Source organism: Roseateles rivi (assembly GCF_043555845.1).
Lineage (GTDB): Bacteria > Pseudomonadota > Gammaproteobacteria > Burkholderiales > Burkholderiaceae_C > Roseateles > Roseateles rivi.
The window spans coordinates 397,341-450,928 of record NZ_JBIGHZ010000005.1 but is presented as its reverse complement, the minus strand read 5'-3'; the positions used below and the strand labels follow the sequence as shown (position 1 = coordinate 450,928).

55 protein-coding genes and 1 tRNA gene (2 of these 56 cut by a window edge) are annotated in these 53,588 nt (G+C 62.5%); 34 read left to right on the top strand and 22 right to left on the bottom strand.

The window, feature by feature from the left end:
* The 6 genes from adk to ACG0Z6_RS14675 all read right to left on the bottom strand — a co-directional run.
* Positions 1-136, bottom strand: partial view of an adenylate kinase gene (gene adk / locus ACG0Z6_RS14700; RefSeq protein WP_394462692.1) — the 5' end (the start) only. It extends 518 nt beyond the left edge of the window; only the first 136 of its 654 coding nucleotides appear in the window; the start codon lies at positions 134-136; its stop codon lies off the left edge, out of view.
* Between the two features lie 156 nt (positions 137-292).
* Positions 293-1,051, bottom strand: a complete 759-nt coding sequence (gene kdsB / locus ACG0Z6_RS14695) for a 3-deoxy-manno-octulosonate cytidylyltransferase (RefSeq protein WP_394462690.1) — start codon at positions 1,049-1,051, stop codon at positions 293-295.
* Complete coding sequence (locus tag ACG0Z6_RS14690; RefSeq protein ID WP_394462688.1) at positions 1,048-1,266, bottom strand: Trm112 family protein; 219 nt, start codon at positions 1,264-1,266, stop codon at positions 1,048-1,050. The genes kdsB and ACG0Z6_RS14690 overlap by 4 nt, the downstream gene beginning before the upstream one ends.
* Entirely contained in the window at positions 1,247-2,302 is a 1,056-nt protein-coding gene (gene lpxK, locus ACG0Z6_RS14685; protein ID WP_394462686.1) for a tetraacyldisaccharide 4'-kinase, read from the bottom strand. Before lpxK ends, ACG0Z6_RS14690 begins: the two co-directional genes overlap by 20 nt.
* Positions 2,299-2,715: an ExbD/TolR family protein gene (locus ACG0Z6_RS14680; RefSeq protein WP_394462684.1), complete on the bottom strand. Its 417-nt coding sequence runs from the start codon at positions 2,713-2,715 to the stop codon at positions 2,299-2,301. The genes lpxK and ACG0Z6_RS14680 overlap by 4 nt, the downstream gene beginning before the upstream one ends.
* Positions 2,712-3,338 carry a MotA/TolQ/ExbB proton channel family protein gene (locus tag ACG0Z6_RS14675; RefSeq protein WP_394462682.1) on the bottom strand — a complete coding sequence of 209 codons (627 nt, stop codon included), beginning with the start codon at positions 3,336-3,338 and terminating at the stop codon, positions 2,712-2,714. Before ACG0Z6_RS14675 ends, ACG0Z6_RS14680 begins: the two co-directional genes overlap by 4 nt.
* 319 nt (positions 3,339-3,657) lie before the next feature.
* Between ACG0Z6_RS14675 and xseA the strand changes: the two genes are divergently transcribed.
* Both xseA and ACG0Z6_RS14665 read left to right on the top strand, forming a co-directional pair.
* Complete coding sequence (gene xseA / locus ACG0Z6_RS14670; protein ID WP_394462681.1) at positions 3,658-4,980, top strand: exodeoxyribonuclease VII large subunit; 1,323 nt, start codon at positions 3,658-3,660, stop codon at positions 4,978-4,980.
* 98 nt (positions 4,981-5,078) lie between these two features.
* Positions 5,079-5,660, top strand: coding sequence for a superoxide dismutase (locus ACG0Z6_RS14665; RefSeq protein WP_394462680.1), 582 nt, complete (start codon positions 5,079-5,081; stop codon positions 5,658-5,660).
* Between the two features lie 58 nt (positions 5,661-5,718).
* Here the strand turns inward: ACG0Z6_RS14665 and ACG0Z6_RS14660 are convergent, their stop codons facing one another.
* Entirely contained in the window at positions 5,719-6,168 is a 450-nt protein-coding gene (locus ACG0Z6_RS14660) for a DUF192 domain-containing protein (RefSeq protein ID WP_394462678.1), read from the bottom strand.
* A 34-nt stretch (positions 6,169-6,202) separates the two neighbouring features.
* Here ACG0Z6_RS14660 and ACG0Z6_RS14655 point away from each other — a divergent pair, with 34 nt between their 5' ends.
* From ACG0Z6_RS14655 to ACG0Z6_RS14615, 9 genes are all read left to right on the top strand, one after another.
* Entirely contained in the window at positions 6,203-8,533 is a 2,331-nt protein-coding gene (locus ACG0Z6_RS14655; RefSeq protein WP_394462676.1) for a heavy metal translocating P-type ATPase, read from the top strand.
* Positions 8,524-8,727 (top strand): cbb3-type cytochrome oxidase assembly protein CcoS, encoded by a 204-nt coding sequence (ccoS, locus tag ACG0Z6_RS14650; RefSeq protein ID WP_394462673.1) that lies wholly within the window; start codon positions 8,524-8,526, stop codon positions 8,725-8,727. Before ACG0Z6_RS14655 ends, ccoS begins: the two co-directional genes overlap by 10 nt.
* A gap of 16 nt (positions 8,728-8,743) precedes the next feature.
* Positions 8,744-10,210 carry a cytochrome-c oxidase, cbb3-type subunit I gene (ccoN, locus tag ACG0Z6_RS14645; protein ID WP_394462671.1) on the top strand — a complete coding sequence of 489 codons (1,467 nt, stop codon included), beginning with the start codon at positions 8,744-8,746 and terminating at the stop codon, positions 10,208-10,210.
* A 16-nt stretch (positions 10,211-10,226) separates the two neighbouring features.
* On the top strand, positions 10,227-10,850 hold the full coding sequence (gene ccoO / locus ACG0Z6_RS14640; RefSeq protein WP_394462669.1) for a cytochrome-c oxidase, cbb3-type subunit II: 624 nt from the start codon (positions 10,227-10,229) through the stop codon (positions 10,848-10,850).
* A gap of 19 nt (positions 10,851-10,869) precedes the next feature.
* Positions 10,870-11,040, top strand: a complete 171-nt coding sequence (locus ACG0Z6_RS14635) for a cbb3-type cytochrome oxidase subunit 3 (RefSeq protein WP_394462667.1) — start codon at positions 10,870-10,872, stop codon at positions 11,038-11,040.
* The gene (gene ccoP / locus ACG0Z6_RS14630; protein ID WP_394462664.1) at positions 11,033-11,929 is read left to right on the top strand and encodes a cytochrome-c oxidase, cbb3-type subunit III; all 897 of its coding nucleotides are present in this window, start codon (positions 11,033-11,035) and stop codon (positions 11,927-11,929) included. The genes ACG0Z6_RS14635 and ccoP overlap by 8 nt, the downstream gene beginning before the upstream one ends.
* Before the next feature lie 88 nt (positions 11,930-12,017).
* Positions 12,018-13,439, top strand: a complete 1,422-nt coding sequence (gene ccoG / locus ACG0Z6_RS14625; RefSeq protein WP_394462880.1) for a cytochrome c oxidase accessory protein CcoG — start codon at positions 12,018-12,020, stop codon at positions 13,437-13,439.
* A 24-nt stretch (positions 13,440-13,463) separates the two neighbouring features.
* Positions 13,464-13,709 carry a hypothetical protein gene (locus tag ACG0Z6_RS14620; protein WP_394462662.1) on the top strand — a complete coding sequence of 82 codons (246 nt, stop codon included), beginning with the start codon at positions 13,464-13,466 and terminating at the stop codon, positions 13,707-13,709.
* Between the two features lie 71 nt (positions 13,710-13,780).
* Entirely contained in the window at positions 13,781-14,089 is a 309-nt protein-coding gene (locus ACG0Z6_RS14615; protein WP_394462660.1) for a hypothetical protein, read from the top strand.
* A gap of 54 nt (positions 14,090-14,143) precedes the next feature.
* On the opposite strand, the gene fnr is transcribed toward ACG0Z6_RS14615, so the two are convergent.
* The gene (fnr, locus tag ACG0Z6_RS14610) at positions 14,144-14,881 is read right to left on the bottom strand and encodes a fumarate/nitrate reduction transcriptional regulator Fnr (protein WP_394462658.1); all 738 of its coding nucleotides are present in this window, start codon (positions 14,879-14,881) and stop codon (positions 14,144-14,146) included.
* 190 nt (positions 14,882-15,071) lie between these two features.
* Here fnr and hemN point away from each other — a divergent pair, with 190 nt between their 5' ends.
* The 3 genes from hemN to icd all read left to right on the top strand — a co-directional run bounded on the left by hemN (position 15,072) and on the right by icd (position 18,592).
* A complete protein-coding gene (hemN, locus tag ACG0Z6_RS14605) occupies positions 15,072-16,454 on the top strand; it encodes an oxygen-independent coproporphyrinogen III oxidase (protein ID WP_394462878.1) in 1,383 nt (460 codons plus the stop codon).
* 29 nt (positions 16,455-16,483) lie between these two features.
* Positions 16,484-17,209, top strand: a complete 726-nt coding sequence (locus ACG0Z6_RS14600; protein WP_394462656.1) for a sulfite exporter TauE/SafE family protein — start codon at positions 16,484-16,486, stop codon at positions 17,207-17,209.
* Between the two features lie 129 nt (positions 17,210-17,338).
* Positions 17,339-18,592, top strand: coding sequence for an NADP-dependent isocitrate dehydrogenase (gene icd, locus ACG0Z6_RS14595; RefSeq protein ID WP_394462654.1), 1,254 nt, complete (start codon positions 17,339-17,341; stop codon positions 18,590-18,592).
* Positions 18,593-18,804: 212 nt separating this feature from the next.
* Here icd and ACG0Z6_RS14590 read toward each other — a convergent pair whose 3' ends face one another.
* Positions 18,805-19,035 carry a cold shock domain-containing protein gene (locus tag ACG0Z6_RS14590; protein WP_394462652.1) on the bottom strand — a complete coding sequence of 77 codons (231 nt, stop codon included), beginning with the start codon at positions 19,033-19,035 and terminating at the stop codon, positions 18,805-18,807.
* 187 nt (positions 19,036-19,222) lie between these two features.
* Here ACG0Z6_RS14590 and clpS point away from each other — a divergent pair, with 187 nt between their 5' ends.
* From clpS to ACG0Z6_RS14570, 4 genes are read left to right on the top strand one after another with little or no spacing between them, the layout of a single operon-like run.
* On the top strand, positions 19,223-19,576 hold the full coding sequence (gene clpS, locus ACG0Z6_RS14585; protein ID WP_394462650.1) for an ATP-dependent Clp protease adapter ClpS: 354 nt from the start codon (positions 19,223-19,225) through the stop codon (positions 19,574-19,576).
* Entirely contained in the window at positions 19,573-21,888 is a 2,316-nt protein-coding gene (gene clpA / locus ACG0Z6_RS14580) for an ATP-dependent Clp protease ATP-binding subunit ClpA (protein ID WP_394462648.1), read from the top strand. Before clpS ends, clpA begins: the two co-directional genes overlap by 4 nt.
* A 7-nt stretch (positions 21,889-21,895) precedes the next feature.
* Positions 21,896-22,459, top strand: coding sequence for a transcription elongation factor GreB (gene greB, locus ACG0Z6_RS14575; RefSeq protein ID WP_394462646.1), 564 nt, complete (start codon positions 21,896-21,898; stop codon positions 22,457-22,459).
* A 55-nt stretch (positions 22,460-22,514) separates the two neighbouring features.
* Positions 22,515-23,003, top strand: coding sequence for a copper chaperone PCu(A)C (locus ACG0Z6_RS14570; RefSeq protein WP_394462644.1), 489 nt, complete (start codon positions 22,515-22,517; stop codon positions 23,001-23,003).
* A gap of 48 nt (positions 23,004-23,051) precedes the next feature.
* Here the strand turns inward: ACG0Z6_RS14570 and ACG0Z6_RS14565 are convergent, their stop codons facing one another.
* The 4 genes from ACG0Z6_RS14565 to ACG0Z6_RS14550 form a co-directional block, all read right to left on the bottom strand.
* On the bottom strand, positions 23,052-24,494 hold the full coding sequence (locus ACG0Z6_RS14565; protein WP_394462642.1) for a serine/threonine protein kinase: 1,443 nt from the start codon (positions 24,492-24,494) through the stop codon (positions 23,052-23,054).
* Between the two features lie 48 nt (positions 24,495-24,542).
* Positions 24,543-25,304 carry a metallophosphoesterase family protein gene (locus tag ACG0Z6_RS14560; RefSeq protein WP_394462640.1) on the bottom strand — a complete coding sequence of 254 codons (762 nt, stop codon included), beginning with the start codon at positions 25,302-25,304 and terminating at the stop codon, positions 24,543-24,545.
* A gap of 102 nt (positions 25,305-25,406) precedes the next feature.
* Complete coding sequence (gene argF, locus ACG0Z6_RS14555; protein ID WP_394462638.1) at positions 25,407-26,369, bottom strand: ornithine carbamoyltransferase; 963 nt, start codon at positions 26,367-26,369, stop codon at positions 25,407-25,409.
* The gene (locus tag ACG0Z6_RS14550; protein ID WP_394462636.1) at positions 26,366-27,592 is read right to left on the bottom strand and encodes an aspartate aminotransferase family protein; all 1,227 of its coding nucleotides are present in this window, start codon (positions 27,590-27,592) and stop codon (positions 26,366-26,368) included. Before ACG0Z6_RS14550 ends, argF begins: the two co-directional genes overlap by 4 nt.
* Before the next feature lie 269 nt (positions 27,593-27,861).
* On the opposite strand from ACG0Z6_RS14550, the gene ACG0Z6_RS14545 reads away from it, so the two are divergent.
* The gene (locus tag ACG0Z6_RS14545) at positions 27,862-28,197 is read left to right on the top strand and encodes a DUF3579 domain-containing protein (RefSeq protein ID WP_394462634.1); all 336 of its coding nucleotides are present in this window, start codon (positions 27,862-27,864) and stop codon (positions 28,195-28,197) included.
* A 101-nt stretch (positions 28,198-28,298) separates the two neighbouring features.
* On the opposite strand, the gene rpsT is transcribed toward ACG0Z6_RS14545, so the two are convergent.
* The gene (rpsT, locus tag ACG0Z6_RS14540; protein ID WP_394462632.1) at positions 28,299-28,595 is read right to left on the bottom strand and encodes a 30S ribosomal protein S20; all 297 of its coding nucleotides are present in this window, start codon (positions 28,593-28,595) and stop codon (positions 28,299-28,301) included.
* A gap of 240 nt (positions 28,596-28,835) precedes the next feature.
* Here rpsT and murJ point away from each other — a divergent pair, with 240 nt between their 5' ends.
* From murJ to ACG0Z6_RS14500, 8 genes are all read left to right on the top strand, one after another.
* Positions 28,836-30,392 carry a murein biosynthesis integral membrane protein MurJ gene (murJ, locus tag ACG0Z6_RS14535; protein WP_394462630.1) on the top strand — a complete coding sequence of 519 codons (1,557 nt, stop codon included), beginning with the start codon at positions 28,836-28,838 and terminating at the stop codon, positions 30,390-30,392.
* A gap of 37 nt (positions 30,393-30,429) precedes the next feature.
* The gene (locus ACG0Z6_RS14530; protein WP_394462628.1) at positions 30,430-31,278 is read left to right on the top strand and encodes a SirB1 family protein; all 849 of its coding nucleotides are present in this window, start codon (positions 30,430-30,432) and stop codon (positions 31,276-31,278) included.
* A 125-nt stretch (positions 31,279-31,403) separates the two neighbouring features.
* The gene (gene hda, locus ACG0Z6_RS14525) at positions 31,404-32,078 is read left to right on the top strand and encodes a DnaA regulatory inactivator Hda (protein WP_394462626.1); all 675 of its coding nucleotides are present in this window, start codon (positions 31,404-31,406) and stop codon (positions 32,076-32,078) included.
* 39 nt (positions 32,079-32,117) lie between these two features.
* Positions 32,118-32,786: a histidinol-phosphatase gene (locus ACG0Z6_RS14520; RefSeq protein ID WP_394462624.1), complete on the top strand. Its 669-nt coding sequence runs from the start codon at positions 32,118-32,120 to the stop codon at positions 32,784-32,786.
* A complete protein-coding gene (gene pcnB, locus ACG0Z6_RS14515) occupies positions 32,783-34,375 on the top strand; it encodes a polynucleotide adenylyltransferase PcnB (protein WP_394462622.1) in 1,593 nt (530 codons plus the stop codon). The genes ACG0Z6_RS14520 and pcnB overlap by 4 nt, the downstream gene beginning before the upstream one ends.
* Positions 34,372-34,953, top strand: coding sequence for a 2-amino-4-hydroxy-6-hydroxymethyldihydropteridine diphosphokinase (folK, locus tag ACG0Z6_RS14510; protein WP_394462620.1), 582 nt, complete (start codon positions 34,372-34,374; stop codon positions 34,951-34,953). The genes pcnB and folK overlap by 4 nt, the downstream gene beginning before the upstream one ends.
* Before the next feature lie 180 nt (positions 34,954-35,133).
* Positions 35,134-35,781, top strand: coding sequence for a DUF47 domain-containing protein (locus ACG0Z6_RS14505; RefSeq protein ID WP_394462618.1), 648 nt, complete (start codon positions 35,134-35,136; stop codon positions 35,779-35,781).
* A gap of 26 nt (positions 35,782-35,807) precedes the next feature.
* Positions 35,808-36,818: an inorganic phosphate transporter gene (locus ACG0Z6_RS14500; RefSeq protein ID WP_394462616.1), complete on the top strand. Its 1,011-nt coding sequence runs from the start codon at positions 35,808-35,810 to the stop codon at positions 36,816-36,818.
* 62 nt (positions 36,819-36,880) lie between these two features.
* Here ACG0Z6_RS14500 and ACG0Z6_RS14495 read toward each other — a convergent pair whose 3' ends face one another.
* A complete protein-coding gene (locus ACG0Z6_RS14495) occupies positions 36,881-37,003 on the bottom strand; it encodes a hypothetical protein (RefSeq protein ID WP_394462614.1) in 123 nt (40 codons plus the stop codon).
* 252 nt (positions 37,004-37,255) lie between these two features.
* Between ACG0Z6_RS14495 and ACG0Z6_RS14490 the strand changes: the two genes are divergently transcribed.
* From ACG0Z6_RS14490 to ACG0Z6_RS14475, 4 genes are read left to right on the top strand one after another with little or no spacing between them, the layout of a single operon-like run.
* Positions 37,256-38,689 (top strand): ATP-binding protein, encoded by a 1,434-nt coding sequence (locus tag ACG0Z6_RS14490; protein WP_394462612.1) that lies wholly within the window; start codon positions 37,256-37,258, stop codon positions 38,687-38,689.
* Positions 38,690-38,702: 13 nt separating this feature from the next.
* A complete protein-coding gene (locus tag ACG0Z6_RS14485; RefSeq protein WP_394462610.1) occupies positions 38,703-41,423 on the top strand; it encodes a Z1 domain-containing protein in 2,721 nt (906 codons plus the stop codon).
* Positions 41,416-42,372: a PD-(D/E)XK motif protein gene (locus ACG0Z6_RS14480; RefSeq protein WP_394462608.1), complete on the top strand. Its 957-nt coding sequence runs from the start codon at positions 41,416-41,418 to the stop codon at positions 42,370-42,372. Before ACG0Z6_RS14485 ends, ACG0Z6_RS14480 begins: the two co-directional genes overlap by 8 nt.
* Entirely contained in the window at positions 42,369-44,429 is a 2,061-nt protein-coding gene (locus tag ACG0Z6_RS14475; protein ID WP_394462606.1) for an AIPR family protein, read from the top strand. The genes ACG0Z6_RS14480 and ACG0Z6_RS14475 overlap by 4 nt, the downstream gene beginning before the upstream one ends.
* A gap of 7 nt (positions 44,430-44,436) precedes the next feature.
* On the opposite strand, the gene ACG0Z6_RS14470 is transcribed toward ACG0Z6_RS14475, so the two are convergent.
* The 3 genes from ACG0Z6_RS14470 to ACG0Z6_RS14460 all read right to left on the bottom strand — a co-directional run bounded on the left by ACG0Z6_RS14470 (position 44,437) and on the right by ACG0Z6_RS14460 (position 47,410).
* Complete coding sequence (locus ACG0Z6_RS14470; RefSeq protein ID WP_394462604.1) at positions 44,437-46,053, bottom strand: DNA cytosine methyltransferase; 1,617 nt, start codon at positions 46,051-46,053, stop codon at positions 44,437-44,439.
* A 323-nt stretch (positions 46,054-46,376) separates the two neighbouring features.
* Positions 46,377-46,466, bottom strand: a tRNA-Ser gene (locus tag ACG0Z6_RS14465).
* A 110-nt stretch (positions 46,467-46,576) separates the two neighbouring features.
* Positions 46,577-47,410, bottom strand: a complete 834-nt coding sequence (locus tag ACG0Z6_RS14460; protein WP_394462602.1) for a symmetrical bis(5'-nucleosyl)-tetraphosphatase — start codon at positions 47,408-47,410, stop codon at positions 46,577-46,579.
* 137 nt (positions 47,411-47,547) lie between these two features.
* Between ACG0Z6_RS14460 and ACG0Z6_RS14455 the strand changes: the two genes are divergently transcribed.
* The 3 genes from ACG0Z6_RS14455 to ACG0Z6_RS14445 all read left to right on the top strand — a co-directional run bounded on the left by ACG0Z6_RS14455 (position 47,548) and on the right by ACG0Z6_RS14445 (position 50,922).
* The gene (locus ACG0Z6_RS14455) at positions 47,548-48,852 is read left to right on the top strand and encodes a hemolysin family protein (RefSeq protein WP_394462600.1); all 1,305 of its coding nucleotides are present in this window, start codon (positions 47,548-47,550) and stop codon (positions 48,850-48,852) included.
* Entirely contained in the window at positions 48,849-49,586 is a 738-nt protein-coding gene (locus ACG0Z6_RS14450) for a SapC family protein (protein WP_394462598.1), read from the top strand. Before ACG0Z6_RS14455 ends, ACG0Z6_RS14450 begins: the two co-directional genes overlap by 4 nt.
* 124 nt (positions 49,587-49,710) lie before the next feature.
* Complete coding sequence (locus ACG0Z6_RS14445) at positions 49,711-50,922, top strand: lyase family protein (protein ID WP_394462596.1); 1,212 nt, start codon at positions 49,711-49,713, stop codon at positions 50,920-50,922.
* A gap of 98 nt (positions 50,923-51,020) precedes the next feature.
* Here the strand turns inward: ACG0Z6_RS14445 and ACG0Z6_RS14440 are convergent, their stop codons facing one another.
* The 4 genes from ACG0Z6_RS14440 to ACG0Z6_RS14425 form a co-directional block, all read right to left on the bottom strand.
* Positions 51,021-52,130: an NAD(P)/FAD-dependent oxidoreductase gene (locus ACG0Z6_RS14440; RefSeq protein ID WP_394462594.1), complete on the bottom strand. Its 1,110-nt coding sequence runs from the start codon at positions 52,128-52,130 to the stop codon at positions 51,021-51,023.
* Between the two features lie 68 nt (positions 52,131-52,198).
* Positions 52,199-52,522 (bottom strand): ferredoxin FdxA, encoded by a 324-nt coding sequence (gene fdxA / locus ACG0Z6_RS14435; RefSeq protein WP_394462592.1) that lies wholly within the window; start codon positions 52,520-52,522, stop codon positions 52,199-52,201.
* Between the two features lie 109 nt (positions 52,523-52,631).
* Positions 52,632-53,390: a uroporphyrinogen-III C-methyltransferase gene (gene cobA, locus ACG0Z6_RS14430; RefSeq protein WP_394462590.1), complete on the bottom strand. Its 759-nt coding sequence runs from the start codon at positions 53,388-53,390 to the stop codon at positions 52,632-52,634.
* A 28-nt stretch (positions 53,391-53,418) separates the two neighbouring features.
* Positions 53,419-53,588: the final stretch of a sulfate adenylyltransferase subunit 1 gene (locus tag ACG0Z6_RS14425; RefSeq protein ID WP_394462588.1), read on the bottom strand. The gene runs 1,123 nt beyond the window's last position; only the last 170 of its 1,293 coding nucleotides appear in the window; the start codon falls outside the window, past its right edge — the gene reads right to left on this strand; the stop codon is at positions 53,419-53,421.

Here is a 53,588-nt window from a genome sequence, read left to right as displayed (position 1 = left end):
CCAACTCGGTGCCGGCCTTGACCGCTGCACGCAGCATGTCGCCAGTGGAGATCTGCGGTATGCCAAATTTCTGGCAAATGAAGGCAGCTTGGGTGCCTTTGCCGGCGCCGGGTGCGCCAAGAAGAATCAGTCGCATGGGTCTCCTCGATATCAAAAGAGGGGTAGCAAGCGGGTGCCCATACCCCTAGACACTTGAGTCGAGGATAGCATGGGCAAGCCTTCGCCGAACTGACGCAGCTCGGCCTCAGGACTCGGTTGTAACCCGCACGCAGAGCCTTTGGGGCGCCGCTTTTTAGTGGGTTTGGCGGACCAGTTCGCGCACGCGCTCCAGGTCTTGTTCAGTGTCTACGCCAGGGCCAGGGCGCATGGGGCTGACGTGTACCGCGATGCGCTCTCCATGCCACAGCACGCGCAACTGCTCGAGCGCCTCGATTTGCTCCAGCGGGCTGACGCTCAGGGTGGGGAAGCGGCGCAGGAAGGCGGCGCGGTAGCCGTACAGCCCCACATGGCGCAGCACGTGATGGGGGAAGGGCTGTGGCGTTGCGCTCGGAGCGTCGCGCCACCAGGGGATGGGTGCGCGCGAGAAGTAGAGGGCGCGCCCCTGGGCGTCGCAAACCACCTTCACTACATTGGGGTTGGCGAACTCGGCCGCGTCATCAATGGCGTGCGCCACGGTGCTCATGCAGCAGTCGCGGCGCTGCTCCAGCAGCTGGGCGCAGGCGCGGATCATGTCGGGTTCGATCAGGGGTTCGTCGCCCTGCACGTTCAGCACCAGAGCGTCGTCGGCCAATCCCAGTGTGGTGCAGGCCTCGGCGAGGCGGTCGCTGCCGCTGGGGTGGTCGGCGCGCGTCATGATGGCGTCGATGCCATGCTGCTGGCAGCGCTCCAGCACTTCGACGGAATCAGTCGCCACGACCACACGTTCTGCGCCTGAGAGACGGGCGCGCTGCGCGACGCGCACCACCATGGGCACGCCGCAGATGTCGGCCAGCGGTTTGTTGGGCAGGCGGCTGGAACCCAGCCGCGCCGGAATCAATACCGTGAAGCTCATGCCTGCGCGCCAGTGTTGGCAGGTGCGTTGTCGGTGGCGGTCACGGCGTCGAGGCTGCGTGCTTCGTTGGCCAACATCACCGGAATGCCTTCGCGCACGGGGTAGGCCAAGCGATCTGCTTTGCAGACCAGCTCGCGCATGCCGTTTTCACGCAGGTCTTCCAGCGGGCCCTTGCACAGCGGGCACACGAGGATTTCAATCAGTCTTGGGTCCATGGGGCAGCAGCGGTTGCAGGCGGGCTTGCAAAGCCGCAAAGAATTCTGGGTCGGGACGGAAGTCTAGCCTGAGCACCCAGATCGGCGGGTCAAGATGAGCCAAATGGCGCAACTTGGCGGCATCTTTTTCGGTCACCACGGTTTCGGTGTCCAGATTCCAGGGCAAGGGATCAAGAGAGGCGTGGTCGGGAAGCGGCAATGCCTCAAAGCTAAGCCCTTGCTCGCGCAGTAAGTCAAAAAAGCGCTGTGGGTTGGCAATGCCTGCGGCAGCCAGCAGTGTGCGGCCTTGCAACTTGCTCAGCGGTGTGCCCTGAGCAAGCGGCTGTTCGCTCCATTGCCGCAGGGTCAACAGGCCGCCGGGCGCGCGGTGTGCAAGGTGGCCCGGCAAGGCGGTGCTGGGGACTTTGGCGTTGTAGAGCACGAGCCGCGCTGCCCCATGCCCGGGCCATGCCGCCACGTCCCCGGGCTGTCGCAGTGGCCCAGCGGGCAGCATGCGACCGTTGCCCACGCCACGCTCGTCAAACACCAGCACGCTCAAAGCCCTGGGCAAGCGCCAGTGTTGCAGCCCGTCGTCAGAGAGCAGCAGTTGTATGCCTGGGTGCGCTTGGAGCAGGGCGCGAGCAGCCGCTACACGGTCAGCGCCCACGGCCACCGGAACGCGGCTGCGCAGAGCGATGAGCAGCGGTTCGTCGCCGACATCGGTGCCGCTGTCGTGGGGTTGAACCAGGCGGACCTCGTGGCTTTGGCGACCATAGCCGCGTGACACCACGCCGCAGCTCACGCCCTGAGCGCTGAGGTGCTGCAGCAGTGCCAGCATGGTGGGTGTTTTGCCCGCACCGCCCACCACCCAGTTGCCCACCACCAGCACGGGAACTGGCAGCACTTCTACCTTCGCCAAGCCACAGCGGTAGGCCAGCGCGCGCACCGCGAACATGGCGTGGTGAAGTGCGCCAAGTGGCCGCAGCAGCTGGGCCAGCCAGTCGTTGGACTGCCAGCTGCGCTCTATCCTGCGGGCCAGCTGGTCTGACAGGCTCATGGGCTGCTCTTTTGCGCGGCGAAAACCAGTTTGCTCAGCCCGACACGGCGTGCGGCGTCCATGACATTGATCACCGACTGGTGCGAGGCCGAGGCGTCCGCCGAGATCACCACCATGGGGTTTTGGCGCTGCAGCGCGGCGTTGCTCATGGCCGCTGCAATGAGCTCCACCGAGCGGCCGTCCACCGGCTTGCCATCGAGCACATAGCGGCCGTCTGCGGCCACCACCACAACGATTTCAGCCGGACGGTCTTTCACGGCCTCGGCCGTGGCGGTGGGCAGGGCGATGTCCAGCTCCGTGAAGCGCGAGTAGGTGGTGGACATCATGAGAAAAATCAGCACCACCAGCAGCACATCGATGAAGGGGATCAGATTGATCTCCGGCTCGTCGCCGGTGCGGCGGCGGAACTTCATCGCACGGTCCCACCACGATGGGTGAGCATGCTCAAGAGGCGGTCGCTGGCGCGCTCCATGTCGAGGACATAGGCGTCGACGCGGCCGCGGAAGTAGCGATAGAACATCAGCGCCGGGATGGCCACGATCAGGCCAAAGGCCGTGTTGTAGAGCGCGATGGAGATGCCGTGGGCCAGCTGCGCGGGGTTGTTCCCGCCGGGGCTTTGCGAGCCGAAGATCTCGATCATGCCCACCACGGTGCCCAACAGGCCCAGCAGCGGTGCGGCCGCGGCAATGGTGCCCAGGGTGTTGAGGTAGCGCTCCATGAGGTGAATGGCGTGCCGTCCGGCGAGTTCAAAACTCTGGCGCAGTCGCTCTTCGCTGGCGCGTGGCTCCTGCAGTGCCGTACGCAGCCCGCTGGCCAGAACGTCGCCCAGCAGCGAGTTTTCGGCCAGCTTGTTGAGCACATCGGGCGGTGGCAGGTGGGGCTGACTGATGGAGAGGACTTCATCGATGAGTCGCGGCGGGGCCACTCGGTGCTGACGAAGATTGAGCAGCCGCTCGATGATCAGGGCCAATGCGACGACGGAGCAGGCCAGGAGGGGCCAAATCGGCCAGCCGGCAGCTTGTATGATCGAAAACAAGGTCTGTATCCCCCAGTGTGGTTGTGTGCCGTGCTTGCCAATTTCGGCCTGCGCGGTCGGTGAGGCAAGGCATGGCTGCGAGAGCAAGCTCGGCGCAGATTATGCGACTGGACACCCGGCCTGGCGTCAAGCTCTGGCGGCGTGTTGTTGCCGAAGTGTTTGCGGTGTCCACCGCGGCTGTGGATAACTTTGTGTGTTGCCTTGGGGTGAAAGCTCAGAGGGCGCATCGATACGGGGCACGCCTTGTGGTGCCTCAAAATAGGGCAGTGAAATCCTTGATGAACCCTTGTGCTGGCGAACCCTTGCCTGGAGTGTGCGCATGAATGAGCTGGGGCGCATGGACGCGGCCCGCATGGTTTGGGGTGTGGGGGCCTTGCTGCTGGCAGTGTCTGACAGCCTGGCTCAGCGCTTTGCCAGTGTGGCGGTGGAGGGCGAGATCTCAGGCTTTGTGCGCGCCTCCAGCGGGCACTGCTACTTCACGCTGAAGGACGGCGCGGGCAGCGGCGCGGCGCTGCGCTGCGCCATGTTCAGGCGCGCTGCGGGCTTGCTGGACTTCTCGCCGCAAGACGGTCAAAAAGTGCAGCTGCGCGGACGCCTGGCGGTGTACGAAGCGCGCGGCGAGTTGCAGCTGGTGGTGGAGAGCATGTCCCGCGCTGGCGTGGGTGCGCTCTACGAGCAGTTTCTGCGCTTGCGTGCCAAGTTGGAGGCCGAAGGGCTGTTTGACGCTGAGCGCAAGAGAGCGCTGCCAGGATTTGTGCGGCGTGTAGCCATCATCACTTCCCCTGTAGGTGCGGCGCTGCAGGATGTGCTGACGGCACTGGCGCGCCGAGCGCCCCATGTGCAGGCCTTGGTCTACCCCAGCCTGGTGCAGGGCGAGCAGGCGCCAGCGGCCCTGGTGCGCGCTTTGGCCCAAGTCAATCAAGAGCAAGGCACGCGCCGGGCTGACCTCATCCTGCTGGTGCGCGGTGGTGGTTCGCTGGAGGACTTGTGGGCCTTCAACGATGAGCGCGTGGTGCGTGCCGTGGCGCAGTCTGGCTTGCCCGTGGTGTGTGGGGTGGGGCATGAGACGGACATCAGCCTTTGCGATCTGGCGGCCGATCTGCGTGCGCCCACGCCCACGGCGGCGGCTGAGCTGGCAGCCTTGCCCACGCAGGAGTGGCTGGAACACCTGCAGTCGCTGCAGCAGCGCCTGCGCCGCAGCGTGCTGGCGCATTTGGATCGGCGCGCCCAGCGGCTGGACCGTGTGAGCCTGCGCCTGGCGCGCCCGGGCGCTATGGTGTCGCGCCAGCACCAGCGTTTGAACAATCTGGCAAACGCGTTGGCACAGCAGCTCAAACGCCAGCTTGCCCAGCGCCAGCAGCGGCTTGAGCGGCTGGTGCTGCGTCGACAGCATGCGCAAGTGATGTTGATGCAGCGCCTGCAGCAGCGCTTGCATGCACAGCAGCAACGCCTGTCGGCACTGGACCCTCAGCGCGTGCTGTCACGCGGCTATGTCTGGCTGGATGACGGTGCTGGACAGCCCATAGGCTCGGTGACGCAGCTGCAGCCCGAGCAGCAGGCGTTTGCAGTGTTGGTCGATGGTCGCGCGCAGCTGCGTGTCGAGGGCGTGCAGCCGAATCTGGCGCTGCCCGCCAAGGAGTGAGCCTAAGCCCCCGGCAGCCCAGGGGTTACGGCCAACGCTGCCTACAATCAGCCGGTTTGTCTTCTTTTCCCGATCCCATCTAAAAGACAGGAGTCACCATGGAACACACACTGCCACCTCTGCCCTATGCCAAGGACGCGCTGGCCCCTCACTACAGCGCGGAGACGCTGGAGTTCCACCACGGCAAGCACCACAACGCCTATGTGGTGAACTTGAACAACCTGCAAAAGGGCACCGAATTCGAAACCATGGCCTTGGAGGACATCGTCCGCAAGTCCAGCGGTGGCATCTACAACAACGCCGCCCAGATTTGGAACCACACCTTCTTCTGGAACTGCATGAAGCCCAATGGCGGCGGCGCTCCCAAGGGTGCATTGGCTGACGCCATCAACGCCAAGTGGGGCAGCTTTGACGCCTTCAAGGAAGCTTTCACCAAGAGTGCCGTGGGCAACTTTGGTTCGGGCTGGACGTGGCTGGTGAAAAAGGCCGACGGCAGCGTGGACATCGTCAACACCGGCGCCGCAGGCACGCCGCTGACCACCGCTGACAAGGCGCTGCTGACCGTGGACGTGTGGGAACACGCCTACTACATTGACTACCGCAATGCCCGCCCCAAGTTCGTGGAAACCTTCCTGAGCAACTTGGTGAATTGGGAATTTGCTGAGGCCAACTTCGCCTGAGCTTGAAAGCTTGCGCGTGCGGTTGGCACTTGGCGTGCCGCCGCCCGCGCCCAGGCCCTCAGTGGGGCCAGAAGGGGCCACTCAGTTTGTGCCCCGCCTTGATGCCGCGCTTGCTGAACCAGCCCGTGTTCATCTCCAGCACATAGCGCGCCGGCCCAGTTGAGCAGTGGCTTTGATCGCTGCGCGGCTTCATCTCCGCGATGTTGATCACACGGCCTTGCTCGTCCAAAAACGCTGCAGACAGCGGGATGAGCGTGTTGCGCATCCAGAAGCACTGCACAGCGCTTTCTTCGAACACGAAAATCATGCCCGCATTGGGCGCCAGCTCGGTGCGGTGCATCAGGCCAATGGCGCGCTGCTGCGGCGTGCGTGCCACTTCAGCTTGAATCATGTGCATGCCCGCAGACATGGCGACGCTGGGCAGATGTTGGGCTTGGTCTTGAGCCTGACTCAGAGGAGCCAGTGCTGCCAGTAGACCAATAGCCAAGAGCTTCTTGATGTATGTCATGTGCTTGAGCGGGTGATTTTGGGATTATCACGGCATGTCTGCTGTCCTGCCGCCCCCTGCTTGCGCGCTTGCCTCGGTAGACGCCGATGATCAGGCTTTGTCCGGCTTTACACAGTGGCAGATTGACGATCAGGGGCGTCGGCTCGCGCGTTCACAATTTCGCCTCAGCGGTCTGCATTGCGCTGCCTGCGCGGGCTTGATCGAACAGGCCTTGCACGGCCAGCCCGGCGTGGTGCAAGCCCAAGTCAACGGCGCCAGCGAGCGGCTCAGCCTGCTGTGGGACCCGGCGCAGGTGAATTTGGCGCAGCTCCAGGCCGCAGTCGCTGCTGCGGGCTATGACGCTGCACCCGACCTGAGTGCACCAGCGCGGGCACAGCGAAAACGCGCTCACAGGCAGGCCATGTGGCAGCTGTTTGTGGCTGGCTTCTTGATGATGCAAGTCATGATGCTGGCGTGGCCCAGCTATGTGGCGGCACCGGGAGAGCTGCTGCAAGACCAGCGCCAGTTGCTCAACTGGGGGCAATGGGTCTTGACCCTGCCGGCCATGCTCTTGGCTGCCGGGCCGTTTTTCAAGGCGGCATGGAAGCAACTTTTGGCGCGCCGCCCGGCCATGGATGTGCCCATCACCTTGGGGCTGCTGGTGGCCTTCATCGCCAGCACTGGGGCGACGCTGGACCCTAGCGGGCCTTTCGGGCACGAAGTGTTTTACGACTCCATCACCATGTTCCTGAGCTTTTTGCTCGGGGCGCGGTATTTGGAGTTGCGTGCGCGTCAGCGCGCGGCCCTGGCGCTGGAGCAGGGGGCAGAGCAACTGCCGGACCAGGTCCAGCGTCTGAGCAGCGCTGATGCCGACGCCACGGCGCAGTGGGTGGCTCCACATCAATTGCGCAAAGGTGATTGGGTGCGGGTGCCAGCCGGGCAGGCCTTCCCGGCCGATGCACGCGTGGTGCGCGGTAGCAGTGCTGCCGACGAAGCCTTGCTCAGCGGTGAGGCCAGGCCCCAGCCCAAGGCGGAGGGCGACATGGTCTTGGCTGGAAGCGTCAACCTGCATTCGCCCTTGCTGGTGGAGGTGCAAAAAATTGGCGAAGGCACGCGCCAAGCGGGTATTCAGCGCCTGATGCGCGAGGCGCTCACGAGCCGCCCGCAAACATCGCGCCTGGCTGATCGCATGGCCACGCCGTTCACCTGGGCGGTGCTGCTCATGGCTGGGTTGGCTGCATTGGCCTGGCAGTTCATCGATCCAACACGCTCGGTGGCCGTGGCCGTCGCGGTGCTCATCGTCACCTGCCCGTGCGCCCTGAGTTTGGCCGCACCCTCGGCATGGTTGGCCAGCGCAGGGGCGCTGGCGCGCCGTGGCGTGCAGCTGAGTCGGCTTGATGCGCTTGAAACCATGGCGCAAATCGACGCCGTGGTGGTGGATAAAACCGGCACATTGACTGACGAGCGCATGCGCGCCCAGTGCTGCTGGCAGCACCCGCAGTCGGACGACAAAGCACTGGCCCTGGCCCTGGCTCTGGATTTGGCGCAGCAATCCAGCCACCCGCGGGCGCAAAGCCTGGCGCAGTTGGAGCGCCCAGCCTCTTTGCTGGCCGAGCCCGTCCAGTCCTGGGTCAAGGTTCAAGAGCTGCCGGGCAAAGGGCTGCTGGGCGAGGATGCTCAGGGTCAGGCGTGGCGTCTGGGGGCGCCGGGTTGGGCGGGCGACGCTGCACACCTGCCGCAAGAGGCGCAGCTGGCGCTGTCTTGCAATGGCAAGGTGCTGATGGCCTGGGCCTTTGATGAGGGTTTGCGGCCGGATGCAGCAGCGGCCATGCAGGCTTTGGCGCAGCAGGGCTTGCAAGTGCAGCTGCTGTCGGGTGACACGCCTTCGCGTGTGGAGCAAATGGCGCGGGCTTGTGGGCTGGAAGCGTGGTCGGCCCAACAAAGCCCCGAGGACAAGCTGGCAAAGGTGCGCGCCCTGCAGGCGCAGGGCTTGCGTGTGCTCATGGTGGGCGACGGTGTGAACGATGCGCCGGTGCTGGCCCAGGCCGATGTCTCCATGGTCATGGGGCAGGGGGCTGACTTGGCACGCATGCGTGCCGATGCAGTGCTCTTCAGCGGTCGCTTGCTTGATGTTGTGAATGCACTACAGCAGGCGCGCGCCACTCGGCGCGTGATTCGGCAGAACTTGGCCTGGGCCGCGGCCTATAACGCGACCTCAGTGCCATTGGCTCTGGTGGGTTGGATGCCGCCTTGGGCGGCGGGTCTGGGCATGGCGCTGAGTTCGATTCTGGTCATGGCCAACGCCTGGCGACTGGGGCAAATGCCGATGGGCACTGGGCCTGCGGCCACGGACGGTGCAGCCGCACAGGAGCAACTATGGAAGTGATGTATGTGCTGGTGCCCCTGTCGGTGGTGCTGGTGCTGGTGATTTTGGGCGTCTTTGGCTGGGCGGTGAACAGCGGCCAGCTGGAGGAGCTCGATCAAGAGGGGCAGCGCATCTTGCAAGAGGAGTCGCCGCTTGTTGACGGTAATCAAGCTGCCACCCGGGGCGGCCCTCAAGAATTCCGGGGTCGATCGTGAGGATCAAGGAGCAACAATGACAAGCCTAGCCGGGTCTGCCAGGGTGGTAGACGGGGGTCTCGCTTCAGGGCAGACCTACGAAGATGGCGTTGTGCGCGCGTTCGCACTCGCCGCCGTGTTGTGGGGTGTTGTGGGCATGCTGGTGGGCGTGGTGATTGCCGCGCAGCTGGCCTGGCCGCAGCTCAATTTCGGGATTCCATGGCTGAGCTATGGGCGCCTGAGGCCGCTGCACACCAACGCGGTGATTTTCGCTTTTGGTGGTTGCACGCTGTTTGCAACCGCCTACCACGTGGTGCAGCGCACGGGCCAAACCCGCCTGTTCGCACCGACGCTGGCGTGGTTCACTTTCTGGGGCTGGCAGCTGGTGATCCTGGCCGCGGTGGTCTCGCTGCCGCTGGGCATCACCTCGGGTAAAGAGTACGCCGAGCTGGAGTGGCCCATCGACATCGCCATCACGTTGGTGTGGGTGTCGTTTGCCATCGTGTTCTTCGGCACGGTGGGGACGCGCAAGATCCGGCACATTTATGTGGCCAACTGGTTCTTCGGTGCCTTCATCCTGGCGGTGGCCTTGCTGCACGTGGTCAACAGTGCTGCCATTCCGGTGAGCTTGTTCAAGAGCTACTCCGCTTACGCCGGTGTGCAAGACGCCATGGTGCAGTGGTGGTACGGCCATAACGCCGTTGGCTTCTTCCTGACGGCGGGCTTCCTGGGCATGATGTACTACTACATCCCCAAGCAAGCCGGCCGCCCGGTGTACAGCTATCGCCTGTCCATCGTGCACTTCTGGGCCCTGATCTTCACCTATATGTGGGCGGGTCCTCACCACCTGCACTACACCGCGTTGCCGGACTGGGCGCAGTCTGTGGGCATGTTGTTCTCGCTGGTGCTGCTGGCTCCCTCTTGGGGCGGCATGATCAACGGCATCATGACCCTCTCGGGTGCATGGCACAAGCTGCGTGACGACCCCATCCTGCGCTTCCTCATCGTGTCGCTGTCGTTCTACGGCATGTCGACCTTCGAGGGCCCGATGATGTCCATCAAGACCGTCAACGCGCTGAGCCACTACACCGACTGGACCGTGGGTCACGTGCACTCCGGCGCCTTGGGTTGGGTGGGCCTGATTTCCATGGGCTGCCTCTACCACCTGATTCCACGCATGTTCGGCCGTACCGAAATGTTCTCCAAGAAGGCCATTGAGCTGCACTTCTGGATGGCCACCATCGGCATCGTGCTCTACATCGCTGCTATGTGGATTGCCGGCGTGATGCAAGGTCTGATGTGGCGCGCTGTCAACCCGGACGGGACCTTGGTCTACACCTTCGTGGAAAGCGTCAAGGCCACCTATCCCTTCTATGTGATCCGGCTCCTGGGCGGCGTGCTCTACCTCGGTGGCATGTGCGTGATGGGCTGGAACGTGATCAAGACGGTGCAGGCCGGACGGGTGCAAGCACAACCCATCCCCGCTGTCGTGGCGCACGCCTGAACCTAAGGAGAAGCACATGGCTGCAACACATAAGCCGACTGGTCACGAGAAGATCGAGACCAGCAACTTCCTGATGATCGTGCTGGTGCTGGTGACAGTGCTGGTCGGTGGTGCGGTGGAAATCGTGCCGCTGTTCTTCCAGCGCTCCACCACTCAGCCGGTTGAGGGCCTTCGCCCTTACACCCCGCTGCAACTGGCTGGGCGTGATGTCTACATCCGCGAGGGTTGCTACAACTGCCACTCGCAGATGATCCGCCCGCTGCGCGCTGAGACGCTGCGCTACGGCCCCTACTCGGCGGCTGGCGAGTTTGTGTACGACCACCCCTTCCAGTGGGGTTCCAAGCGCACGGGTCCGGACCTGGCGCGTGTGGGCGGTAAGTACAGCGATGAATGGCATCGCCTGCACCTGATCAACCCGCGTGACCTGGTGCCTGAGTCCAATATGCCGGCCTACCCCTGGTTGGCCACGGCCAAGCTCGACCCCGCTGAGCTGGCGCCCAAGATGCGTGGTTTGCGCACCGTGGGTGTGCCTTACAGCGACGAGGAAATCGCCGGCGCTGCTGAGGCGGTCAAGGACAAGACCGAAATGGAAGCCGTCATTGCCTACCTGCAGGTCTTGGGTACTGCAGGCAAACGCTAAGCGTTCAAAGGAGTACACCATGGACATCAATGCGCTGAGATCCGTTGTCACGGTGCTGTTGTTGGTGGCCTTTCTGGGCATCGTTTACTGGGCCTATTCGCGCCGCAACCGCGAGCGGTTTGAGGACATGGCGGCGCTGCCGCTGATGGAAGAGTCCCCAGCCGTGTCGCAAGGAGCAAAGAATGAGTGACTTTTTTTCTGGAGGATGGTCGCAGTTCATCGCGCTGGTGACCATCGTCAGTCTCTTGGCCTGTCTGGCTTTGTTGATCATTGCCGCGCGCCGTCGCCCGATGGCGCAGGACAACACCACAGGGCACGTCTGGGACGAAGACTTGAAAGAGTTGAACAACCCGCTGCCGCGCTGGTGGATGGGCTTGTTCGTGTTGACGGTGCTGTTTGCCGCCATCTATCTGGCCTTGTACCCGGGCCTGGGTAGCTACCAAGGCTCTTTGGGCTGGAGCAGTGCTTCTCAGTACCAAGCTGAAAAGGCCAAGGCAGAGAAGGCCATTGCCGAGGTCTATGCGCAGTACACATCCATGCCTGTGCAGGAACTGGCCAAGGACTCCAAGGCGATGGGTATTGGCGAGCGTCTGTTCGCCAACAACTGCGCCTCGTGCCATGGTTCCGACGCCCGCGGCTCCAAGAGCTTTCCCAACCTGACCGACAAAGATTGGCTCTGGGGTGGTGAGCACGAGAACATCATGCAAACCATCACCCAAGGTCGGCAAGGCGTGATGCCGCCTATGGCCGCTGCGGTGGGTAGCGCGCAAGACGTGAAGAACTTGGCCAACTACGTGTTGAGTTTGTCGGGCAGCCCGCACAACTCGATTGCTGCGCAGCTGGGCAAGAGCAAGTTCGCTGCGTGCGCGGCTTGCCACGGCCCCGACGGCAAAGGCAATACGGCCATGGGTGCGCCCAATCTCACGGACAAGGTTTGGCTGCACGGTTGGGGCGAAGAGGCTGTGATCAGCATGATCAACAATGGCAAGACCAACGTCATGCCCGAGCATGGATCACGCCTGAGCCCCGAGCAGGTTCGGGTGCTGGGTGCATACGTTTGGAGTCTCTCTAACAAGTGAGCCAGTCTCGGGCTCTTTTGATCAGTCTGCATTCCCCGTGAATCGTCCTCCCCCATCACCGCTGCCGGGCGCACCCGCGCCCGTGCAGATGGTGTCGCTGTACGCGGCCCAAAAGAAGATTTACCCCAAGTCAGCCGATGGCATTTTTGCCAAGTGGCGCTGGGCCCTGGTGTGGTTGACTCAGCTGCTGTTTTACGGACTGCCTTGGGTGCCGTGGAACGGGCGCCAAGCTGTGTTGTTCGACCTGGGGGCGAGACGCTTTTACATCTTCGACCTGGTCCTGTACCCGCAGGACTTCATCTACCTCACTGGCCTGCTGCTGATTTCAGCCTACGCGCTGTTTCTCTTTACGGCAGTAGCAGGGCGTTTATGGTGTGGCTACGCCTGCCCCCAGACGGTCTACACGGAAATCTTCCTCTGGGTGGAGCGCCGCTTTGAAGGCGACAGGCAGGCACGCATCAAACTCGATGCCGCACCTTGGAGCTGGAACAAAGCCTGGCGTAAAGCGGGCAAGCAGTCGGTATGGATTGCTATTGGCCTGTGGACGGGCTTGACCTTTGTGGGCTACTTCACGCCGCTGCGTGACTTGTGTCAGTCCACGCTCTACACCATTGGTTTGGCTGCCGCTGGCAGCTCCCTGGGGCCCTGGGAGGCCTTCTGGATTCTGTTTTACGGTTTTGCCACCTACGGCAATGCCGGCTACTTGCGCGAGCAAGTCTGCAAATACATGTGCCCCTATGCGCGCTTTCAAGGGGCTATGTTCGATCGCGACACGCTGATCATCACCTACGACGAAAAGCGTGGCGAACCGCGCGGCTCGCGCTCGCGCAAGGCCGATCCGGCGGCCTTGGGGCTGGGTAGCTGCGTGGATTGCACGCTGTGCGTTCAGGTCTGTCCCACGGGCATCGACATTCGCAAGGGCCTGCAATACGAGTGCATCGGCTGTGCGGCTTGCATCGATGTGTGCGACAGCGTCATGGACAAGCTCCAGTACCCCCGAGGACTGATTCGCTACGACACCCAAAACGGCATGGAAAACGGTTGGTCGCGCGCTGAGTTGCTCAAGCGTACGCTGCGGCCCAGGGTGTTGGTGTACAGCGCAGCATTGGTGTTGATCACCATCGGGTTGATGGTCAGCCTCTGGGTGCGCTCGCCCTTCAAGGTCGACGTTGTGCGGGATCGTGCCACGTTGGCTCGGCAGGTGGAAGACGGCTATGTGGAGAACGTCTACCGCTTGCAAGTCATGAATGCGACCGAGCGCAGCCAGTATTGCCGTATTGCGGCGCAAGGTTTGCCCGCGCTGGCGCCAGCGCCTGACCTGGGACTGCTGGAGCTCAAGAGTGCGGAGGCTCGGTGGTTTACGCTGGCGCTGCGCGTGCCTCCGGAAGTGGCTGCGCAACACAGCAGCGGTGCGCACCCCATTGAATTCAATGTCAGCTGCGCAAGCAACACGGCCCAAGAAGGCGTACGCTTGGTGCAAGAAAAGTCCACATTTGTTCTGCCACGTTGAGCGTGGTTTCAGGGGAGATTTCGTATGAGTCAAGAAAACAGTCCGCGCCCCACCGCATGGTGGCGTGAGCGCTGGATGTGGCTGGTGGTCGGTGGGCCCGCCGTCGTGGTGGTGGCTGGCTTTGCGACCTTAGGCTTGGCCATTGTTTACCCCGATCCCGTTGTGCAGGGCACAAGGGTAGGGGCCGATGAGGTGTCGGCTCAGCCCGCCATGAAGGCGCGCAACCACGCAGCCACCGACGCCAGCCGTCCTGGTGCCAGCCAGCCATGAACCAGCACAGGCCACCTGCATCCACTCCGGAAGGTGGCCTCGGGGTAGACGAAGCCTACCCAGCCAGTGCTGTGCCTGAAGACAAGTCGGCTTCCGTTTTGCTTGACGGGGGTACGCGCTTGGGGCGTTATGCCATGTTTACCTTGTGGCCGGCGTTCATGCTGGCTGCCGTCACTACGGGTTTGATCTTCAGCTGGGTGGACCCTGCAAATCTTGACGGCTGGGGCGGTGCCTTGCAGTTCTTGCCGCCAGCGGGCGTCTACAGCATGGCGTTTATGGCCCTGTGGTTGCTGTTTTCGCTGTGCAGTGCCATCACCGTGTTGCTGATGGTGACCCCCGATCCTGTCGAGGGGAGACATTCTCGGGCTTGGCCGCGATAAGTCGCAGGGGCTGTAGCTTTGCCTTCCCGCAATGCGAGCGGGCTTGGGCCGATGTCAGTAGGCCGGCGCGCCGTTGAGCAGGGCCTGGAGCCCGTCTTGGCTAACGATGCGAATCTGACGCTGCTTGACTTCGAGCAGTCCGTCTTCCTGGAATTTGGAGAAAGTACGGCTGACCGTTTCGAGTTTCAGACCAAGATAGCTGCCAATCTCCTCGCGCGTCATGCGCAGCACCAAGCTGGACGCCGAGAAGCCGCGCGCGCGAAGGCGCTGAGTCAAATTCAGCAGGAACGCTGCCAGGCGCTCTTCAGCACGCATTGAACCCAGCAGCAGCATGACGCCGTGATCGCGCACGATCTCGCGGCTCATGATCTTGTGGAATTGGTGCTGTAAATCGGTGAACTCACGCGAGAGCACCTCGAGTTGTCCGTAAGGAATGACGCACACCTGTGAGTCTTCCAGGGCCACGGCGTCACAAGCGTGACGGTCGCTGCTAATGCCGTCGAGCCCCAGCAGTTCGCCAGCCATTTGAAAGCCTGTGACCTGATCGCGGCCGTCCTCGGCCGACACGCAGGTTTTGAAAAAACCTGTGCGCACAGCGTACAGAGACTGGAAGCTGTCGCCGGTGCGAAACAGCGTATCGCCCCGGGCGACGTTGCGGCGGGTGGCCACCAGACGGTCCAGACGCTCAATATCACTGTGGGTCAGCCCCACAGGCAAACACAGTTCACGCAAATTGCAAGACGAACAAGCGACTTTGAAAGCCGTGTTGCTAGAGCCGGGGCAGGAATTCATGGCGTGGATTGTGGTCGGTCAAACAATGACCTGTGACCGAGATACGGAGGGCTTGACTTGCAGTGGATCATGTCAAGAGCATTGCGTCTGCATTGTTTACCTCACCATCCACGGCAAGATTGATGAAGATCAACCGGGAGGAGTCGCGTGTTGGCACAGTTCGCACATGCGTATTCAACATGACAGTGAATTGCCGGCGATTTCACCCGACTTGCTGCGTCGGTTCGATGTCTCGGGGCCCAGGTACACCTCCTATCCTACGGCTGATCGTTTTGTAGAGGCTTTCACCAGTGAGCATTTGATCCAAGCGCTAACCCAGCGTAGTGCTGGCGCAGGCGCGGTGGCACCTCTGTCGCTCTATGTGCACGTGCCGTTCTGCGAGTCGCTGTGCTACTACTGTGCTTGCAACAAGATTATTACCAAGCACCACGAAAAGGGCGAGGAGTACCTGACTGTTTTGGATCAGGAAATGGCCTTGGTGCAGGCCTCGCTGGGGCGCGGTTTGTCGTCGGTGTCGCAGTTGCATCTGGGCGGTGGGTCGCCGACTTTCCTCAGCGATGCGGACCTCACCCGCCTCATGGCCAGCGTGACACGCTACTTCCGCCTTGCACCTGGGGCTGAGATTTCTATCGAAGTCGACCCGCGCACCGTGAGCCACGAGCGCTTGGCGCATCTGCGGCAGCTGGGTTTCAATCGCCTGTCCTTTGGGGTTCAGGATTTCGACCCTGACGTGCAAAAGGCCGTCCACCGTATCCAGCCCTACGAAAGCGTGGCGCAGTTGATGGCTGAGGCCCGGGCTTTGGGCTTTGAGTCAACCAACGTTGACTTGATTTACGGCTTGCCGCGGCAAAGCGCCGAGTCCTTCCAGCGCACGGTCGCTCAGGTTGCTGGTTTGCGCCCGGATCGCATTGCCTTGTATGGCTATGCGCACTTGCCGCAACGCTTCAAATCGCAGCGTCGCATTGCAGACCACGCTTTGCCGTCGGCAGGAGACAAGCTCAGCATGCTGTCGCAGGCATTGAGCGGCTTTTTGGGTCACGGCTACACCTATATCGGCATGGACCACTTTGCGCTGCCGCAAGACCCGCTTGCTGTGGCCAAGAGGCAAGGGCGTTTGCATCGCAACTTCCAGGGTTACAGCACGCAACCGGACTGTGACCTGATTGGTCTGGGCGTTTCCTCCATCTCGCGCGTGGGTGCTGCATACGCGCAAAACGCCAAAACACTGGACGAGTACTACGATGCCGTGCGCCAAGGGCGTTTGCCGGTGCAGCGTGGTTTGGCTTTGTCGCGTGACGATCTGGTGCGCCGTGCCGTGATCATGGCCTTGATGTGTCAAGGTCGTGTGGAGTTTGAATCCATCGAGCTGGGTCACCTCATCAGCATGAACAGCTATTTCCAGACTGAGTTGCAGCAGCTGCAGCAGCTGGAAAAGGACGGCCTGCTGGTGATGGAGCCTGGCGCCATCCAGCTCACGCCCTTGGGCTGGTATTTCGTGCGCGGTGTGGCCATGGTCTTTGATCGATACCTGCAGGCCGACCGCACCCGCGAGCGTTTCTCGCGCATCATCTGAGTCTTCTTGTAGAGCAAAGCATAGCGCCCATGGATTGGAGTTTGTGCATGACGGCGCTGCTGCTGGGCTTGGCGGGCTCGCCGCACTGTTTGGGCATGTGTGGCGCCGCTTGCGCGGCATTGCATCAGGGGCGGTGGCAGCGTGCGCTGGGCTGGCAGGTCGGGCGGCTCTTGAGTTACGCGACAGGCGGTGCGGTTGTGGCCGCTAGCGTCAGCGGGCTCACGCAATGGGCCAGTGGTAGCAGCTGGGTGCGCCCTTTGTGGGTGCTTCTGCACATGGCCGCATTGGGACTGGGCTTGTATTTGCTGTGGCGAGGGCGCCAGCCGGCTTGGGTGGAGAACCTTGGTCGAGCTGCACCTCGCACCTACGAGCTGGATGCCAGCCGCCTGGTAGGGGCTGGTGGGGGCGGGGGATCAAACGGCGCTATGGCAGCACCCAAGGTGGTGTTTGCGGGCGTGGCTCGCCCCACTTTGGCGGGCTTGGTATGGCTGGCCTGGCCATGTGGTCTGCTGCAATCGGCCCTGATGGTTGCAGCTTTGGCTTCGGGGCCAGTGCAAGGCGCACTTGTCATGGGCGGCTTTGCACTGACGTCAGGGGTGGGGTTGGTCGTCGGCCCGCTGCTGTTTGTCAAGCTGATGCGCAGTCAGCGGGGCATGGTGTGGGCGGTGCGCATATCAGGCGCCATGCTTGCCGCCAGCGCTGTTTGGGCGCTTGGGCACGGTGTTTGGCGTCAAGTGCAGGCGTTCTGCAGCTGAAAACCATGGCTCCGTAGGTCAAACTATCCCCTTTGTGTTGTCTTCTATCTCAGCAAGCTGAAAGTATTGCTGCTTTAGAATCGGCACTTCTCTGTCACCAACCACCTCGCGTTTCGCGGAGACCAGTTCATGTATCAGCACATCAAAGTGCCCGAGGGCGGGCAGAAGATCACGGTCAATTCGGACTTCTCGCTCAACGTCCCCAACAACCCCATCATTCCCTACATTGAAGGTGACGGCACGGGTTTTGACATCACGCCGGTGATGATCAAGGTGGTCGACGCTGCGGTGGCCAAGGCTTACGGCGGCGCCAAGAAAATCCACTGGATGGAAATCTACGCGGGCGAAAAGTCGACCAAGGTCTACGGCCCTGACGTCTGGCTGCCTGAAGAGACGCTGCAAGTTCTGAAGGACTACGTGGTGTCCATCAAGGGCCCGCTGACCACGCCAGTGGGTGGCGGCATCCGCTCCTTGAACGTGGCGCTGCGTCAAGAGCTCGACCTCTACGTCTGCCTGCGTCCCGTGCGCTACTTCAACGGTGTGCCTTCGCCCGTGAAGGAGCCGCACAAGACCGACATGGTGATCTTCCGCGAGAACTCGGAAGACATCTACGCCGGCATTGAGTTTGAAGCCCAAAGCGACAAGGCCAAGAAGCTGATCAAGTTCCTGCAAGAGGAATTTGGCGTCAAGAAGATCCGTTTCCCCGAGACTTCAGGCATTGGTGTCAAGCCTGTGTCCAAGGAAGGCACGGAGCGTCTGGTGCGCAAGGCCATCCAGTACGCCATCGACAACGACAAGCCCAGCGTCACCATTGTCCACAAGGGCAACATCATGAAGTTCACCGAAGGTGGCTTCCGTGACTGGGCCTATGCGTTGGCGCAAAAGGAATTTGGCGCTGAGCTGATCGACGGCGGCCCATGGTGCAAGTTCAAGAATCCCAAGACCGGCAAGGACATCGTGGTCAAGGATTCGATCGCTGACGCTTTCCTGCAGCAAATCCTGCTGCGCCCGGCTGAGTACTCGGTGATTGCGACCCTGAACCTCAACGGTGACTACGTCTCCGACGCGCTGGCGGCACAAGTTGGTGGTATCGGTATTGCTCCGGGTGCAAACCTGAGCGACTCCGTGGCCATGTTTGAAGCCACCCACGGCACGGCGCCGAAATACGCGGGCAAGGACTACGTCAACCCCGGTTCCGAGATTCTCTCGGCCGAGATGATGCTGCGCCATATGGGCTGGGTTGAGGCGGCTGACCTGATCATTGCCTCCATGGAAAAGTCCATTCTGTCCAAGAAAGTGACTTACGACTTTGCCCGTCTGCTCGACGGTGCAACGCAAGTCTCCTGCTCTGGATTTGGTCAGGTGATGATCGACCACATGTAATGTGGAGGCCGTGCGGCAGCACACCTGTGCGCTGCACTTTCGGCCCCTCAGAGCGCGCTGTCGTGGTGCGCTCGGAAACAAAAAAGCCCCTGAGCAGCATTGCCAGGGGCTTTGTTCATGGGGGACCTAAATGACGCGGACTGCAGAACTCAGGCTGGACATCGACGGCCTTGTGTCAAGGCACTGCGGAAGCGCGCTGGGCAGAGGTGGGCTCAGGCGCTAACGCCGACGCTTCCCTCGTCCATGGGGGTGATGTTTTGCGCCAACTGCCCTTTGGGGCCTTGCACCAGCTCAAAACTCACCTTGCTGCCTTGCTTCAGTGTTCTGAAGCCATCCATGCGGATTGCCGAGAAATGGGCAAACACATCTCCTCCGCCGAGTTCAGGTTCGATAAAACCAAATCCTTTGGCATCGTTGAACCATTTCACTGTACCAGTAGCCATTTGTACTCTCCATCCCGGTGTCTAATGCACCGGAAGGGATTCTCAAAGGCCGCTGGAAGGGGTGTCAATCGACTTGCCCCCCCGAGAGTGGTGGGGTGCTTGGCGTGGTGAAAATGGTGGCGTCGACCCGTCGGGCTTCTCACTAGCGCTACGCTGCAGGGCGTAGGCTCTCTATAGAATCGGAAACATGTTCAGGATGTCGTCTTCTCCAGCAGAGCCCCCCGTGTCTCCCCCACCCTCTGATTCGGGGGGGGCTACCCTTGCCGAGCGTCAGTTGCAACGCACACAGCCCCCTGGTCTGTATCGGGTGTTGATGCTCAATGATGACTTCACGCCTATGGAGTTTGTAGTGATGGTTTTGCAAGAGTATTTCCATCATGACCTGGACGCGGCGACACGGATCATGTTGACAGTCCATCACGAGGGGCGGGGCGTTTGTGGTGTGTTCACCAAGGACGTTGCTGCCACCAAAGTCGAATTGGTGTTGGCCGCCGCACGGCGAGCCAGCCATCCCCTTCAGTGCACTATGGAGGCCGCATGATCGCGCAAGAACTTGAAGTCAGCCTGCACATGGCCTTCGTGGAGGCGCGTCAGCAGCGCCACGAATTCATCACAGTCGAGCATCTGCTCCTGGCCTTGCTGGACAACCCGTCCGCAGCCGAGGTGCTGCGTGCTTGCGCCGCCAATATTGAAGATCTGCGCAAGTGTTTGTCGCAGTTCGTCAAGGACAACACCCCGACGGTGGGTGGCAGCGACGAGGTGGATACCCAGCCCACGCTGGGCTTTCAGCGCGTCATCCAGCGCGCCATCATGCACGTCCAATCCACGGGCAATGGCAAGAAAGAAGTCACCGGCGCCAATGTGCTGGTGGCCATATTTGGCGAAAAGGATTCGCACGCCGTCTACTACCTTCACCAGCAGGGCGTGACGCGGCTGGATGTGGTGAACTTTATTGCTCACGGCATCAAGAAGAGCGAGCCGCCAGAGCCTCCCAAGAGCTCAGACAGCGCCCCTCAAGAAGGTGAGCGTGAGGACACGGAAGCCAGTGGTAGCTCGGGCAAAGGCTCTCCGCTCGAGCAGTTCACACAAAACCTCAACCAAAATGCCCGCGATGGTCGCATTGACCCTCTCATCGGGCGCGAGCAAGAGGTTGAGCGGGTCGTGCAGGTGCTCTGCCGTCGCCGCAAAAACAACCCACTGCTGGTGGGTGAAGCGGGTGTGGGTAAAACGGCCATTGCTGAGGGGCTGGCTTGGCGCATCACGGAAGGCCAAGTGCCTGACGTGCTGGCTGATGCCACGGTGTATTCGCTCGATATGGGCGCATTGCTGGCCGGCACAAAGTACCGTGGCGACTTTGAACAGCGCCTCAAGGCGGTGATCAAGCAGCTCAAGGAGCAGGCCGGGGCCATTTTGTTCATCGACGAGATTCACACCCTCATCGGTGCGGGCGCGGCCTCTGGTGGTACTTTGGATGCGAGCAATTTGCTCAAGCCTGCACTGTCTTCAGGTCAGCTCAAGTGCATCGGCGCCACCACCTTCAGTGAGTACCGTGGCATCTTCGAGAAAGATGCGGCGCTGTCGCGTCGCTTCCAAAAAATCGATGTGAATGAGCCCTCGGTGGAGCAGACGATCGAGATTTTGAAGGGGCTCAAATCTCGATTTGAGGAACACCATAGCGTGAAGTACGCCTTGGGTGCTTTGCAGGCTGCGGCCGAGCTGTCGGCCAAGTACATCAGCGACCGGCATTTGCCCGACAAGGCGATCGACGTCATTGACGAGGCTGGTGCCGCGCAGCGTGTGCTGCCCAAGAGCCGGCAAAAGAAGACCATCACCCGCGCTGAGGTGGAAGACATCGTGGCCAAGATTGCGCGCATTCCGCCGACCAGCGTCTCCAGCGACGATCGCGACAAGCTCAAGACCCTGGACCGCGATCTCAAGAGTGTGGTTTTTGGACAAGACCCGGCCATTGATGCCTTGGCTGCGGCCATCAAGATGGCGCGCTCGGGTCTGGGCAAGCCGGACAAACCCATTGGCGCCTTTCTCTTCAGCGGCCCCACCGGCGTGGGCAAGACCGAGGTGGCCAAGCAGCTGGCCTACATCCTGGGTATTGAGCTCATGCGCTTTGACATGTCCGAGTACATGGAGCGCCACGCTGTGAGCCGCCTGATTGGTGCGCCTCCGGGCTATGTGGGTTTCGATCAGGGCGGTCTGCTCACCGAGGCCATCACCAAGAAGCCGCATGCGGTCTTGTTGTTGGATGAAATCGAGAAAGCGCACCCGGATGTCTTCAATGTGCTGCTGCAGGTCATGGACCACGGCACCTTGACCGACAACAACGGGCGCAAGGCTGACTTTCGCAATGTCATCATCGTCATGACGACCAATGCGGGAGCAGAGGCGATGCAGAAGTCCACCATCGGCTTCACCAACAAGCGCGAGCAGGGCGATGAGATGGGCGACATCAAGCGCTTCTTCACACCGGAGTTCCGCAATCGGCTCGACGCCATCGTGTCCTTCCGCTCGCTGGATCAAGACATCATCCTGCGCGTGGTCGATAAGTTCCTGCTCCAGTTGGAGAGCCAGCTGACAGAGAAAAAGGTCGAAGTCACCTTCAGTGATGCGCTGCGCAAGCACCTCGCCAGCAAGGGCTTTGACCCGCTCATGGGCGCGCGCCCCATGCAGCGTCTGATTCAGGACACCATCCGTCGCGCCTTGGCCGACGAGCTGCTGTTCGGCCGCTTGGTCGACGGCGGGCGCTTGAGCGTGGACATCGACGACAAGGGCGAGGTGATGCTGGACATCCAATCGGCGCGCAAGGACAAGCCCAAGGCCGAACCTGCTGTGACCGACTGACCGGGCCGTGAGCAAAGCCTTCACCAAGGAAGTTGAGCAGGACGACGACGAAGAGCTCAGTGGCGGCTTGTCCCCCTTGCCGGCGGGCAGCCGTAACTACATGACACCAGAGGGCTATGCGCGACTGCGCGGTGAGTTCATGCAGTTGCTAGACGTCGAGCGGCCCAAGGTGGTGGAGATTGTTTCTTGGGCTGCGAAAAATGGTGATCGTTCAGAAAACGGCGACTACCTCTATGGCAAGAAGCGGCTGCGCGAAATTGACAGGCGCTTGCGTTTTTTGACCAAGCGGCTGGACATCGCTGAGGTGGTAGACCCCAGCGTGCACCACGGCAGCGACCAGGTGTTTTTTGGCGCAACCGTCACCTACGCCAATGAGCGGGGTGTGGAGCGCACCGTCACCATCAAGGGCATTGATGAGTCTGACAGCCTCAATGGTGAGGTGAGTTGGGTCTCTCCGATTGCGCGTGCGCTGCTCAAGGCCCGGGAGGGTGATGAGCTCAGCCTGCACACGCCTGTGGGCGTAGAGCGCATCGAAGTCCTGGCGGTGAGCTACCCGGCACCCAAGCCCTAAGGCGGCTGGTCGTCGGGCTGGCTATCATGGTTGCTCTCAACTGAGGAGCGATGTTGTGATTGCGAAATATTTGTCAGCGGCTTTGGTGCTTGTTGCGGCAAGCACGAGTTCGGTTTGGGCGCAGGTTCAGGTCAGCGACGCATGGGCTCGCGGAACGGTACCGCAACAAAAGGCCAGTGGGGTCTTTTTGCAGCTGCAAAGCCCCAGTGCTACGCGCCTGGTAGCCGCGCGCAGCCCCAGCGCCAACAGCGTGGAAATCCATGAAATGACCATGGAGGACTCGGTGATGAAGATGCGCCAGCTGCCCAATGGGTTGGAGCTGCCTGCGGGGCAGCGCGTGGCGCTCAAGCCCGGTGGCCTGCACATCATGCTGATGGGGCTCAAGGGGCAGCTGGTGGCCGGGCAAGAGCTGCCTTTGACGCTGGTGTTCCAGGACGCGGCGGGTGCCCGCACCGAGTTGGAGCTCAAAGTTCCGGTGCGGGATATGAAGGCTGCTGCCGGTGGTCACTCCGGTCACTCTGACCACAGCGGCCACAAGCACTGAGTTGAACTGATTCGATGTCAACGCCAGCGCGAGCTGGCGTTTTGCGTTTCAGCTTGCGCTGCTTTCCCTCACGACGGTGACGTTGCAACTGCACTCCGCCACGACCTGGGCCGAGACGCTGCCCAAATAACGGCGCAAGGCCGATGAACCTCGTGCTCCCATCACCACGTGGTCAACACCGTTTTTGGCTGCGAATTCGACGATGGCGGCGGCGGGGTCCGGCGCTTCGAGCACGTGGAAGGTGAGCTGTCCGTCATCGGTCAGGTTCAGGGCTTTGCGCAGCGGGTGGGCCCAGGCCTTGAGGGCGACGAGTTGGTTGACGTGGACGCTGCGGCCTTGCTTGTCGGTGAGCTCGTCCATGCCGATGCGCGCGGTCTTCATGACGCTCACGCAGGCCAAGCGTGCGCCGGGTTCGGTTTGAACCAATCGGCGCGCGGTTTCTCTGAGTTGATCGAGCAGGGCAGGGCTGGCGCTGTGAACATCCAGCGCGGCCATGATGATGGGGCTGCGCTTGAGTTGGTCGCTCACGGAGCTGCAGGGTTCGGCCTCGTTGCCCAGGGCTTTGAACCAGTCGCGCCAGCGCGCCAGGCGGCCGGTGCGCGTGAGCTTGTCAGCGCGGCGCGTGAGCTGCACGGCGTCTGGGCGCTGCAAATCCAGCAGCAGTTGCGAGGCGCTTGGGTAGCGGCGCTCGGGCTTGACCTCCAGGCAGTGCAGCACGATTTCTTGAAACCACGCCGGCAGCTCTGGCCGTATGGCGCGCGGCGGGATGGGGTCTTCGTAGAGGCGCCGGCGCAGGCCTGTGATGGAGGTGGGCTGGCCAAAGGGGCGCTCACCCGTGGAGAGGTGGTAGAGCATGACGCCCAGCGCAAACAAATCCGAGCGCGGGTCGCTGCGCACGAATTGCACTTGCTCCGGCGACATATAGGGTCCGGTGCCCATGGGCAGCTCGAACTCTTCTTCCAGCAGGTCGGGCAAGTGGTCGTGCCTGGAGAGCCCGAAGTCCACCAGCACGGCGCGCCCATCGGGGCGGAACATGATGTTGCTGGGTTTGATGTCGAGGTGCACCAAGTGCTGGCGGTGGAGTTCGCGCAGCGCCGTGGCAACTTGAATGCCGATTTCCACCACGTCCACCAGAGGCAATGGCGCCTGGTCCAGCCTGGGGCGCAGGCTTTCGCCCGGGATGCGCTCCATCACGATGTAGGCGCGCCGTATCCAGTCGCCGCGGGCGATGAAACGCGGCACATGTGGGCCGCGTAGCGCGGGCAAGATCATCTGCTCGACTTCGAAGCCGACGATGGTGGCCGGATCCTCGCCGCCTTTGATGCGCGGCACCTTCATGATGAGCTCGAAGGGCTCATCTTCCCGTGGCTGCTCGCGCTTGACGGCCCACAGATTGGCCATGCCGCCTTGGTGCAAGGGGCGCTCCAAGACAAAGCCATCCAGCACCATGCCGGGCTGCAGCGGTTGTTCAGGGCTCAGGGCAGTGGGCATGCGAAAGAATCTCCTGACAGGGTGTGGCTGACGCTGCGCCGGGTGGGGCTACTGGCCCCCTTGGAGTCGTGTGGCCAAGCGCTGGGCGAGCTCTGGGTTGAGCCCTTGTGCAGCGGTCAGGCACTGCGCGGCAGTGTCGACGTCGTAGGGCACGCGCTGAAAGCTCAAGACCTGCTGGTCGCTGTCAAACACGGCGTAGCAGGCCGCTGGGTTGCCGTCTCTGGGTTGGCCGCACGAACCTGCAATGGCCAGCCAGCGCCGGTGGGGCAGCAGCGGGATTTCGGTGCCGGGCTCGGGCGTGAAGTCGCCGGCCTTGCCGGTGCTGGAGAGGTGGTAGAGCCTGGGCTCGTGCATGTGCCCAAAAAAGCTGTAGGTGCAGGGGCTGGCTTGGAGGCTGCGCACGGCGTCGAGTCGGCCGTGGATGTAGGCGAACTGCTCGGGCGCGAACGCGTTGGCGTGGGCGAAAAAACAGTCCTCAACGCGTCGTGTCAGCGGCAAAGCCTTCAGCCACGCGATGTCTTCGGGGCTGAGTTGGGCGCGCGTCCACTCCACCATGTGGCGCGCGTCGCTCGTCATGTGCGGCATGGGCCCTTGGGCCACGGCGCGGTCGTGGTTGCCCTGTACCGCAATCGCACCCTTGGCGCAGAGCGCCTGCACGCGCTGGAGCACCCAGGCCGGGTCTGCACCGTAGCCAATGAAATCACCCAGAAACGCGTAGCGGTCGACGCCTTGCTGGCTGGCGTGCTCCAGCACGGCGTCAAAAGCTTGCCGGTTGGCGTGGATATCGGTGATCAGTGCAGTGCGACTCATGACGTTCCGAGCATGACAGGCGTCTCTGACAGTGACCTGATGGAAAAGTGCTCATTCCCTCAGGGACAAACCCCAGCCCCAGCGCGTGGCCGAGGGGCAAGCCTAGCCAATACGCCCAAGCTGGAGGTATTCCATCAGGGCTTTTTGCACGTGCATGCGGTTTTCGGCCTCGTCCCAAACCACGGACTGCGGGCCGTCAATGACGTCGGCGCTGACTTCCTCGCCACGGTGGGCAGGCAGGCAGTGCATGAACAGGGCATCGGGCTTGGCCTGAGCCATCATGGCGGCGTCCACGCACCAGTCGGCAAAGGCCAGGCGTCGCGCGTCGTTCTCGGCCTCATAGCCCATGCTGGTCCAGACATCGGTGGTGACGAGGTCGGCACCCTGGCAGGCTTGTCGCGGGTCTTTGAACACCTTGTAGCAGCCGGTGTTGCTGATGCCTGCCACGCGTGGGTCGATTTCATAGCCGCTGGGCGTGCTGACATGGACGGTAAAGCCCAGGATCTCCGCCGCCTGCAGCCAGGTGTTGGCCATGTTGTTGCCATCGCCCACCCAGGCCACCACGCGCCCGCGCAGGGCGTCGAGGTCCACGGCACCTTTGCGGTCCATGGCGCGGTGTTCCAGATAGGTGAACAAGTCGGCCAGGATTTGGCAGGGGTGGTATTCGTTGGTCAGGCCGTTGATGACGGGCACGCGCGAGTGCTTGGCAAAGGCTTCGATCTTGCTTTGCTCAAAGGTGCGGATCATGACCAAGTCCACCATGCGGCTGATCACGCGGGCGCTGTCTTCGATGGGTTCGGCGCGGCCCAGCTGGCTGTCGCCCGTGGTGAGGTGCACCACCGAGCCGCCCATCTGATACATGCCCGCCTCAAAGCTCACGCGCGTGCGGGTGCTGGCCTTCTCGAAAATCATGGCCAGCGTGCGGTCCTGCAGGGGTTGGTATTTTTCGTAGTTTTTGAAGCGTCGCTTGATGATGGCGGCGCGTTCAAAAAGGTAGGCGTATTCCTCGGCGCTGAAATCTTTGAACTGCAGGTAGTGGCGAATGGCTTGGGCAGTGGGTTTCATGGCTGCGGGGGCGTCTGGGTGCTGAGGAATTGGCGGATGATCTCGCTCAAGGTGCCAGCCAGCTGGCGGGCCTCGTCGCTGCTGATGATCAGCGGCGGCACGAGGCGCACCACGCGGTCGGCCGTCACGCTGAAGAGCACCCCGCGCTCCAAGCCCATGCCCAGCAGCGCACCGCAGGGACGATCCAACTCCACGCCGATCATGAGGCCCTGGCCGCGGATCTCTACGACGCCCGTCACGCCAGCCAACTGCTCGCGCAGGGCCTGTTGCAGTTCCTGGCCGACCTTGGCGGCGTGGCTCAGGAGCTGGTCTTCTTCCATGATGCGCAAGGTCTCTACCCCTGCGCGCATGGCCAGCGGGTTGCCACCAAAGGTGCTGCCGTGGTTGCCGGGACGCATGACATCGGCAGCGCGCGGGCCGCAGACCACGGCGCCAATGGGCACGCCTGAGCCCAGGCCTTTGGCCAGGGGCATGACGTCCGGCACGATGCCCGCCCATTGGTGGGCAAACCACTTGCCCGTGCGCCCAATGCCGCACTGCACCTCGTCGAGCATGAGCAGGAGTTCGTGCTTGTCGCACAGGCGTCGCAGTGCTTGCAGGAAGTCGATGCGTGCGGGGTTGATGCCGCCTTCGCCTTGCACGGTTTCCAGGAAGATCGCGCACAGCTGGGGGTGCTTGGCAATGGCTTCTTCCACCGCGCTCACGCTGTTGAGGGCCACGCGGACAAAGCCCGGAAAGCTCGCGCCAAAGCCTTCGCGCACTTTGGCGTTGGCGGTGGCGGCCATGGTGGCCAGCGAGCGGCCGTGGAAGGCGCCCTCGAAGACGAGAATTTCCGGCTCGGCAAAGCCGCGGTCGACGCCGAACTTGCGAGCGATCTTGAGCGCCGCTTCGTTGGCTTCAAGCCCGGAATTGCAAAAGAAGGCCTTGTTCATGCCTGAGATTTCGCACAGCTTGGCAGCCAGCGTCTCCTGCAGAGGCACGTGGTAGTAGTTGCTGGTGTGAATCAGCTTGGTGAGCTGCTCCTGCAATGCCGCCACGAAGCGGGGGTGGTTGTGCCCCAACGTGTTGACGGCAATGCCCCCCAGTCCGTCGAGATATCGTCGCCCCGCCGTGTCCCAGACCCAGCACCCTTGCCCATGCGACATCGCAACGGGCAAGCGGCTGAAAACACCCAGCACATGGGGTTCGGAAAGGGTAAGGGCTGTGGAATCGGGGGTGCTCATGACTCTCTTTGGTAAGCGGGGGGGTGATGAGGCGGTGACTGCAACGAAACAAGCCTGCACAGCGACTTCAGTTTTGCGCGGGGCGGCCGATTCATTCTAAGGTTCAGCCCTGATGGGCCTTGCAGGTTCGGCGCAAGCTGAGCAATACGTGGTCTGAATACGATCTGCTCCTGCTGCGCTGCAACACAGTCAAGGCACAATAGCGGCTTTCCTCCCGGCGTCTACACCCAAGCGGGTGGATGGACACCCCAGCAACAATTCCCAAGCCCATGAGCCCAACGACCTCCAAGCCGCGAGAAGTATTCATTCAAGGGGTGACGGTCGACGGACGCACGTTCCGACCCAGCGACTGGGCCGAGCGGCTGGCGGGCGCGATGTCCAGCTTTCGTCCTGGGGCCGCGCGGGCCGGGCGCGACGCGCACCTGGGGTATTCGCCTTATTGCGTGCCGCGTGTGATCAACGGCATCAAGTGCGTCATCGTCAACGAGGCGCTCAAGGCCTTGGAGCCCATGGCCTGGGACTTTGTCATGAACTTTGCCCGAGACAACCAGTTGCAGGTTGTGGAAGCCTGCTGGTTGCCCGACGGCGAGCAGCCCAAGGCCTGAGCGGCCAGGGCAGGGCGTTTCAATTCAATCGACGCCCATCTTGGCGCAGGAATGACAAAAGCCCGCCGAAGCGGGCTTTGTCTTGCACCAGAGCTGGAATATCAGGCGGCCAGCGCCTTGATCTTGGCGGACAGACGGCTCTTATGACGAGCAGCCTTGTTCTTGTGGAAGATGCCCTTGTCAGCGACCGAGTCGATCACGCACTGGGCATGCTTGAACAGGTCAGCGGCCTTGGACTTGTCGCCAGCCACGATGGCTTTTTGCACGTTCTTGACGACCGTGCGGAATTGCGAACGCAGCGCCGAGTTGGCGGCGTTCAGCTTCACATCTTGACGTGCACGCTTACGGCCAGAGGCCAGGCGCACGGTTTTCTTTTTGGCTTTGGAAGAGCTTGCCATTGTTTTTCAACCAGTTGGTGCAAAGACGGCGAGTATAGCAGTCTTTAAGACGTCTTCCAATCAACGCATCACGAGCTGGGTCGGATTTGCTCTGTTTTTCTGGGGCAAGCTTGGTCTGAGCAGTGGCTCCAACAGGGCTTGCCGGGGCAGGCACAATCGGCCCGCTTCCGTATTGGGGCCCCTTTTGAGCTGAGATGCGCCTTGGGGGTGTTGCGCTGTTCCTGGGGTGCCTGGCCGCTGATGAATCTACTCAAAACTGCTTCGACCGTTTCTGTATTGACGCTGGCGTCGCGCATCACGGGCCTTGTGCGTGAGCAGATGGTGGCTGCCTTGTTTGGCGCGACTGCCATGACGGATGCCTTCCAGGTAGCGTTTCGCATCCCGAACATGCTGCGCCGCCTGTTTGCCGAAGGTGCGTTTTCGCAGGCCTTTGTGCCGGTGCTGGCGCGCACCCGCGCCCAAGAGGGGGACGAGGCCACGCGCGAGCTGGTGGCGGCTGTGGCCACGGTGCTCACCTGGGCTTTGACGCTGACTTGCGTGCTGGGCGTGGTGGGGGCGCCGCTCTTGGTGTGGCTCTTGGGCGCAGGCTTGGCCGACGCACCGCAGGAAGCTGCGGTGGTGATGACGCGCTGGATGTTCCCCTACATCGGCTGCATGTCCTTGGCTGCGCTGTGTGCGGGGGTTCTCAACACCTGGAAGCGTTTTGCCGTGCCCGCGGTCACGCCGGTGCTCTTGAATCTGTCGGTGATTGCCTGCGGCTGGGTCTTGTCGCCTCTGCTGCCGCGCTGGGGCTTGCAGCCGATATATGCCCTGGCCTTTGGTGTCATGCTGGGCGGGGTGTTGCAGCTGGTGGTGTTGTGGTTTGCGGTGCGCCGCCTGGGTGTGGATTTGCGCATTGGCTGGCGCTGGCGCGCCTTCACTCAAGCACGCAGTCATGCCGGTGTGGGGCAGGTGCTGCGCACCATGGGCCCGGCACTGGTGGGGGTAGGGGTGGCGCAGCTGTCGTTGGTCATCAACACCCAGATTGCCATTTGGGTGGCTCCGGGGGCGGCGTCTTGGCTGACTTATGCCGACCGTCTGATGGAGTTCCCGATCGCGCTGCTGGGCGTGGCGCTGGGCGTGGTGCTGACGCCGCAGCTGGCGGCAGCCCAGGCGCGTGACGCGCAGCAGGAATACAGCGCCATGTTGGATTGGGGCTTGCGCCTGGTGGTGTTGCTGGCCTTGCCCTGTGCGGTGGCGCTCTTGCTGTTTGCCGTGCCGCTGGTGTCGGTGCTCTACCACCGCGGGGCCTTCGGGGCGCGCGATGTGCTCTACACCAGCCAGGCTGTGATGGGCTATGGGGCCGGACTGCTGGGGTTGGTGGCGGTGAAGATTCTGGCGCCGGGCTTTTATGCCAAGCAGGACACGCGCACGCCGGTGCGCATTGCCGTGGCCGTGCTGGTGCTCACGCAGCTGCTCAACGCCGTGTTTGTGCCTTGGCTGGGTGTGGCGGGGCTGTCTTTGTCCATCGGGTTGGGTGCACTCATCAATGCCCTCATGCTGTTCCTTGGCTTGCGGCGCAAGGGCAGCTATCGGCCCGAGCCAGGCTGGTGGCTGTTCACGTTCAAAGTGGTGCTGGCCAGCTCTGCGATGGGCTTGCTGCTGTGGTGGCTGGCGCTGCGCTTGGATTGGCTAGCCCTGCACGAAGGCTGGCGTGTTCTGGCCATGGCGGGCAGCATGGCGGCATCGGGCGTCTTGTACTTTGGCTTGCTGTGGTGTTTGGGAATCAAGCCGCGCCAATACATGAGGCGTGTGTGAGCTTGTTTGCGGCGCTTGCACGACTACACTCGCGCCCATGAGTAAGTCGCAGCACTGGACGATCCCCACGGCGTTGGAGTACTTCGCCTCCTTGGTGGCGGACGACGAGGGCTTGAACCTCACAGAAGCTGCCATTGCTTTGGCACAGGACGAATACCCCCAGCTCGATGTGCAGCAGGTGATGGCTGAGATCGACGCTCTGGGGCTGCGGCTGCGCCAACGCCTGCCCGACGATGCGCCTCCCCAACACCGCCTGCACATGCTGTGCGGTTTTTTCCATGGCGATTTGGGCTTTACCGGCAACGTCAACGACTACTACGCCCCCGACAACAGCTTTGTGCACCGCGTGCTGGTCACGCGGCGCGGCCTGCCCATCACATTGGCAGCGCTCTTCATGGAGCTGGGTTCGCAGCTGCAGCTGCGTCTGCACGGCGTGGGGTTCCCGGGGCATTTCCTCATGAAGCTGCGCTTGCCACAAGGCGAGGTGGTGCTGGACCCCTTGAGCGGGCGCTCCTTGGCGCGGCATGAACTCGAAGAGCGGCTGCTGCACACCACGGGTGACTGCAGCACGCCTGCTCTTGAGCAGGCGCTGGCCTCGGTGTCGGCGCGGCAGATGGTGGCACGCATGCTGCGCAATTTGCGCGAGGTCTACAGCCATAGCGGCGACGCCCATCGCCTGCTGATGGTGCAGCAGCGCTTGGTGATCTTGTTGCCCGACGACCCGCGCGAGCGCCGCGAGCGTGGCTATGTGCTGGAGCTGCTGGGCCAGCGCGAGGCCGCGCTGCAGGACTTGCAGCACTACGTGCGCAGCTGCCCCGCAGCACCGGATTGCCAGCGCGTGGAAGCCGTGCTGGCGCGGTTGGGCTCTGGTCCGACCTTGCATTGATTGCACAGCCTTGCGCCACCGCCCCGAGCGTGGGCCTTTAGAATCGCGCTCGCATCGGCCTTTGGCCAGTTCTGGCGTGCCCGGGCACCTGGGATACCGAGCATCTGATATTAGGTTCTTGCCGCTTGAAGCAAATCCCTCTGTTCCTGGGGCCGCCGCCCGACTACACCTTCGACAACTACCTGCCCGGTGACAACGAGGCGCTGCTGGCGCATTTGGATGCGCTGCAGCTGGGGGATGCGCCTGTCTACATCTGGGGGCCCTCGGGCAGCGGCAAAACGCATGTGCTGCGCGCGCTGGCCCAGCGCTGGCAGGAGGCAGGGGCGCAAGTCGGCTGGTACGACGCCAACACGCCCCAACCCTGGGAGCTGCCCCACCAACCCAGCCTGCTCTTGATGGACGACTGCGAGCGCTTCGACCCCGGTCAGCAGCACGCCGCCTTTACCTTGTTCGTCGAAGCCGCCTCGCAGGGGCTGGCTGTGGTGGCCGCCGGTGCCGCGCCCTCGGTGGATTTGCCACTGCGCGAAGACGTGCGCACCCGACTGGCTTGGGGGCCGACTTTTGCCCTGCAACCGCTCAGCGAGGAAGAGGTGCGCGCCGTGCTGCACCGCGAAGCCGCGCGCCGCGGTGTGGTGCTGGGCGACGAAGTGGTGAGCTATTTGCAAACCCGCTTTGCGCGCGACCTCAAACACCTCATGCACTTGCTGGACCGTCTGGACGAGTTCTCGCTGGCCAGCCAGCGCGCCATCACCGTGCCGCTGCTGCGGCGCATGCTCAGCGAGCCTGACACCGCGCCGTGAAGCCCATCAACCCTCCACCGCAGCCCTGAACACCACACCATGAACCTGACGCTGTTTGATCTGGACGGGACGCTGATTCCGCAAGACTCCGACCACGCATTTGGCAGCTTTATGGTGGGGGTGGGCTGGGCCCAGGGCGAGGCCTGGCGCCAGCGCAACGACGAGTTCTACGCCCAATACTGCCGCGGTGAGCTGGACTTGGACGCCTATATCGAGTTCGCCACATCGGCCTGGCGCGGCCGTGGGCTGGGCGAAGCGCTGGCCATGCGCGAGCGTTTCATGGCTGAAGTGATGCGGCCCATGTTGCGCGACAATGCGCGGGCGCTGCTGGAGCAGCACAGAGCCGCTGGTGATGTGCTGGCCATCGTGACAGCGACCAACGAGTTTGTGACGGCGCCGATTGCCGAGGCCTTGGGCGTGGAGCACCTGATTGCGGTGCAGCTTGAGCGAGATGCCCACGGGCAGTACACAGGCCGTGTTCTTGGCGTGCCGTCCTTTCGTGAAGGAAAGATTACGCGAGTGGCCCAATGGCTGGCAGGCATGGGCAAGTCCTGGGGCGACTTTGAGCGGGTGACGTTTTACAGCGATTCGCTCAACGACCTGCCACTGCTCGAACATGTCAGCCACCCTGTTGCAACCAACCCTAGCCCGCCTTTGCTGACCCTGGCTCAGCAGCGTGGCTGGCCTGTATTGAAACTCTTCGAATGATCAAATCACTCATCAACAAACTGCTGAGCAGAAGCCGCGAGACCCCGCTGGGAAAACGGGTGGAGCTGGATGCCTCCAAGCATCAGATCGACATCGGGCTGGTGGATGAGCGCGCCATCAAGGTGGTCAATACCCTGGCCGACGCGGGCTACGAGGCCTATATCGTCGGCGGCGCGGTGCGCGATTTGCTGCTGGGGCGTCGCCCCAAAGATTTCGACGTGGCCACCAACGCCACGCCCGAGCAGGTCAAGGGCCTGTTCCGCCGTGCCTTCATCATCGGGCGGCGTTTTCGCATCGTGCACGTGGTCTACGGCCGCGGGCGCGAGCACGAGGTGATCGAGGTCTCCACCTTCCGCGCGCTGCTCACGCAGGACGACGCCGAGCAGGTCAAGGGCAACGAGAAAACCTCCAAAGACCAGCTCGCGGGCAAGTCGCATGTGGTCGATGCCAGTGGCCGGGTGCTGCGCGACAACGTCTGGGGTCCGCAGATCGAAGACGCGGCGCGGCGCGACTTCACCGTGAACGCCATGTACTACGAGCCGCGCCAGCAAATCGTGGTGGACTACCACGGCGGCTTTGCCGATGCGCGCAAAAAAGTGCTGCGCATCATTGGTGATGCGCCCACACGCTACCGCGAAGACCCGGTGCGCATCCTGCGCGCCGTGCGTTTTGCTGCCAAGCTGGGCTTCACCATCGAGCCCAAGACGCGTGCACCCATGGTGGAGCTCTCGCGCCTGATGTCCAACGTGCCCATCTCGCGCATGTTTGACGAGATGATCAAGCTGCTGCAAACCGGGCATGCCCTGGCTACCTTGGACGAGCTGCAAAAGCAAGGCTTGGCGCGCGGCCTCTTCCCAGTGCTGGACGCCGTGCTGGACGAGAAGGGCGCTTTGCCTGACACCACGCATGGCCGCTTTGTGAAGCTGGCCCTGCAAGACACCGACCGCCGCGTGGAAGAAGGCCGCAGCGTGGCCCCGAGCTTCATGCTGGCCTGCATGCTATGGCGCGAGGTGCAAGCGCGTTGGCAAAAACTGCAAGAGCAGGGCGAGCCTGCGGTGCAGGCTCTGCAGCAAGCCGTGGACTTGGTGTTTGATGCGCGTGTGGGCGACATCTCTGGCCGCGGCAAGCTCGCTGCCGATATGCGCGAAATCTGGCTCATGCAGCCGCGCTTTGAGCGCCGCACTGGCAATGGGCCACAGCGCCTCATCGAGCAGCCGCGTTACCGCGCGGGCTTTGACTTCCTGGCCCTGCGCGCCGAAGCGGGCGAGGTGCCCACCGCGCTGGCCGATTGGTGGGAAGACTACGCCCTGGGCAGCGACGACGAACGCCGCGCCCTGCAAGACGAGCTGCGCGTGGAAGAGCGCCAGCGCCGCACGCCCAAGGTTCACCGCGTGCCGCGTGGTGCCGTCACCGGCGCAGCGCCTGCACCGCGTGTTGCTGCAGCGCGGGGCGCTGATGCTGAATCCACCGATGCCGATACCGATACCGCTGATGCCGAAGGCGGCGAGGCCGCAGCCGCGGGGCAACGCCGTCGCCGTCGCCGCCGTCGCCCCAGCGGTGCGGCGGCTGCGGGCAAAGACAGCGCTTGAGCACAGAGCCTGCGGTGAGTGCGGTGTTTCAAGGCCTGGCCCTGGTGGGGCTGGGCGCCAACCTCGGTGATGCGCAAGCCAGCGTCTGGCAGGCCATAGCGGCCTGTGCTCAATGCCCTGACACGCGCTGCCTGGGTTGGTCTAGCGCTTGGCGCACGGCGCCGGTCGATGCGCAAGGCCCGGACTTCGTCAACGCCGTGGCGGTGCTGGAAACCACGCTGGCGCCACTGCAGCTGCTCGACGCTCTGCAGGCCATTGAGCAGCAACACGGGCGCGAACGCCCCTACCGCAACGCCCCACGCACGCTGGACTTGGACTTGCTGGCCCTGCAAGGCTGCGAAATGGCCGAGCCGCGCCTGACGCTGCCGCACCCGCGCATGTTCGGGCGCGCCTTTGTGCTGGCGCCTTTGCTGGAGCTGTGCCCCACTTGGGTGTGGCCCAAGGTCGGGCCGCTTGAACAGGCGCTACTGGCCTGCCAAGACCAGGCACTGCATGTGCTGCCTGGGGCCTGGCCTCAGCCGCCGGCGCCGCAGCGCGCCGCGCTGGCGCAGCGGTTGCAACAGGCCTTTGCGGGCTAAGCCCAGGGCCAGTGCCCGGGTCGCGCCGCAGGCTGGCCCCGCTACACTTGAGGTTTTGCCTGCGCTGACTGCAGCGCCAGGCTGGTTGATTTCCCATCAATAAAAACGAACGCCCCTGGGGTGGCTGGCGGCGGAACGCTGCTGGCCCGTTGGGTTTCCAGGTGGATGTAAGGAGAAACCATGTTTTTCGGAAAACTGCTGCCCCGTGAGGGGAATTTTTTTGAGCTCTTCAACCAGCACGGCGCCTTGATCGCCGATGGTGGGCGCTCCTTCATGTCCATGCTGCGCGAGTACAGCGACGCCACCCAGCGCGAGAAATTTGCGGCGGAAGTCGATGGCGCCGAGCACGCGGCTGACCGCATCACCGCCGAGGTGAACCGCCTGCTGCACCGCACCTTCATCACGCCCATCGACCGCGAGCAAATCCATGGCCTGATCAACTCCATGGACGACATCCTGGACCTGCTGCAGGACGTCACCGAAATGCTGCAGCTCTATGACGTGCGCAGCATTCCTGAAGATGCGCTGCGTCTGGGCGAGGTGTCGGTGCGTTGCTGCGAGCGCGTGCGCGACGCCGTGGCCCTGCTGCCAAAGCTCAGCCAGCCGCAGACGGTGGAAGCGGCGCTCAAGACTTGCGAGGAAATCGACAAGCTCGAATCCGACGCCGACCGCATCATGCGCGCGGCCATGTCGCGCCTGTTCCGCGACGAGCTCGATGTGCGCGAACTCATCAAGCTCAAAGCCATTTACGAGCAACTGGAGACCATCTCCGACCGCTGTGAGGACGTGGCCAATCTGATCGAGGGCATCGTCCTCGAAAACTCCTGATCCTCGTTTCACGGAGCAACTCTTCCATGGAATCGATTCAGGTAGCGTTCTGGGTCATTGCTTTGCTGGTGGTGCTGGCATTGCTGTTTGACTTCATGAACGGCTTTCACGACGCGGCCAACTCTATCGCCACGGTGGTCTCCACCGGGGTGCTCAAGCCGCAGCACGCGGTGCTGTTTGCCGCTTTCTTCAACTTCATCGCCATCTTCATCTTCCACATGGCCGTGGCCAAGGCCATTGGCAAGGGCACGGTGGACGCTGGCGTGGTCGATCACCACGTGGTCTTTGGCGCGCTCATCGGCGCCATCGTCTGGAATGTGATCACCTGGTACTACGGCATTCCCTCCAGCTCGTCGCACGCCTTGATTGGCGGCATCGTGGGTGCCGTGATTGCCAAAGCCGGTGTGGGCGCGCTCATTGCTGGCGGGCTGATGAAAACCGTGGCCTTCATCTTCGTCTCGCCGGCCCTGGGCTTTGTGCTGGGCTCGCTGCTGATGGTGATCGTGGCCTGGATTTGCCGCCGCACCTCGCCGTTGAAGGTGGACAAGTGGTTCCGCCGCCTGCAACTGGTGTCGGCCGGGCTCTACAGCCTGGGCCACGGTGGCAACGATGCGCAAAAGACCATCGGCATCATCTGGATGCTCTTGATCGCTGCGGGCTATATGACCACCGCCGACCAATCGCCACCGCAATGGGTCATCGTCAGCTGCTACCTGGCCATTGGCCTGGGCACCATGTTTGGTGGCTGGCGCATCGTCAAGACCATGGGGCAGAAGATCACCAAGCTCAAGCCCGTGGGCGGCTTCTGTGCCGAAACCGGCGGCGCGCTCACGCTGTTCTTGGCCACCTCGCTGGGCATTCCGGTCTCCACCACCCACACCATCACCGGCGCCATCGTCGGCGTGGGCTCCACGCAGCGCGCCTCGGCCGTGCGCTGGGGCGTGGCGGGCAACATCGTCTGGGCCTGGATCTTTACCATCCCCGCCTCAGCCTTTATTGCTGGTGTGGCCTACTGGCTGAGCCTCCAGCTGTTCTGAGGCAGCAGTCGCACGAAGCAAAACGGCCCGCATAAGCGGGCCGTTTTGTTTTGGGCCGCGCCTCAGGCCTCGTCACTCAGCAGCGCGTCGTCCGGGCCGATGTGCGAGGGCGAGCGCCAGGGCGCGTCGCGCATGGACTTCTGCACCAGGCTCTGCACCCCCAGCATCTGCGCAAACAGCGCCATGCGTATGGGCACGCCGTTGGGGAGTAGCCCAGTTTGATGGGCGAGTCGCGAGCGTATTGCGAAAGCTCTGAGTCATCTGCAGTTAATTTGTCAGTACGATCTTCGGGGACGAACAAGAGAAGGCATGCCTCTCAAAAGCAAACAGGTCACTGGAAATCAGGGAACGGAATGAATGCCGATAGGGACCACCTCGATGAGCCGGGGGCGCTTGACACTGTAGAGTTTGAGGAGCTCCCGCCTAGGGCTTCCGCCTTGATCGAGGCGATGCGTGACATCGGCTATTCGCTGGAATCTGCCGTTGCGGACATCATCGACAACAGCATCACCGCCCGAGCTAGCGTGGTTGACGTGCGTTTCGGTTGGCGGGATGGTGCATGGATTGGCATCATCGACGATGGTGATGGAATGTCGGCAGCCGTCCTACGGGAAGCCATGAGACCCGGTGTACGGAATCCCCTCGAGCAGCGCAGCACGGATGACCTCGGGCGTTTCGGACTAGGCTTGAAGACTGCTTCGTTTTCCCAATGTCGCCGCCTAACCGTCCTGACCCGTCGCAATGGCGTTGAATCAGCGGCGAGGTGGGATCTGGACTATCTGGCTGAAACCGATAGATGGACGCTGCAGCGCCCGTCTGATGCTGAACTCGCACTGATGCCGTGCTTCAGCGAGCTTGGACCCCAAGGTACTCTGGTGATGTGGGAGAAAATCGATCGGCTCGAGTTTGATCAGCGCGACGACCGGGCTCATCAACAGCTAAACGAGCAGATGGGGATTGTTAGGGAGCACGTCGCCCGTGTTTTTCATCGTTTCATTGGTGGGGAACGTGGGTTCGCCAAGCTGACCATGCGTCTTAACTTGGCTGAGGTCCCTGCATTCGATCCCTTCAACGAAGCGAGTCCGGCGACGCAGGCGCTCCAAGAGGAACGCGTGGTCACGAAGACCGGCGACGTGCGGATGCAAGCTTACGTGTTGCCGCATCATTCCAAGGTGGCTCAAGCCGAATACCATCGTTTGGCCGGTACTGAGGGCTATCTCCGGAATCAGGGTTTCTACGTTTACCGCAATCGCAGGCTAATCGTGTGGGGAACTTGGTTCCGTCTCGCGCCACAGGAAGAATTGACCAAGCTCGCGCGGGTCAAAGTCGACATCCCGAACACTCAAGACCAGCTCTGGTGCATCGACGTCAGGAAGTCGCGGGCGTGCCCCCCAGCTGCTGTGCGAGCGCGCATGAAACAGATCGTCGAGCGCATCCGTTCCTCGGCGAAACGGCCCTACACGCACCGCGGCACGCCAGTGTCTTCAGGGCCTAAAACTGCCGTCTGGCAGAGGCGCGTCTTCAACGAGGCAGTCAGATATGAGGTCAACACGGAGCATCCCCTCGTGGCCGACCTTCGCGCGGACCTCGACCAAGAAACCAGGGCGCGGCTCGACGCAGTCCTGCGCATGGTCGGCGAAGCGTTCCCTGCAGCGATCTTCTTCAGTGACTATGCGACGAATCCGCGCGCGCTTGAGCCAACTACCTGTGATGTAGCCACACTCGTGGCCCTAGCGCGCCTCATTGCCGCGGCCAATCCAGGTTTCGACCAGAAGGGGCTGACGGCGCTCCTAGGCAGCATCGAGCCGTTTGCGGCCTGGCCGAATGAGCTGGACAAGGTGGCGCGTATCGCCCTGCAGAGCAGAACATAAAGGGAAAACAGCGATGACATTGAACGATCTCGAGAACAATGCCATAGGCGTACTGGCCACCATGCCTGAGCGTACGCCGGAGTCCGTAAGGACGGTGCTCACGACGCTGCTCATGCTTAGTCCGGACCTTAAGTCTCAAACCTCCGGCGAGCAGCTTGAGCTATGCGCACAGCGCATCGAGACAAAGCTTTTCGTGCGCGTCAACGATGCTTCGTCCATCGAGCTCGACCGCGAGTTCAAGCAGTGGCTGCCGCAGCGTCGAGCCGAGGTCGAAGGCCACTTCTATTACCCGCGCTATCGGCGGTGGTTGAGCCAGAAGGGCTTCGTCTCGAATGTGTTGGGCGTCCTCGACAAAGACACCGACAAGATCGTGGGCCTGTTGGGAGACCCGCTGGTTGCCAAGCCCTGGTCTCGCCGCGGTCTCGTTGTCGGCCACGTTCAGTCTGGCAAGACGGCGAACTACTCCGGAGTCATCTGCAAGGCAGCCGACTACGGCTACAAATTCATCGTGATCCTTGCGGGCATCCAGGAAGACCTGCGCGCACAGACCCAGGAGCGGATCGAAGAGGGCTTCATCGGCAGCAACTCTGACAAGGAGGCCGGCGACACGATAGTCGGCGTGGGGCGACTCGGCCTTGGGCGCAGACCGCTTACGCTGACGAGCCGGGCCGACGACTTCAGGGTGATGCATGCGCGACTGACCATGCCGATTGACTCGTTGAAGGAGCCGCTGGTCTTGGTCATGAAGAAGAACGCCAAGGTGCTCGCTAACCTCGTCGAGTGGCTCAAGAAGAAGAACAAGGACCCCTCTGGGCGCATCTCCGGTACGCCGATGCTCCTCATCGACGACGAGGCGGACAACGCGTCGGTGAATACGTCGGCCAATGCAGACAGCCCGACCAGCATCAACGCCCGCATTCGGGAGCTTCTGTCGCTGTTCGACAAGAACGTGTACCTGGGCTACACGGCGACGCCATTCGCAAACATCTTCATCGACCCAGAATCGGTCGACGCCATGGACCGCGAAGACCTGTTCCCGCGGGACTTCATTGTTTCTCTCGACGCGCCGACGAACTACGTCAGCGCGGCTCGACTGTTTGGCGGGGACGGCGACCTAGCCGTTTCGCTCATCCCCGTCGAAGACCAGGAATCCACGTTGCCCGAGAAGCACAAGATTACTTGGAAGGTGCCCAGCTTACCGCCATCGCTCAAGGAGGCGGTCGCCACCTTCCTGCTCGCGCGTGCCGTGCGCTGCTGCCGGGGCAATGGCACAAGCCACTCCTCGATGCTTGTCAACGTATCGCGCTTCAACGACGTGCAGACCCAGGTCACGGGACTTGTGAAGAGCGAAGTGGTCCGTTATCTCGAGGCGTGCCAAGGACATGCGGCGCTGCCGGAGGCGCAGGCGCTTCGCGACCCTGCCATCGCCGAGCTGCGCCGGGTCTGGGATGAACAGTTCGCCGGGAAGGTGCCTGAGACGTGGTCGGATGTGCAGGCACGTCTGAGAGAGGCGGTCGGCCCCGTGGACGTGCGGAAGATCAACAGCAAGTCGGCGGACACGCTCGACTACAAGAGGAACGAGGAGACTGGCCTGCACGTCATTGCCATTGGTGGCTTTGCGCTTTCGCGCGGCTTCACGCTCGAGGGACTCACCGTGAGCTACTTCCTGCGCAATTCCATGATGTATGACACCCTTCTCCAGATGGGGCGATGGTTCGGATACAGGGACGGGTACGCGGATGTTTGCCGCGTGTACATGACGGATGACGCCATCGGCTGGTACTCGCATATCTCCGAGGCCATCGACGAACTACGATACGAGTTCAAGCGCATGGAGCGCGCCAACCGCACGCCCAGGGAATTCGGTCTGAGGGTTCGGTCCGATCCCGAGTCGCTCATCATCACTGCGCGCAACAAGATGCGAACCGGAAAGCAGGTCCGGCATAGCATCTCGCTCGGTGGTTCGCTTATTGAGACGACGTCGTTGCGAAAAGATGTACTCGACCAGAACCGGAAGCTGGCGGAGGAGTTCGTTGCCTCGCTGGATCGGCGGCACGGGGCCAGGGCGGTGTCCTTGGACGCGGGATGGCTGTGGTCCGGTGTCAGTGCCGCCGAGGTGCGCGACTTCATCGAGCGCTTCCGCAACTACGACGACCTCTGCATCAAGACCCAAGCCGCGCCTGTCAACGCTTACATCCAGGCGCGGGAGCTTGACGAGATGCCCGAGTGGGACGTCTGCCTATTTAGCCCCTCCAAGGCCGACGCTGGCCCGTTCCTGCTTGGAAGCCGAACAGTGCAGCTGCAGGAGCGTAGCTCGAGCTGGGACGAGGCGGATGATGGGGTTGGCTACTTTCGCATCAACGGCAAGTCTTCGCGCGTAGCCTCGCGAGGTCAGGAGAGGGTGGGGCTCTCGGAAGACGAGGTGAAAAGAGCGCGCGAAGACTTTTTTGCGATCTCAGGCAACGAGGGCAAGAGCATCTCGGACAAGGCCTATCGGCTTGCGCGAACCCGTCCGTTGCTGATGCTCCATCTTCTTCTCCTGCGCGAGAGCAGTCCGCTACAGGACCAGAAGCCAAGAGAGGAGGCCGGTGCGCTCGCCTGGGGCATCAGCTTTAAGGCGACGGGCCGGCCCGAGCAACAGGTCGAATACGTAGTCAACACTACCTGGTGGAAGAGCAACTTCCAGGAAGACCTGGAGGAAGCAGCGGAGGAGTCGGAGCAGGCCGATGCGTGAGAATCCCTGGAAAGACCTGCCTCCCGGTACGCCTGGAACGTTGTCGGTGCTTCGGATTCCTGGCTTGCTCAGGATCGATGCTTTCTGGGGGCGGAAGCCGGACGGACGGCTAGCTCTGCTCATTGGATTTCAGAATGTAGAGCACGTCCCGGTCGAGCTACCAACCGTCAGGGGCGTCGCGCTACTGGTCGTTGCAGCGGATAGTCGACTTCAGCTCGTGCTCGAGCCAGCGGGTGACTGGGAGATGTTCCATGCGCTTTGCCTAGACCTGCTGTCTGCGGCGGATGAGGGTATGGATGAGGCAACGGGGTTGCAGCTACTCGTCGCACGGCTTTTGCGGTGGCAGAAGTTCCTCAGCAAGGGCATAGGGAAGCTGCTCGACGAGCGTGAGGTTCGTGGCCTCATCGGCGAATTGTTGTTCCTTCGGGACTACTTGGTGACGACAGTCGGCACTGCGGCGGTTGAGTGCTGGCAGGGGCCGCTGGGTCTCCCACAGGACTTCGTGTTCGATGGACGGCTGGTCGAGGTGAAGACCTTCGCTGCAGGGTCGGACCCAACCGTGCGGATCTCGTCTCCTGAGCAGCTGACGTCTGGCGATGTTCCCCTCTTTCTGCATCTGGTCTGCCTTGTCCGCCAGGATGACAGCCTGACGCTGCCAGACCTCGTGGATGAACTTCGGCTACTTCTCGCCGGGAACCATGCACATGCTGAAGTCCTCGAGGACAGGCTGGCGACGATGGGCTACGTTGACTTGCCGGAGTATCGCGCCATGTCGTTTGCGGTGACTTCGGTCGCCGACTACCAAGTCCGCGATGGGTTTCCACGGCTGACGGTCGAGGAGATTCCAGCGGGCGTCAAGTACGTTGGCTACTCGATCTGCTTGGCGGACTTGCAGCCCTTTGCTGTCGCGTGTGGCGTCGTCACCGGCGCTGTTGGGGCGCTGCCATGACCGAGGACGAGTTCCACGCCGAGCTTATGCAAATGGTGGCCACTCGAGGTGCGGCAACCGCCGACTTCTCGGTCGCAGCATTCACTGATCTTGTCGCTGGGGCCCTGGTTGAATCCGGTGACATCCAGGAGTTCGTGCCGCTCCCTTTCAAGAGCCCCAACGGTAGCGTGCGTATCGAGGGGTATGGGTTCGCGGATGAGGGGTTGACCCTCGATCTTCTGGTTGCCGAATTCGATGGCGGAGAGAAGGTTCAGACGCTGACTAGGACAGCCATGGAGTCTTGCTTTCGCCGTATCGAGAAGTTCCTCTTGCGGGCGCCGAAGCCAGCGTTCCGGGACACCATCGACGTGAGTCACCCGGCCTGGGGGTTCGCACGGCAAATTGCGGATCAACTGTCGGGCATCAGTCGGGTGCGTTTCCATTTGCTCACCGACGAGGTGCTGTCGAGCGCTATCAAGGAGATTCCGCCCCAGCAAGACGAAGGGCGCGAGCTGAGCTATCGGGTATGGGACCTACGCGCGATCCAACGCTTGGTGGCGTCAGCAGAGCCTGAAGAAATCGAAATCGACTTGGTTGAGATGTTCGGCGAGTCGCTCCCGTGTTTAGCGGCCAACTCTGGCGGTGAGGGCAGCGCTTCCTATCTGACGGTCATTCCGGGTGCTTGGCTGGCGGCGATCTATAACCGCTGGTCCGGGCGGCTTCTCGAGCAGAACGTGCGTACCTTCCTGCAGGCTAAGGGCAAGGTGAACAAGGGAATCCGCAAGACCATCCTTGACGAGCCTGACTTGTTCTTTGCCTACAACAATGGCATATCGGCGACCGCTAGCCAAGCTGAGTTCGTACAGCAGGACGGAGCCATTCGCTTGGCGAAGCTGCGGCACTTGCAGATCGTCAATGGTGGCCAAACCACGGCATCGATCTTCAACGTGATGAAGAAGGACAAAGGCGTCAACTTGGACCGCATCCGGGTTCAGATGAAGCTGTCGGTCATCAGGCCAGATTTGGTCGACGAGATGGTTCCCCGCATCTCCCAGTACGCTAATAGCCAGAACAAGGTCAGCGACGCTGATTTTTTCTCCAACCACCCGTTCCATGTCCGCATCGAGGGCATTTCCCGCAAGCTCTGGGCTCCAGCGCCGGAGGGCGTGCTGATGCAGACGCACTGGTTTTACGAGCGGGCCCGAGGCCAGTACGCGAACGCCGGTGCTTGGCTGACGCCGGCAAAGAAGCGGCAGTTTGACATCGAGAATCCGCGCGGGCAGGTCATGACCAAGACCGACTTGGCTAAGGTGGTCATGACATTCAGAGGCCAGCCGCACATCGTCTGCTTCGGCTCACAGAAGAACTTTGTGCAGTTCGCCGAATTCGTCGGCGATTCCTGGAAGGACGAGGGTATCGACTTCAACGATGCTTGGTTCCGGCACGCTGTAGCCGGCGCGATCATCTTCCGTGCCCTTGAGCGAAGCGTTCAGAAGGCAGACTGGTATTCGCAGGGCTACAGGGCGCAAATCGTCACCTATGCCATCGCCCTGATGCAGCACCACCTCGGCAAGGCCGGGCAGGCGCTGGACTTCGAGCGCACTTGGCAACGTCAGACACCGTCCAACGAGCTGCTCTCCGCGCTGCTCGCGATCGGCGCACAGGTCAATCAGCGGATCGTTGCGACCGCGGCGAAGTCCGGCATTGCGAACGTGACGGAATGGTGCAAGCGCGAGCGTTGCTGGGAGGACCTCAAGGGATATGTTGACACTAGTGTTCTCGATGACTTGGAGGCAGACCTTGTATCGTCAGAGACTGCATCGTCACGCCGACGCACCGCTCGGAAGGATCAGAAGGTAACTAACGAGGTCGAGGCACAAACGCTGGTGGTGAATCGGGGGGCATCCTATTGGCAATTGCTGTTGCGATGGGCGGAAGCCGGGACGGTGATGACCCCGTCGGAGCTGGATGTGCTTCGAGTTGCCGCCCGAATGCCAAGCATGATCCCCACGGGGCCACAGTCGGTGAGGTTGCTTCAGGTGGCGACAAAGGCAGTCGAAGAGGGCTGGGCAGCCTAGTCGCCCGTTAGTCGAGACCGGCTTGCGCTATGACCCGGGCGACGACGTCAGCGATCTGGTTTGCGAGCTTGGGAGGGACCGCATTGCCTACTTGCGTGTACTGAGAGGTTCTGTTCCCCAAGAATACGTATGTGTCGGGGAAGGTTTGCAACCGGGCCGCCTCACGCACCGACAGGCTGCGGCACTGTTTCGGTTTGTAGTGTATGAAGGCGTGACCGTCCTTGGCGATATGGCTCGTGATCGTAGTGCTGTGTCGCTTGCCTACCTGCACGCGGAACCGGTCCTTGAAGATTGATTCGTTGATGTTGTTGGGGTCAATGTTTTTATGGTCTGGCAGGAGGCACCTCGGAAAGTTTGCAAGCCGCGGGCTTTCGTTGGTTATCTTGCCGAATGCCGAGACAAACATATACCGTACCAAGTCCGATGGCATGTGAGATCTGCTTTGATGGTTGGTGAGCAAGGAAGTGTCACGGTCCCTATACCAGTCGGGCATTGCCTTAAGATTTTTGCGGCGGTCGCTCTGGGGGAGGCGCATGCGCTCTGCCCCCGGACTAGGCTCGTGCTGTCGAGCCAGAAGCTCTTCGCGGCATTTGGTCATCAGCGTGGCAATGCTGATGCTGTCTTCTGTGCCTTGCAGCGTCAATTCGCGTACTGCTTGGTCAAATAGTTGTAGCGATAGGGCGTCGAGCCACGTTGCCCCTTTGCCTCTTCTGGAAATCTGGGGACTGATTGCAGGCAGGTCGTCCAGCACATGTTTCACCCAGGGCGGATCTGCGGGCAGGAGCCCAGTGAATCCGTTTAACTTCGCGTGTAAGTCCTCCCTGATGCCAACAATGATCACTCGATGGCGCGCCTGTGGGATGCCGTATTTCTCCGCTTTCAGGATGAAGTCGGTTGGCTCAGGGGTGGCGCTATTGTTGGGGTTGCCCAAGGGGACTAAGACGTACTTGACTGTGTCCTTGGATCCGTCCGCCATGCCGGGCCGCTTCAGGTCGGCCATGATGCGGTGGAAGATGTGCCCGTCACCAACGCGCGAGGAGAGGATTCCCTTGACGTTCTCCATGACAAAGACCGCCGGACGAAATTCAGCAATAACGTGTAGGTATTCCTCGTACAGAAAGTGGCGATGATCTTGTTCGGCGACGTACTCCTTCGTGCCTTTGTTGCGTGATCGGCCAACCACCGAATACGCCTGACATGGCGGTCCACCTATGAGAACGGTGTTCTGCGGAAGCTCACCTTTGACCATGAATGGCGCGAGCCTTTGTCGAATTTGCTTTGAGACCTCGGACCGACTGGCTGGTCCCAGCGTAAGCTGGTGTGCTTCTTGTTCCGCGTGAATGCATGCCTCGCGGATCGTCGTGCTGTCGCAGCTGAGGAGGGAGCTGAATAGGGTGTTCCAGGGTCGTGTTTCGACCAGATGGTCCCAAAGCTGCCAAACTCCATCAGTGGTCTTAGGGTTGCGTTGAAGTTCGCGGTGTGCGGCCCGCAGGCGCAAAGTTTCATGAGCCATTCCATCCTTTTCAATGGATATGGCGATCCGGAACTCGCTCTGCATACAGCGTGAGAAGCCTTCGCCGAGGCCTCCGGGTCCAGCGAATAAATCAATTACAGGGATGGTCATCTATCGTCGGTACTGGACGAGCCCAAAATCGGCATCGTGTAGCGGCTGGAATGCTACCAGGCTGTGAAAGCGGGCCTATCCTTTTGGGCAAGATGAGCAAGATGAGCAAGATGAGCAAGATAGGAATGCTGCCCTGACCTTGGCCTGCGTGCGCAACTTGGAGTCGCTAAGTCTGCCGTTTGGTTGGAGTCGTCGAATGCATCCTTTGCGCATTTTTGCGGCAATGCAAAAACTGGCGAAATGCCTGCTAAGCCATAAGCTGCCCGTCAGGATACTCTATGGCTAACGGCACAAGGGTAGCCCCGCTACGGCTTGAAGAGGACTGGCGGAAGCGGTGAGATTCGAACTCACGGAAGGGTTCCCCCTTCGCTGGTTTTCAAGACCAGTGCCTTAAACCACTCGGCCACGCTTCCTGAATTGGCGCCACCAGGCTGGGCTGGTGGTTTGCTGCGCCTGGCGCGGGTTCCTGTGCGGAGCGCGGCAGCAGCAAAGCCGTGCATTGTAGCCACATTGGCGGGGGCTTTTAGGCTTTGCCGGGGCGTTGGGCTTGGGGGCAGTCGACTTGGGTGATGGCCAGCACTTGGCCGTGGTCGTCAAGCTGTGCGGCGCTGAGTTGGCCGCCCCAGATGCAGCCGCTGTCCAGCCCCAGCAGGGTGGGTTGTTGCAGCAGGCCCAGGGTGGACCAGTGGCCGAAGGCGATGCGTTCGCTGGCGCTGCGCCGGGTGGGGATTTGGAACCAGGGTTGCATGCCTTCGGGGGCTTGGGCGGCGCTGTCTTTGGTGTGCAGGTCCATGCGGCCTTCGGGGTTGCAAAAGCGCAGCCGGGTGAGGGCGTTGACGATGCAGCGCAGCCGGGCGTGGCCTTGCAGGGTGTCGCTCCATTGGTCGGGTTGGTCGCCGTACATGGCGTGCATGAAGTCTTGCCAGTGTGGGCCGCGCAGCTGCTGGTTCACTTCGTCGGCCAGGGCCAGGGTTTGGGCGGTGTCCCATTGCGGCAGCACGCCGGCGTGCACCAGGAGCCAGCCGTGGGCGTGGCGGGCCAGGGGTTGGTGGCGCAGCCAGTGCAGCAGGGTTTCGCGGTCGGGGGCGTTGAGGATGTCGTCCAGCGTGTCGCTTTTGCCGCTGCGCCGCGCGCCGCAGCTGGTGGCCAGCAGGTGCAGGTCGTGGTTGCCCAGAATGCAGTGGGCGCTGCTGCCTTGGGCGGTGAGCCAGCGCAGGGTGCCGAGGGACTGGGGGCCGCGGTTGACGAGGTCGCCCAGGAAGTAGAGCCGGTCGCGCGAGGGGGAGTAGTCCAGCACTTGCAGCAGGCGCATCAGCGGGTCGCAGCAGCCTTGGAGATCGCCAATGAGGTAGTTCATGCCGGCATTGTGCGTGCTGGTGGGCGCACTGCTGGGTTTGCGCCGAGCTGCAAGGGGTGGGGCTTCTGCTACGCTTGCGCCCTCTTTGGTTTTGTACTGCGCAAGCCCAGCCTCAAGGTGGGGCGTTTGCGCACCTCATGGATACAGCGCTCGTCGTCTTTTTGGTTCTGCTCAACGGTATGTTTGCCATGTCGGAGATGGCCATCACGGCCTCCCGCAAGGCGCGTTTGCAGGTGTTGTTGGAGGCGGGCGAGAGTGGCGCTCGCACGGCTCTGCAGCTGCATGACAACCCGACCAAGTTTCTCTCCACGGTGCAGATTGGTATCACCAGCATCGGGGTGCTCAATGGCATTGTGGGCGAGGCGGCGTTTTCCCAGCCCCTGGCCCTGTGGCTGTCGACCTGGAGCGGCTTGAGCGAGCGCTGGTCGGACTTCACGGCCACGGGTTTGGTGGTGGTGATCCTGACCTTTGTGACCATCATCTTCGGCGAGCTGGTGCCCAAGCGCCTGGGCCAGATGTACCCCGAGGCCATTGCGCGCCTGGTGGCGCCGCCCATGGAATTCTTGTCAGTGGTGGCCAAGCCTTTTGTGCGCTTGCTCAGCGTGTGCACCGAAGCCGTGCTCAAACTGCTGGGGCAGGGCGGCGGGTCGCAGCGCCAGGTGACGGAAGAAGAAATTGCCGCCAGCCTGGAAGAGGGTGTGGATGCTGGCGTGATCGAGGCGCAGGAGCACCAGATGGTGCGCAATGTCTTTCGCTTGGACGAGCGCTTGATCGGCTCCATGATGATTCCGCGCGGCGAGATTTCCTGGCTCGATGTGCAAGACGGCCCGCAGGAGCTGCTGCAGCTGCTGCAGGCGCATGGCTTCAGCCGCTACCCGGTGTGCCGCGGCGGACTGCACGATGTGCTGGGCGTGATCTCCATGCAAGCCCTGGCCGCGCGCTTGCTGTCGGGTGAGCCGCTGGATTTGACGCAGGACTTGGAAGCCGCTGTTTACGTGCCCGAGACCTTGTCCGGCATGGAGCTGCTGGCGCATATGCGCGAGTCCGACGCGCAGCTGATTTTTGTGGTGGACGAGTACGGCGAGGTGCAAGGCGTGGTGGCGCTGCGCGACGTGCTCGAAGCCATTGCGGGTGAGTTCAGCGCACCCAGCGACGACGATGCCTGGGCGGTGCAGCGCGAGGACGGGAGTTGGCTCATGGATGGCCTGATTCCCGTGCCCGAGCTCAAAGACCGCCTGGGCGTGAAAGAACTACCTGAGGAGGAGCGTGGGCGCTACAACACCCTGGCCGGCATGGTGATGCTGCTGCTGGGGCGCTTGCCGCGCACGGCCGACGTGGTGGAGTGGAACGCGTGGCGTTTCGAGGTGATTGACCTCGATGGCAAGCGTGTGGACAAGGTGCTGGTCTCAAGACTGGCTGTAGATGGAGATGAATCGAAATGAGCACCCCCCCGATGTATGCAAACCTCACGGCACTGGACCGTGAGCAGCACAAAAAGCTGCGCCTGAAGCTCGACGCCCCCGTGCTGGAGCGCGTGGCCGAGCTGAACTCCCTGTTCCTGGCAACGGTGGAATTTGCCGACGCCTGCAAAGAGTTCCCCATCGTGTTCGTGCGCGTGGGCACGCCCGTGGAAGGTCAGCCTCAGGCCGTGGCACCGCTGGCCGTGCTGGGTTTGAAGCCCGGCTCCAACCTCTTCCTCAAAGACAGCAAGTGGACGGGCAACTACCTGCCTGCCTACGCCCGCCGCTACCCCTTTGCCATGGCGCGCATCAGCGACGACGGCCAAGACATGGCCATGTGCTTTGACGCTGAGTGGAAGGGCTTTTCGGAAACCGAAGGTTCCTCGCTGTTTGCCGACGACGGCCAGCCCTCGGAGTTCCTGGCCAACGCCAAGAGCTTTGTGGAGCAGTTCGAGATGGAATCCGAGCGCACCCGCATGGCCTGCGTGAAGCTGGTGGAGCTGGACTTGCTGCAAGACATGCGTTTTGAAGCGCAGCTGGGCAATGGCGAGAAGATCGACGTTGAAGGCTTCCTGACCGTCAACGAAAAGAAGCTGGCCGAGCTGGAAGACGCCAAGGTCGTTGAACTGCACCGCAACGGCTTGCTGTCGCTGCTGGAGATGCACCGCCTGTCGCTGAGCAATATGAGCCGTCTGGCCAGTCAGTACCAGGGCTGAAGAGTCTGAATCTGGCCTGACAGCAGGGTCAGATTCTCACGATTGAGGGGACGCTGCGCATCAAAGCGCACGTCCCCTCGCTTCATTTACGGTTGGCAACATATGTCCCCACTAGCATGGCGGCATGAATGCCATTCCCCTGTCACCAAGACCCCAGACGGCCGATGGCTTGCTGGGGCAGTCCGCCGTGGCGCAGGCCATGCTGGACGTCTTGGCCGCACTGGCGCGCGTGCAGGCGCGCGCGGGGGTGATTCCGCGCTCTGCCGCACAGTCCATTGCCGGCATGTGCCGGGTGGAGTTGCATGAGCTGCGCGATGTGTTTGCGCTGCAGCGCGGCGAGGGCGGGGCAGCCCAGGCCCTGGCGCGCCAGCTGCAGGATTCGGTGGCCCTGTTCGATGCCGCTGCGGCGGCCTATGTGGGTCAAGGTTTAACACCCCAGGATTTGGCGGACACGGCGCTGCTGCTGCTGAGCCGCCGCGCGCTGGAGCCCATAGACGCGGACTTGCTGCACCTCCTGGGCTTGCTGCTGGCCTTGGCTGAAAAGCACGGCGGCGTGCCACTGCAGCGCCGCGCTGTGTTGCAGCCCTCATCGGTCATCAGCCTGCGTGCGCGCTTGCTGGACTGGGCGCTGCCCCTCATGCGCAATTTGCAAGCCCTTCGCCAGCAAGCGGCTGCCGCTCTGGTGCTGCAGTGGACGGGCCCGGCAGTGGCCGCACAAGCCGCCGCAGCGCAGGCCGGCGCGCTGCCGCGCATGGTGGCGCAAGAGCTGCGTTTGGGCTGGGCGGATGCGGGCAGCTCGCGCCAGCGCGACCGCCTCATGCGGCTGGGCGCGGAGCTGTGCCTGACCGCCCTGCAGCTGGGCAAGCTGGGGCAGGACTTGGCGCTGCTGGCTCAGCCCGCTGTGGGCGAGTTGGTCTTGGCCTCGGAGCAAGCGCTGCAGCGTTGCGCCAGCGTGCATGCCGCGGCCATGCAGGCCCCGCACCGTTTGGCGGCCTTGCACAGCTCCAGCATTTGGGTGCTGGAAGGCGGCCTGGGCCAGGTGCAGGTGGAAATGAACGAGTGGCTGGGCTTGCTCACTGCCGTGTGCAGCGGCTGCCGCCACATGGCCTTGGTGGTGGGGGAGTTGCAGCCGCAAGTCGAGCGCATGCGCGACCCACTGAGCCCCGCGCCCTGTACCGAGGTACAGCCCGAGCCCAGCGACAAATCCCTGCCCGCGGCTTGGCTGCAGGAGTTCGATGCCGAGGCGCAAGCGCGCCAGGCGGATGTGCGTGTGGCCGCCACGCTGACGCAAGCACGCCTGGCTTGGCAAAAGCTCTGTGCCGCGCCCACCGTCTAGCGGCGGCGCGCAGCCAAGCTTGGCGTGAATGAAAAAGGCCACCCGCTTGGGGTGGCCTGATGGCAGTGCTGCTGGGCGGTAGGCCCAGCGCAGAGTGCTTAGTCGAACACCGGCGTTTCCACGCCCAGCACCTTGTGCAGCTTGGGGCTGGTGGTGGTGTATTGCAGGTGCACGCGCTTTTCGGGGTTGATGTAGGGCATGGCGCCAAAGGCGGCCAGCGCTGCTTCATGGAAGCCCGAGAGGATGAGCTTTTTCTTGCCCGGGTAGGTGTTGATGTCACCCACGGCAAAAATGCCCGGCGTGCTGGTTTGGAACTTCTCGGTGTCCACCAGAATTTGCTTGCGCTCCAGCGCCAAACCCCACTCGGCAATGGGGCCGAGCTTGGGCGAGAGGCCGAAGAACACCAGCACTTCGTCGCAAGGCACCACGCGGGTGACGCCGTCGCCACCGGTGACTTTCACGCCCTTGAGCGCGCCGTCTTCGGTTTCGTCCAGGTCTGTCACTTGGCCGACGATGAATTGCATCTCGTAGGCGTCGCACAGCTCTTTCATCTTGGCCACATTGGCCGGCGCGGCGCGGAAGCCGTCACGGCGGTGCACCAGGATCACGCTCTCGGCCTTGTGGGCGTTGCCATCGGCATTGCCTGCGCAGAAGTTCAGTGCCCAGTCCAGAGCGGAGTCGCCGCCGCCGACGATGACCAGGTTCTTGCCCGCAAAGCGCTCGGGGTTGCGCACGCGGTAGTGAACCTGCGTACCTTCGTGCTTGTCGATGCCGTCGACCTTCAGCGTGCGCGGCTGGAAAGCGCCCACACCACCGGCGATGAAGATGGTCTTGGTCAGGAACTGCGTGCCCTTGGAGGTGGCCACAAAGAAGCGCCCGTCTTCTTGCTTCTCGACCGTGGTGACTTCCTGGCCCAGATGGAAGGTCGCGCCGAAGGGCTCGATCTGCTTCATCAGGTTGTCTGTGAGCTCTTTGCCCGTGACCACAGGCAGGGCCGGGATGTCGTAGATGGGCTTGTCGGGGTAGAGCTCGATGCACTGCCCGCCGGGGTAGGCCAGCGAGTCAATGATGTGGGCCTTGATCTCCAGCAGTCCGAGCTCGAACACCTGGAACAGACCCACGGGGCCTGCGCCGACGATGACGGCATCGGTTTCAATCACGCCCGCGTGGGCGGCTGTGGAGGTGGGTTGAGTCACTTGTGTTTCCATGGCTTGCGTTGGGCCGCCGTGCGGCCCAGGGTGGAACGGGCGGGCGCAACACGGCCCACCCGTACGGGTCAGCGGATCAGCTCACCGAGCTTGCCGGTGCGGTCTTTCCACTCGTCGGCGTCGGGCAGTGCGGTCTTGCGCTTGGTGATGCTGGGCCACTTTTTGGACAGCTCAGCGTTGAGCTTGATCATGTGCATCTGATCGCCGGGCACGTCTTCCTCGGGCACGATGGCGTTGGCCGGGCACTCCGGGATGCACACTGCGCAGTCAATGCATTCGTCGGGGTCGATGGCCAGGAAGTTCGGGCCCTCGCGGAAACAGTCGACGGGGCAGACATCGACGCAGTCGGTGTATTTGCAGCGGATGCAGGCTTCGGTGACGACGTGGGTCATGGAGAGGCTCTAGAGTTGAAAGAGGGCCGTGGGACGCATGGCGTGGGCGCGACGCGTCGGCGCTCACAGCGCGCGGCTTGGGGCCGGCACGGTTGGCAAAGGGCTGATTTTAATCGGTCAGGCTTTGTTCCTGGGCTTGAGGCACATCACGGCCAGGGGCTTGTGATGCCGGACGGGGCAGAGCGCGTGCGCCCGCACCCACCACCACCACCGTGGGGCGGCCGTGGTGCAGCACGGTGGCTTCGCTGAGGGTGGCCACTTGGTGTTCGCTGGTCAGCGCGTCGGCGCAGCCCGCACGGCTGACCACGCTCACGGGCGTGTCGGCACTCCAGCCTGCGCCCAGCAGCTGCTGGGCCAGCGCGCCGAGCTGCCGCCCGGCCATGTAGAACACTTCGGTGTCTGCACTTTTGGCCACGTGCATATCGCCTTCGCGCGTCATGGCCGTGGTCAGGGCCACGCTGCGGCCCAGGCCTCGGCGTGTGAGGGGGCGCTTTGTGTGGGCGGCAGCGGCAATGGCCGCCGTCACGCCGGGCACCACATCGGAATCGATGCCGGCTTCGGCCAGGGCCTGGAGTTCTTCTTCCAGGCGCCCGAAAACGCTGGCGTCACCGCCCTTGAGGCGCACCACCAGCGCGTGCTGGCGGGCTTCACGCACCAGCATGGCGTTGATGCTGCACTGCTTGGTGGCGTCGCAAAAGCCGCGCTTGCCCACATCCACCCAACGGGCCTGGGGTGCGAACTCGCGCAGCGCCGGGTCGGTGAGGGCGTCGAACAGCACCACTTGGGCCTGCGCCAGGGCGCGGGCACCGCGCAGGGTGATGAGGTCGGCGGCACCGGGGCCTGCACTGACGAAGATGACACGTCCCATGATGTGTGGCTGTATTTCTTGGGTGCGCTCAGCGTACCAGCAAGGCGCCGCTGGTGCGGTTGCTGCTGGGGTCGACCACGATCAGCGCGCCGCTGGTGCGGTTGCGTGCGTAGGACTCCAGCGGCAGGGCGGCTTGCACTTGCACCTGCACCGAGCCGATGTCGTTGACGCCCAGCTCATGGGCCTCGGTGGGCTGCA

What these genes read in the sequence shown, in the direction of transcription:
- kdsB (WP_394462690.1), bottom strand. Translation starts at nt 1,051, where the DNA reads ATGAGCTTCACGGTATTGATTCCGGCGCGGCTGGGTTCCAGCCGCCTG.
- ACG0Z6_RS14690 (WP_394462688.1), bottom strand. Translation starts at nt 1,266, where the DNA reads ATGGACCCAAGACTGATTGAAATCCTCGTGTGCCCGCTGTGCAAGGGC.
- lpxK (WP_394462686.1), bottom strand. Translation starts at nt 2,302, where the DNA reads ATGAGCCTGTCAGACCAGCTGGCCCGCAGGATAGAGCGCAGCTGGCAG.
- ACG0Z6_RS14680 (WP_394462684.1), bottom strand. Translation starts at nt 2,715, where the DNA reads ATGAAGTTCCGCCGCCGCACCGGCGACGAGCCGGAGATCAATCTGATC.
- xseA (WP_394462681.1), top strand. Translation starts at nt 3,658, where the DNA reads ATGAATGAGCTGGGGCGCATGGACGCGGCCCGCATGGTTTGGGGTGTG.
- ACG0Z6_RS14665 (WP_394462680.1), top strand. Translation starts at nt 5,079, where the DNA reads ATGGAACACACACTGCCACCTCTGCCCTATGCCAAGGACGCGCTGGCC.
- ACG0Z6_RS14660 (WP_394462678.1), bottom strand. Translation starts at nt 6,168, where the DNA reads ATGACATACATCAAGAAGCTCTTGGCTATTGGTCTACTGGCAGCACTG.
- ACG0Z6_RS14655 (WP_394462676.1), top strand. Translation starts at nt 6,203, where the DNA reads ATGTCTGCTGTCCTGCCGCCCCCTGCTTGCGCGCTTGCCTCGGTAGAC.
- ccoS (WP_394462673.1), top strand. Translation starts at nt 8,524, where the DNA reads ATGGAAGTGATGTATGTGCTGGTGCCCCTGTCGGTGGTGCTGGTGCTG.
- ccoN (WP_394462671.1), top strand. Translation starts at nt 8,744, where the DNA reads ATGACAAGCCTAGCCGGGTCTGCCAGGGTGGTAGACGGGGGTCTCGCT.
- ccoO (WP_394462669.1), top strand. Translation starts at nt 10,227, where the DNA reads ATGGCTGCAACACATAAGCCGACTGGTCACGAGAAGATCGAGACCAGC.
- ACG0Z6_RS14635 (WP_394462667.1), top strand. Translation starts at nt 10,870, where the DNA reads ATGGACATCAATGCGCTGAGATCCGTTGTCACGGTGCTGTTGTTGGTG.
- ccoP (WP_394462664.1), top strand. Translation starts at nt 11,033, where the DNA reads ATGAGTGACTTTTTTTCTGGAGGATGGTCGCAGTTCATCGCGCTGGTG.
- ccoG (WP_394462880.1), top strand. Translation starts at nt 12,018, where the DNA reads ATGGTGTCGCTGTACGCGGCCCAAAAGAAGATTTACCCCAAGTCAGCC.
- ACG0Z6_RS14620 (WP_394462662.1), top strand. Translation starts at nt 13,464, where the DNA reads ATGAGTCAAGAAAACAGTCCGCGCCCCACCGCATGGTGGCGTGAGCGC.
- fnr (WP_394462658.1), bottom strand. Translation starts at nt 14,881, where the DNA reads ATGAATTCCTGCCCCGGCTCTAGCAACACGGCTTTCAAAGTCGCTTGT.
- ACG0Z6_RS14600 (WP_394462656.1), top strand. Translation starts at nt 16,484, where the DNA reads ATGGATTGGAGTTTGTGCATGACGGCGCTGCTGCTGGGCTTGGCGGGC.
- icd (WP_394462654.1), top strand. Translation starts at nt 17,339, where the DNA reads ATGTATCAGCACATCAAAGTGCCCGAGGGCGGGCAGAAGATCACGGTC.
- ACG0Z6_RS14590 (WP_394462652.1), bottom strand. Translation starts at nt 19,035, where the DNA reads ATGGCTACTGGTACAGTGAAATGGTTCAACGATGCCAAAGGATTTGGT.
- clpS (WP_394462650.1), top strand. Translation starts at nt 19,223, where the DNA reads ATGTTCAGGATGTCGTCTTCTCCAGCAGAGCCCCCCGTGTCTCCCCCA.
- clpA (WP_394462648.1), top strand. Translation starts at nt 19,573, where the DNA reads ATGATCGCGCAAGAACTTGAAGTCAGCCTGCACATGGCCTTCGTGGAG.
- ACG0Z6_RS14565 (WP_394462642.1), bottom strand. Translation starts at nt 24,494, where the DNA reads ATGCCCACTGCCCTGAGCCCTGAACAACCGCTGCAGCCCGGCATGGTG.
- ACG0Z6_RS14560 (WP_394462640.1), bottom strand. Translation starts at nt 25,304, where the DNA reads ATGAGTCGCACTGCACTGATCACCGATATCCACGCCAACCGGCAAGCT.
- argF (WP_394462638.1), bottom strand. Translation starts at nt 26,369, where the DNA reads ATGAAACCCACTGCCCAAGCCATTCGCCACTACCTGCAGTTCAAAGAT.
- ACG0Z6_RS14550 (WP_394462636.1), bottom strand. Translation starts at nt 27,592, where the DNA reads ATGAGCACCCCCGATTCCACAGCCCTTACCCTTTCCGAACCCCATGTG.
- ACG0Z6_RS14545 (WP_394462634.1), top strand. Translation starts at nt 27,862, where the DNA reads ATGAGCCCAACGACCTCCAAGCCGCGAGAAGTATTCATTCAAGGGGTG.
- rpsT (WP_394462632.1), bottom strand. Translation starts at nt 28,595, where the DNA reads ATGGCAAGCTCTTCCAAAGCCAAAAAGAAAACCGTGCGCCTGGCCTCT.
- murJ (WP_394462630.1), top strand. Translation starts at nt 28,836, where the DNA reads ATGAATCTACTCAAAACTGCTTCGACCGTTTCTGTATTGACGCTGGCG.
- ACG0Z6_RS14530 (WP_394462628.1), top strand. Translation starts at nt 30,430, where the DNA reads ATGAGTAAGTCGCAGCACTGGACGATCCCCACGGCGTTGGAGTACTTC.
- ACG0Z6_RS14520 (WP_394462624.1), top strand. Translation starts at nt 32,118, where the DNA reads ATGAACCTGACGCTGTTTGATCTGGACGGGACGCTGATTCCGCAAGAC.
- pcnB (WP_394462622.1), top strand. Translation starts at nt 32,783, where the DNA reads ATGATCAAATCACTCATCAACAAACTGCTGAGCAGAAGCCGCGAGACC.
- ACG0Z6_RS14505 (WP_394462618.1), top strand. Translation starts at nt 35,134, where the DNA reads ATGTTTTTCGGAAAACTGCTGCCCCGTGAGGGGAATTTTTTTGAGCTC.
- ACG0Z6_RS14500 (WP_394462616.1), top strand. Translation starts at nt 35,808, where the DNA reads ATGGAATCGATTCAGGTAGCGTTCTGGGTCATTGCTTTGCTGGTGGTG.
- ACG0Z6_RS14495 (WP_394462614.1), bottom strand. Translation starts at nt 37,003, where the DNA reads ATGGCGCTGTTTGCGCAGATGCTGGGGGTGCAGAGCCTGGTGCAGAAG.
- ACG0Z6_RS14485 (WP_394462610.1), top strand. Translation starts at nt 38,703, where the DNA reads ATGACATTGAACGATCTCGAGAACAATGCCATAGGCGTACTGGCCACC.
- ACG0Z6_RS14480 (WP_394462608.1), top strand. Translation starts at nt 41,416, where the DNA reads ATGCGTGAGAATCCCTGGAAAGACCTGCCTCCCGGTACGCCTGGAACG.
- ACG0Z6_RS14475 (WP_394462606.1), top strand. Translation starts at nt 42,369, where the DNA reads ATGACCGAGGACGAGTTCCACGCCGAGCTTATGCAAATGGTGGCCACT.
- ACG0Z6_RS14470 (WP_394462604.1), bottom strand. Translation starts at nt 46,053, where the DNA reads ATGACCATCCCTGTAATTGATTTATTCGCTGGACCCGGAGGCCTCGGC.
- ACG0Z6_RS14460 (WP_394462602.1), bottom strand. Translation starts at nt 47,410, where the DNA reads ATGAACTACCTCATTGGCGATCTCCAAGGCTGCTGCGACCCGCTGATG.
- ACG0Z6_RS14455 (WP_394462600.1), top strand. Translation starts at nt 47,548, where the DNA reads ATGGATACAGCGCTCGTCGTCTTTTTGGTTCTGCTCAACGGTATGTTT.
- ACG0Z6_RS14450 (WP_394462598.1), top strand. Translation starts at nt 48,849, where the DNA reads ATGAGCACCCCCCCGATGTATGCAAACCTCACGGCACTGGACCGTGAG.
- ACG0Z6_RS14445 (WP_394462596.1), top strand. Translation starts at nt 49,711, where the DNA reads ATGAATGCCATTCCCCTGTCACCAAGACCCCAGACGGCCGATGGCTTG.
- ACG0Z6_RS14440 (WP_394462594.1), bottom strand. Translation starts at nt 52,130, where the DNA reads ATGGAAACACAAGTGACTCAACCCACCTCCACAGCCGCCCACGCGGGC.
- fdxA (WP_394462592.1), bottom strand. Translation starts at nt 52,522, where the DNA reads ATGACCCACGTCGTCACCGAAGCCTGCATCCGCTGCAAATACACCGAC.
- cobA (WP_394462590.1), bottom strand. Translation starts at nt 53,390, where the DNA reads ATGGGACGTGTCATCTTCGTCAGTGCAGGCCCCGGTGCCGCCGACCTC.